Below are 48,864 nucleotides of genomic sequence, written 5' to 3'. Positions count from 1 at the left end.
AGTAGGTCTTAGTGATCCGGTGGTTCTGTATGGAAGGGCCATCGCTCAACGGATAAAAGGTACTCCGGGGATAACAGGCTGATACCGCCCAAGAGTTCATATCGACGGCGGTGTTTGGCACCTCGATGTCGGCTCATCACATCCTGGGGCTGAAGCCGGTCCCAAGGGTATGGCTGTTCGCCATTTAAAGTGGTACGCGAGCTGGGTTTAGAACGTCGTGAGACAGTTCGGTCCCTATCTGCCGTGGACGTTTGAGATTTGAGAGGGGCTGCTCCTAGTACGAGAGGACCGGAGTGGACGAACCTCTGGTGTTCCGGTTGTCACGCCAGTGGCATTGCCGGGTAGCTATGTTCGGAATAGATAACCGCTGAAAGCATCTAAGCGGGAAACTAGCCTCAAGATGAGATCTCACTGGGACCTTGAGTCCCCTGAAGGGCCGTCGAAGACTACGACGTTGATAGGTTGGGTGTGTAAGCGCTGTGAGGCGTTGAGCTAACCAATACTAATTGCCCGTGAGGCTTGACCATATAACACCCAAGCAATTTGCTTGTCCGAAAGGGCACCAGATTGCGGTGTGTGAAGACGCAACAGTCGAAAGTTCGCAACACACAAATCTATTACATACCCATTCGCTGGAGCGTGATCTCGCAAGAGAAAACGACCTGGCTACCGAATTTCTTGACGACCATAGAGCATTGGAACCACCTGATCCCATCCCGAACTCAGCAGTGAAACGATGCATCGCCGATGGTAGTGTGGGGTTTCCCCATGTGAGAGTAGGTCATCGTCAAGATTAAATTCCGAAACCCCTATCTGCGTATGCAGGTAGGGGTTTTGTTTTTGCGCGAAATTTACAGGATCGGCTGGCTCCTCCACAGCTTGTAGCTTGTAGCTCAAGCCATAGCTATCATGCGTTCCTCATTGTGAGGCGGGATGCGCATGCTGACGTTGTTAGAGCTTCTGAAGGATGGTCGATTTCACTCGGGCGAGGCGCTTGGTGGTGCCTTGGGCATCAGTCGCAGTGCTGTGTGGAAGCAGCTCCAGCATTTGGAAGCGGACCTGGGTTTATCCATTCACAAAGTGCGTGGTCGTGGCTATCAATTAGCTGCACCGCTGGCGCTTCTAAGTCCTGCCGAGATCGCCCGGCACGCGCCTGGTTGTATGTGGCCGGTGATGATTTTCGACTCTCTCGACTCCACTAACGCGCAAGCCCTGCGTTCCATTGAGAGCGGGTTGGCTGCACCGTTTGTTGTGCTTGCGGAGCGGCAGACTGCCGGCCGGGGTCGGCGGGGTCGAAAGTGGGCCAGCCCATTCGCAGAAAACATCTATTACAGCCTGGTGCTGCGAATAGAGGGTGGTATGCGACAGCTTGAAGGCCTCAGTCTCGTCGTCGGTTTGGCCGTAATGCAGACCCTGCGTGAGCTGGGAGTGCGGGATGCGGGCTTGAAGTGGCCGAATGATGTCCTGGTCGGTCAGAAAAAGATTGCCGGGATATTATTGGAGTTGGTCGGAGATCCTGCTGATGTGTGTCACGTCGTCCTGGGGGTTGGGGTTAACGTGAACATGCAGATGACCGAAGAGGTCGATCAGCAATGGACCTCGATGCGCCTCGAGACAGGCAAGGCCTTCGATCGCAATCATCTGGTGGCTAATCTGGGGTTGATGCTTCAGAGGTATTTGAGTCGCCATCAGGAGTCAGGTTTTGCCGCTATCCAGGCGGAATGGGAGCAGAACCATCTTTGGCAAGGGCGCGCGGTTTCGTTGATCGCCGGAGTTAACCAGATTGATGGCATTGTGATGGGCATCGATCAGCAGGGCGGATTGCGTTTGAAGGTAGGTGGCGTGGAAAAAGTCTTTAGTGGTGGTGAGCTCAGCTTGAGGTTGCGCAATGATTCTTGAGCTCGACTGCGGTAATAGCTTCATCAAGTGGCGTGTTCTGCTTGCCGACACGACTCGTGTATTTGCCGAGGGTGTGGTCGATTCGGATCTCGCTTTGCTGGAAAGCTTGCGCAAGTGTGACGGATTGGTCCTGACGCGCTGTCGGTTAGTCAGTGTTCGGACCAATGAAGAGACCCGTGCGCTTATTTCGTTATTGGTTGATGCATTCGGCGTATCTGTCGTCTGTGCGGCGCCGGCTCGTGAGATGTCGGGAGTTCGCAACGGCTATGCAGAATACGAGAGGTTAGGTCTCGATCGATGGCTGGCGATGCTCGGTGGGTTTCATCTCGCCTCTGGCGCTTGCCTGGTGCTCGATTTTGGCACCGCGGTGACCGCTGACTTCATTGCTGCGGATGGCGAGCACCTGGGCGGCTTCATCTGTCCGGGAATGCCGCTGATGCGTAACCAGTTGCGTACCCATACACGGCGAATCCGCTATGACGACCTTGCAGCCGAGCGGGCACTGGAAAAGCTGGTGCCGGGCATTACAACCGTCGAAGCGGTCGAGCGCGGTTGCTTATTGATGCTGAGGGGCTTTGTCCTGACTCAGCTGGAATTGGCGCGCAACTATTGGGGGCAGGATTTCACGGTGTTTCTCACCGGGGGTGATGCGGGGCTGGTTTCAGAGATTGTGCCTGGGGCCAGGGTTGTCCCGGATCTTGTGTTTGTAGGCTTGGCTATGGCGTGTCCCCTGTCCTGAGGTTTCTATGCGTTGGTTGTTTCTGCTGTTGCTGGTTCTCAATGGCTTCTATTATGTCTGGCATCAGCAGGAGGCGCCTTTGCGGGCAAAAGAGGTGATGCCGCTTACCTTGTATCGTGGTTCGCAGCAGGATATCCGCTTGCTGAGCGAGTCGGACGATGCTCTGGCAAAGCTTAACAAGGCCAAGGCGACCGGGGCGGACAGCAATTGTCTCTATGTCGGAGGTTTTGCTCGCCAGGAAACTGCCCGGACGCTCGAGCAGCGGTTGAGCGGTCTGGATATCAAGGCTCGGCTGCAGTCGGTTGGCCTCGCTGATTCCGGCGGTTATTGGCTGCGCGTGGCGCCGGAGAGCCGGCATCTCGCAGATGATTCGCTTCTGCAAAACCTTGCCAAAGAATTCAATGAGTTAAAACATAAAATAATGCCGTGCGAAGGCATTGCAACTGTCGAATAGTTTGCATAGAATGGCGCCCGCTTCGCAGTGAAGACCTTTAACGGTCAGCGGTGTGAAGCGAGGTCAACGCAGCTAACCTCAGGTTTTTAATGAGAAAATGCTTGACAGAAGGCTGGCATGATATAGAATGCCGGCTCGCTTAGGAGGGGTTCCCGAGCGGCCAAAGGGATCAGACTGTAAATCTGACGTCTACGACTTCGAAGGTTCGAATCCTTCCCCCTCCACCATTTTTAGCGTGAGCTGCAAGCTTACGCGGGTATAGTTTAGTGGTAGAACCTCAGCCTTCCAAGCTGATGATGCGGGTTCGATTCCCGCTACCCGCTCCAGGTTTGCAGGTTGTGCAAAGTGTTTTGCTCTTGTAGCTCAGTTGGTAGAGCACACCCTTGGTAAGGGTGAGGTCAGCGGTTCGAATCCGCTCAAGAGCTCCATATAACAAGGCAGATATGAGAATATCTGCCTTTGTTTTAATGGCTGGTTTGACTTGCTTAATTCTTCTCCTAGGGGTGATTTCGATGGCTAAGGAAAAGTTCGAACGTAATAAGCCGCACGTCAACGTTGGTACCATTGGTCACGTCGACCACGGTAAAACCACTCTGACGGCTGCCCTGACTCGCGTTTGCTCCGAAGTTTTCGGTAGCGCGAAGGTCGACTTCGACAAGATCGATAGTGCCCCGGAAGAAAAAGCTCGTGGTATCACCATTAATACCGCTCACGTTGAATACGATTCGGCCGTGCGTCACTACGCACACGTTGACTGCCCTGGTCACGCCGACTACGTAAAAAACATGATTACCGGTGCTGCTCAGATGGATGGCGCGATTCTGGTTTGCTCGGCCGCTGATGGTCCGATGCCGCAAACTCGTGAGCACATCCTGTTGTCCCGTCAGGTTGGCGTTCCGTACATCGTTGTCTTCCTGAACAAGGCTGACATGGTTGACGACGCTGAGCTGCTGGAACTGGTTGAGATGGAAGTGCGCGATCTGCTGAGCACTTACGATTTCCCGGGTGACGACACTCCGATCATCATTGGCTCCGCTCTGATGGCTTTGAACGGCCAGGACGACAACGAAATGGGCACCACTGCCGTTCGTAAGCTCGTTGAGACTCTGGATAGCTACATTCCAGAGCCGGTTCGTGCAATCGACAAGCCGTTCCTGATGCCGATCGAAGACGTGTTCTCCATTTCCGGTCGCGGTACTGTTGTGACTGGTCGTATCGAGCGCGGAATCGTCAAGATTCAGGAAGAAATCGAAATTGTTGGTTTGCGTGACACCATCAAAACTACCTGTACTGGTGTTGAGATGTTCCGCAAACTGCTCGACGAAGGTCGTGCTGGCGAGAACTGCGGTGTGTTGCTGCGCGGCACCAAGCGTGATGATGTTGAGCGTGGCCAGGTTCTGGTCAAGCCAGGCAGCGTCAAGCCTCACACCAAGTTCGTTGCTGAAGTTTACGTTCTGAGCAAGGAAGAAGGCGGTCGTCATACTCCGTTCTTCAAAGGCTACCGTCCACAGTTCTACTTCCGTACGACTGACGTGACTGGTAACTGCGAGCTGCCAGAAGGCGTTGAAATGGTAATGCCAGGTGATAACGTTCAGATGACCGTTACCCTGATCAAGACCATCGCAATGGAAGATGGCCTGCGTTTCGCCATTCGTGAAGGCGGTCGTACCGTCGGCGCTGGTGTCGTGGCAAAAGTCATCGAGTAAGTTGTTGAAGTATCTTTGTCGGGCCGACATAATGGTCGGCCTGATTTTGTTTTTAGGTCAGTAGCTCAATTGGCAGAGCGACGGTCTCCAAAACCGTAGGTTGGGGGTTCGATTCCCTCCTGACCTGCCAGATTCACTCGGTGTGTCTGGCTTTCTTTTCACAGGATTTTCTTAGATGACTCCCAAGGCTGAAGCTCAAGGTTCTCGCTTCGATCTGCTCAAGTGGCTTGCAGTAGTCGCTTTGGTGGTTGTTGGTGTTGTGGGTAATCATTATTACTCCGCTTCGCCAATCCTGTACCGCGTACTCGCTTTGCTTGTCATTGCTGCTGTAGCTGCTTTTGTAGGCCTGCAGACTGTCAAGGGCAAGTCTTTCTTTGTACTCGCTAAGGAAGCTCGCACCGAGATCCGTAAAGTCGTGTGGCCAACTCGCCAAGAAACCACGCAGACCACGTTGATTGTCGTGGCTGTTGTTCTGGTTATGGCGTTGCTGTTGTGGGGGCTTGATTCCCTGCTCGGCTGGCTTGTTTCCTTGATTGTTGGCTAAGGGTGTCCCGTGGCTAAGCGTTGGTACGTTGTGCATGCTTACTCGGGTTACGAGAAGCATGTTATGCGCTCGTTGGTCGAGCGTGTAAAGCTGGCTGGCATGGAAGAAGGCTTTGGCGAAATTCTGGTTCCCACTGAAGAAGTGGTTGAAATGCGTAATGGCCAGAAACGCAAAAGCGAACGTAAGTTCTTCCCAGGTTACGTGCTGGTACAGATGGATATGAATGAGGGTACTTGGCACTTGGTCAAGGACACTCCTCGCGTGATGGGTTTCATCGGCGGAACCGCCGACAAGCCTGCGCCAATCACCGACAAAGAGGCGGAAGCAATTCTGCGTCGTGTTGCTGATGGTAGCGACAAGCCGAAGCCGAAGACTCTCTTCGAGCCAGGTGAAGTGGTACGCGTGACTGATGGTCCGTTCGCAGATTTCAACGGTACTGTCGAAGAAGTTAACTACGAAAAGAGCCGGATCCAAGTGGCAGTGCTCATTTTCGGTCGCTCTACTCCGGTAGAGTTAGAGTTCAGTCAGGTCGAAAAGGTCTAGCTGAGCAAGCATCCCATACCCCGCAGCCCCAGGCTGTGGGGTTTTGTCGTCACTGGGATAAACGCGCAAGTAACCGGGGAGCCTTTCGAGGCGTTTGAACCCGTAATTGGAGTGCCTCATGGCCAAGAAGATTACCGCTTACATCAAGCTGCAAGTGAAGGCCGCTCAGGCTAACCCAAGCCCACCTGTTGGTCCTGCTCTGGGTCAGCACGGCGTGAACATCATGGAATTCTGCAAGGCTTTCAACGCCCGTACTCAGGGTCTTGAGCCAGGTCTGCCGACTCCAGTGATCATCACTGTCTACAGCGACCGTAGCTTCACTTTCGAAACCAAATCCACCCCTGCTTCGGTTCTGCTGAAGAAGGCTGCTGGTTTGACTAGCGGTTCCGCTCGTCCGAACACCGTTAAGGTTGGCACCGTTACCCGTGCTCAGCTGGAAGAAATCGCGAAAACCAAAAACGCGGATCTGACTGCAGCTGATATGGATGCAGCCGTGCGTACTATCGCCGGTTCTGCTCGTAGCATGGGCCTTAACGTGGAGGGTGTGTAATGGCTAAGCTGACCAAGCGCCAAAAGGCTATCGCCGGCAAAATCGAAGCAGGCAAGGCCTACAACTTTGTAGATGCCGCTGCTCTGCTGACCGAGCTGTCGACTGTCAAGTTCAGCGAGTCGGTTGACGTCGCTGTAAACCTGGGTGTTGACCCGCGTAAATCCGACCAGGTCGTTCGTAGCGCTACTGTGCTGCCGCACGGCACTGGCAAGACTGTTCGCGTTGCTGTGTTCACCCAGGGTCCAGCTGCTGAGGCCGCTCTGGCTGCCGGCGCTGACCGTGTAGGTATGGACGACCTGGCTGCCGAAATGAAAGGCGGCGACCTGAACTATGACGTCGTTATCGCATCCCCGGATGCCATGCGCGTTGTAGGTCAGTTGGGTCAGATCCTCGGTCCACGTGGTCTGATGCCTAACCCGAAAGTCGGCACCGTTACCCCGGACGTCGCTACCGCGGTTAAAAATGCCAAGGCTGGTCAGGTTCGTTATCGCACCGACAAAAACGGCATCATCCACACTTCCGTTGGCAAGGTCGGTTTCGACGCCGTCAAGCTGAAGGAAAACGTTGAAGCCCTGATCGCTGATCTGAAGCGTATCAAGCCAGCTTCCTCGAAAGGCATCTACGTCAAGCGCGTTACCCTGAGCACCACTATGGGCCCAGGTCTGGTCATCGACCAAGGCTCGCTGGACGTATAAGACACAGATTGGCGCAAGCGATTGCGTCAATCGAAAAAATTGGGGTCCCTGCCTGGCGGGGGCTATCCAAGACCGTAGGCGACGCAAGTCTTAAACCTCAAGCCTACGCAGATGGTGCTCCCGGTTCCTTACCGAATCAGACACCAAAACGACATCCGGCCTCGGTTGGATGAAACGGTAACAAGCAGGAGTTAAACCCGTGGCAATTAAACTTGAAGACAAGAAGGCCATCGTCGCTGAAGTCAACAAGGCTGCCCAAGTTGCTCTGTCCGCTGTCGTGGCTGATGCCCGTGGCGTAACAGTAGGCGCTATGACCGGACTCCGTAAAGAGGCTCGTGAAGCTGGCGTTTACGTACGTGTTGTACGTAACACCCTGCTCAAGCGCGCCGTTGCTGGCACTCAGTATGACGTGCTCAACGACGTGTTCACCGGCCCGACCCTGGTTGCATTCTCCAATGAACATCCTGGCGCTGCTGCCCGTTTGTTCAAGGAATTCGCCAAAGGTCAGGATAAGTTCGAGATCAAGGCAGCTGCGTTCGAGGGCAAGTTCCTCGCAGCTAACCAGATCGACGTACTGGCAACTCTGCCGACCCGTGACGAAGCAATTTCTCAGCTGATGAGCGTGATTCAAGGCGCAACCAGCAAATTGGCTCGTACTCTGGCGGCTATTCGCGACCAAAAAGAAGCTGCAGCAGCCTAAGGCTCCGCACTTTCTTTCGCGTTTTTTGTTTATTTCGATGGTCGCGTAGGCCGTCCACCCAACACAGGAAATTAGAGTCATGTCTCTGACTAACGAGCAAATCCTTGACGCAATCGGCGCGAAATCCGTTATGGAAATCGTTGAACTGATCAAGGCAATGGAAGAGAAGTTCGGCGTTACCGCTGCTGCTGCTTCCGCTGGTCCAGCTGTAGCTGCCGCCGTTGTTGAAGAACAAACTGAATTCAACGTCAATCTGGTTGAGACTGGCGAGAAGAAAGTTAACGTGATCAAGGCTGTACGTGAGCTGACCGGTCTGGGCTTGAAAGAAGCCAAGGCTGTAGTTGACGGCTGCCCAGGCATGGTTCTGGAGGCTGTTTCTAAAGACGCAGCTGAAAAAGCCAAGGCCGTCTTGGAAGAAGCAGGCGCTAAAGTCGAGCTGAAATAAGCACCGACTTTGCGACTCCAGCCCAAGCGTTAAGCAGAAGGCTGATGGCTGGTGGCTCTTGCCACCGGCCTTTTTCCGTTATTGGCAATCGACTCGGTCGTCGCCACTAACGCGCTGTAACCACCCGATGCGGTGGCGCAAACCATGGGGTTTGCAAGATTTTCTGGCTGCTCCCGTCGGGAGGGGCCAAACAAGCAGGTGACCAAGCTGGGGAACGCTGATGGCTTACTCATATACTGAGAAAAAACGTATCCGCAAGGACTTTAGCAAGTTGCCGGACGTCATGGATGTGCCGTATCTCCTGGCAATCCAGCTGGATTCGTATCGTGAATTCTTGCAGGCGGGAGCGACTAAAGATCAGTTCCGCGACGTGGGCCTGCATGCGGCCTTCAAATCCGTTTTCCCGATCATCAGCTACTCCGGCAATGCTGCGCTGGAGTACGTCGGTTATCGCCTGGGCGAACCGGCATTTGATGTCAAAGAATGCGTGCTGCGCGGTGTCACGTACGCCGTACCTTTGCGGGTAAAAGTCCGTCTGATCATTTTCGACAAAGAATCGTCGAACAAAGCGATCAAGGACATCAAAGAGCAAGAAGTCTACATGGGTGAAATTCCCCTGATGACTGAGAACGGTACCTTCGTAATCAACGGTACCGAGCGCGTAATCGTTTCCCAGTTGCACCGTTCCCCGGGCGTGTTCTTCGACCACGACCGCGGCAAGACGCACAGCTCCGGTAAACTGCTGTACTCGGCGCGTATCATCCCTTACCGCGGTTCGTGGCTGGACTTCGAGTTCGACCCGAAAGACTGCGTGTTCGTGCGTATCGACCGTCGCCGCAAGCTGCCTGCATCGGTACTGCTGCGTGCGCTCGGCTACACCACTGAACAAGTGCTCGACGCGTTCTACACCACCAACGTATTCCATGTGCAGGGCGAAAGCATCAGCCTGGAACTGGTGCCTCAGCGCCTGCGTGGTGAAATCGCTGTCATCGATATCCTCGATGACAAAGGCAAGGTTATTGTCGAGCAGGGTCGTCGTATCACCGCTCGCCACATCAACCAGCTGGAAAAAGCCGGGATCAAAGAGTTGGTTATGCCCCTGGACTACGTCCTGGGTCGCACTACCGCCAAGGTCATCGTGCATCCGGCAACCGGCGAAATCCTGGCTGAGTGCAACACCGAGCTGAACACCGAGATCCTGGCGAAAATCGCCAAGTCTCAGGTTGTTCGCATCGAGACTCTGTACACCAACGATATCGACTGCGGTCCGTTCGTCTCCGACACGCTGAAGATCGACTCCACCAGCAACCAATTGGAAGCGCTGGTCGAGATCTATCGCATGATGCGTCCAGGCGAGCCGCCAACCAAAGACGCTGCCGAGACCCTGTTCAACAACCTGTTCTTCAGCCCTGAGCGCTACGACCTGTCTGCGGTCGGCCGGATGAAGTTCAACCGTCGTATCGGTCGTACCGAGATCGAAGGTTCGGGCGTGTTGTGCAAGGAAGACATCGTCGCGGTGCTGAAGACTCTGGTCGACATCCGTAACGGTAAAGGCATCGTCGATGACATCGACCACCTGGGTAACCGTCGTGTTCGCTGTGTAGGCGAAATGGCTGAAAACCAGTTCCGCGTTGGCCTGGTACGTGTTGAGCGTGCGGTCAAAGAGCGTCTGTCGATGGCTGAAAGCGAAGGCCTGATGCCGCAAGACCTGATCAACGCCAAGCCAGTGGCTGCGGCGGTGAAAGAGTTCTTCGGTTCCAGCCAGCTGTCCCAGTTCATGGACCAGAACAACCCGCTGTCCGAGATCACCCACAAGCGTCGCGTCTCTGCACTCGGCCCTGGCGGTTTGACTCGTGAGCGTGCCGGCTTTGAAGTTCGTGACGTACACCCGACTCACTATGGTCGTGTATGCCCGATTGAAACGCCGGAAGGTCCGAACATCGGTCTGATCAACTCCCTGGCTGCCTATGCGCGCACCAACCAGTACGGCTTCCTCGAGAGCCCGTACCGTGTGGTGAAAGACGCTCTGGTCACCGACGAGATCGTGTTCCTGTCCGCCATCGAAGAAGCTGATCACGTGATCGCTCAGGCTTCGGCCACGATGAACGACAAGAAAGTCCTGATCGACGAGCTGGTAGCTGTTCGTCACTTGAACGAGTTCACCGTCAAGGCGCCGGAAGACGTCACCTTGATGGACGTATCGCCCAAGCAGGTAGTTTCGGTTGCAGCATCGCTGATCCCGTTCCTCGAGCACGATGACGCCAACCGTGCGTTGATGGGTTCGAACATGCAGCGTCAGGCTGTACCGACTTTGCGCGCTGACAAGCCGCTGGTAGGTACCGGCATGGAGCGTAACGTGGCTCGCGACTCCGGCGTTTGCGTCGTGGCTCGTCGTGGCGGCGTGATCGATTCCGTCGATGCCAGCCGTATCGTGGTTCGTGTTGCTGATGACGAAGTTGAAACCGGCGAAGCTGGTGTCGACATCTACAACCTGACCAAGTACACCCGCTCCAACCAGAACACCTGCATCAACCAGCGTCCGCTGGTGCGTAAAGGTGATCGGGTTCAGCGCAGCGACATCATGGCCGACGGTCCGTCCACCGACATGGGTGAGCTGGCTCTGGGTCAGAACATGCGCATCGCGTTCATGGCATGGAACGGCTTCAACTTCGAAGACTCCATCTGCCTGTCCGAGCGTGTGGTTCAGGAAGATCGTTTCACCACGATCCACATTCAGGAACTGACCTGTGTGGCGCGTGACACCAAGCTTGGGCCAGAGGAAATCACTGCAGACATCCCGAACGTGGGTGAAGCTGCACTGAACAAGCTGGACGAAGCCGGTATCGTTTACGTAGGTGCTGAAGTTGGCGCAGGCGACATTCTGGTCGGTAAGGTCACTCCGAAAGGCGAGACCCAACTGACTCCGGAAGAGAAGCTGTTGCGTGCGATCTTCGGTGAAAAAGCCAGCGACGTTAAAGACACCTCCCTGCGTGTGCCTACCGGCACCAAGGGTACCGTCATCGACGTACAGGTCTTCACCCGTGACGGCGTCGAGCGTGATGCTCGTGCTCTGTCCATCGAGAAGACTCAACTCGACGAGATCCGCAAGGATCTGAACGAAGAGTTCCGTATCGTTGAAGGCGCGACTTTCGAACGTCTGCGTTCCGCTCTGGTCGGCCGCAAAGCCGAAGGCGGCGCCGGTCTGAAGAAAGGTCAGGAAATCACCGACGAAGTTCTCGACGGTCTTGAGCACGGCCAGTGGTTCAAACTGCGCATGGCTGAAGATGCTCTGAACGAGCAGCTCGAGAAGGCTCAGGCCTACATCGTTGATCGCCGCCGTCTGCTGGACGACAAGTTCGAAGACAAGAAGCGCAAACTGCAGCAGGGCGATGACCTGGCTCCAGGCGTGCTGAAAATCGTCAAGGTTTACCTGGCAATCCGTCGCCGCATCCAGCCGGGCGACAAGATGGCCGGTCGTCACGGTAACAAAGGTGTGGTCTCCGTGATCATGCCGGTTGAAGACATGCCGCACGATGCCAATGGCACCCCGGTCGACGTCGTCCTCAACCCGTTGGGCGTACCTTCGCGTATGAACGTTGGTCAGATCCTCGAAACCCACCTGGGCCTCGCGGCCAAAGGTCTGGGCGAGAAGATCAACCGTATGATCGAAGAGCAGCGCAAGGTTGCTGACCTGCGCAAGTTCCTGCACGAGATCTACAACGAGATCGGCGGTCGCAACGAAGATCTGGACAGCTTCTCCGACCAGGAAATCCTGGATCTGGCGAAGAACCTGCGTGGCGGTGTTCCAATGGCCACTCCAGTGTTCGACGGTGCCAAGGAAAGCGAAATCAAGGCCATGCTGAAACTGGCAGACCTGCCGGAAAGCGGCCAGATGCAGCTGACCGACGGCCGTACCGGCAACAAGTTCGAGCGCCCGGTTACTGTTGGCTACATGTACATGCTGAAGCTGAACCACTTGGTAGACGACAAGATGCACGCTCGTTCTACCGGTTCGTACAGCCTGGTTACCCAGCAGCCGCTGGGTGGTAAGGCGCAGTTCGGTGGTCAGCGTTTCGGGGAGATGGAGGTCTGGGCACTGGAAGCATACGGTGCTGCATACACTCTGCAAGAAATGCTCACAGTGAAGTCGGACGATGTGAACGGTCGGACCAAGATGTACAAAAACATCGTGGACGGCGATCACCGTATGGAGCCGGGCATGCCCGAGTCTTTCAACGTGTTGATCAAAGAAATTCGTTCCCTCGGCATCGATATCGATCTGGAAACCGAATAACACGTGACGCGAATCGAGAGCGGGGCAGGATTGCCCGCTCTCTGCTCCGCCAGGAGGAAAGGCCTTGAAAGACCTACTGAATTTGCTGAAAAACCAGGGTCAAGTCGAAGAGTTCGACGCCATCCGTATCGGATTGGCATCGCCTGAGATGATCCGTTCGTGGTCGTTCGGTGAAGTTAAAAAGCCGGAAACCATTAACTACCGTACGTTCAAACCCGAGCGTGACGGCCTGTTCTGCGCCAAGATCTTTGGCCCGGTAAAGGATTACGAGTGCCTGTGCGGTAAGTACAAGCGCTTGAAGCACCGTGGTGTGATCTGCGAGAAGTGCGGCGTTGAAGTCGCGCTGGCCAAAGTTCGTCGTGAGCGCATGGCGCACATCGAACTGGCTTCGCCAGTTGCCCACATCTGGTTCCTGAAATCGCTGCCGTCGCGTATCGGCTTGCTGATGGACATGACCCTGCGTGATATCGAACGTGTTCTCTACTTCGAGAGCTATGTCGTTATCGATCCAGGCATGACCACCCTTGAAAAAGGTCAGCTGCTCAACGACGAGCAGTACTTCGAAGCGCTGGAAGAGTTCGGCGACGATTTCGATGCCCGCATGGGTGCCGAAGCTGTTCGTGAGCTGCTGCACGCTATCGACCTGGAACACGAGATTGGCCGTCTGCGCGAAGAAATTCCGCAAACCAACTCCGAAACCAAGATCAAGAAGCTGTCCAAGCGTCTGAAGTTGATGGAAGCCTTCCAGGGTTCCGGCAACCTGCCAGAGTGGATGGTGCTGACCGTTCTGCCGGTTCTGCCGCCAGATCTGCGTCCACTGGTCCCGCTGGATGGTGGTCGTTTCGCGACTTCCGACCTCAACGACCTGTATCGTCGAGTGATCAACCGTAACAACCGCTTGAAGCGTCTGCTCGATCTGTCCGCTCCGGACATCATCGTGCGCAACGAAAAGCGTATGTTGCAGGAAGCTGTCGATGCCTTGCTCGACAACGGTCGTCGTGGCCGCGCTATCACCGGTTCGAACAAGCGTCCTCTGAAATCCCTGGCTGACATGATCAAGGGTAAGCAAGGTCGTTTCCGTCAGAACTTGCTCGGTAAGCGTGTTGACTACTCCGGCCGTTCGGTAATTACCGTAGGTCCGACCCTGCGTCTGCACCAGTGCGGTCTGCCGAAGAAAATGGCTCTCGAGCTGTTCAAGCCGTTCATTTTCGGCAAGCTGGAAATGCGTGGTCTCGCGACCACCATCAAGGCTGCCAAGAAGATGGTCGAGCGCGAGCTGCCGGAAGTTTGGGACGTTCTCGCTGAAGTGATTCGCGAACACCCGGTTCTCCTCAACCGTGCACCGACCCTTCACCGTCTGGGTATCCAGGCGTTTGAACCGGTACTGATCGAAGGTAAGGCTATCCAGCTGCACCCGCTGGTCTGTGCTGCGTACAACGCCGACTTCGACGGCGACCAAATGGCCGTGCACGTACCGCTGACACTGGAAGCCCAGTTGGAAGCGCGTGCGTTGATGATGTCGACCAACAACATTCTGTCGCCAGCCAACGGTGAGCCAATCATCGTTCCGTCGCAGGACGTTGTATTGGGTCTGTACTACATGACTCGTGAAGCGATCAACGCCAAAGGCGAAGGTCGTGTGTTCGCGGATCTGCAGGAAGTTGACCGTGTATTCCGTGCCGGCGAAGCCGCGCTGCATGCCAAAGTCAAAGTGCGGATCAACGAAACCGTCAATGATCGTGATGGCGGCAGCGTCAAGAACACCCGTATCGTCGACACCACTGTCGGCCGTGCGCTGTTGTTCCAGGTCGTTCCACCAGGCCTGTCGTACGACGTGGTCAACCAGCCGATGAAGAAAAAGGCGATCTCCAAGCTGATCAACCAGTGCTACCGCGTGGTTGGTTTGAAAGAGACCGTGATCTTCGCTGACCAGTTGATGTACACCGGTTTTGCCTATTCGACCATTTCCGGCGTTTCCATCGGTGTTAACGACTTCGTTATCCCGGATGAGAAAGCGGCCATCATCGGTGCTGCTACCGACGAAGTGAAAGAGATCGAAAGTCAGTACGCCTCCGGCCTGGTAACCCAGGGCGAGAAGTACAACAAAGTGATCGACCTTTGGTCCAAGGCGAACGACGAAGTTTCCAAGGCGATGATGTCGAACCTCTCGAAAGAGAAGGTCATCGACCGTCACGGCGTCGAAGTCGACCAGGAATCGTTCAACTCGATGTACATGATGGCCGACTCGGGCGCACGGGGTTCTGCTGCGCAGATCCGTCAGCTCGCCGGTATGCGTGGCCTGATGGCCAAGCCGGACGGTTCCATCATCGAAACGCCGATTACTGCGAACTTCCGTGAAGGGTTGAGCGTACTTCAGTACTTCATCTCCACTCACGGTGCTCGTAAAGGTTTGGCGGATACCGCGTTGAAAACGGCGAACTCCGGTTACCTGACTCGTCGTCTGGTAGACGTAGCGCAGGATCTGGTTGTTACCGAGATCGACTGCGGCACCGAACACGGTCTGTTGATGACTCCGCACATCGAAGGCGGCGACGTTGTAGAGCCGCTGGGTGAGCGCGTGTTGGGTCGTGTCATCGCTCGCGACGTATTCAAGCCGGGTACCGAGGACGTTATTGTTCCTGCCGGCACTCTGGTCGACGAGAAGTGGGTCGAATTCATCGAGCTGAACAGCATCGACGAAGTGATCGTGCGTTCGCCGATCAGCTGCGAAACCCGCTACGGCATCTGCGCCAAGTGCTACGGCCGTGATCTGGCTCGTGGTCACCAGGTGAACATCGGTGAAGCTGTCGGCGTTATCGCTGCTCAGTCGATCGGTGAGCCGGGTACCCAGCTGACGATGCGTACGTTCCACATCGGTGGTGCGGCAAGCCGGACCTCCGCTGCTGACAGTGTTCAGGTGAAGAATGGCGGTACCGTCCGTCTGCACAACCTCAAGCACGTTGAGCGAGTGGATGGTCACCTGGTTGCTGTGTCCCGTTCCGGTGAGCTGGCCATCGCTGATGACTACGGTCGTGAGCGCGAGCGTTACAAGCTGCCGTACGGTGCTGTGATTTCGGTGAAAGAAGGTGACAAGGTCGACGCTGGCGCCATCGTGGCCAAGTGGGATCCGCACACTCACCCAATCGTTACCGAAATGAAAGGTACCGTGACCTACGTGGGCATGGAAGAAGGCATCACGATCAAGCGTCAGACTGACGAATTGACCGGTATGACCAACATTGAAGTACTCGACGCCAAAGACCGTCCAGCTGCCGGCAAGGACATCCGTCCAGCTGTGAAGATGGTTGGTGTGGATGGCAAGGATCTGCTGTTGCCAGGTACCGACGTACCGGCTCAGTACTTCCTGCCGGCTAACGCCCTGGTCGGTGTCGCGGATGGTGTGCAGGTTGCGATCGGTGATGTTATCGCCCGTATCCCGCAAGAAACTTCGAAAACCCGTGACATCACCGGTGGTCTGCCGCGTGTTGCCGACTTGTTCGAAGCCCGTCGTCCGAAAGAAGCCTCGATTCTGGCTGAAGTCAGCGGCACCATCGCGTTCGGTAAAGAGACCAAAGGCAAGCGCCGTCTGGTCATTACCCCGAACGACGGTAGTGATCCGTACGAAGAGCTGATTCCGAAGTGGCGCCACCTGAACGTCTTCGAAGGCGAACAGGTTAACCGCGGCGAAGTTATCTCCGACGGTCCTAGCGATCCACACGACATCCTGCGTCTGCTGGGTGTGAGTGCGCTGGCCAAGTACATCGTTAACGAGATCCAGGACGTTTATCGTCTGCAAGGCGTGAAGATCAACGATAAGCACATCGAGACCATCCTGCGTCAGATGCTGCGTAAAGTTGAAATCGCTGAATCCGGCGATTCCACCTTCATCAAGGGCGACCAGATGGAGTTGACTCACGTTCTGGTCGAGAACGAGCGTTTGAGCGCGGACGAGAAATTCGTGTCCAAGTTCACTCGCGTTCTGCTGGGTATCACCAAGGCCTCGTTGTCCACCGAATCGTTCATCTCGGCGGCCTCCTTCCAGGAGACCACTCGCGTACTGACCGAAGCGGCGGTAACCGGCAAGCGCGATTACCTGCGCGGCCTGAAAGAAAACGTAGTCGTGGGTCGTTTGATCCCGGCCGGTACCGGTCTGGCTTATCACAGCGAGCGCAAGCGTCGTCGTGAAGCTGACAAGCCGTTGCGCGTGAGCGCCAGTGAAGTGGAAGCTGCACTGACCGAAGCGCTGAACTCGAGCGGTAACTGAGTTCTGCGGTAAATAAGCGCCAGGCCCTGGCCGCCGCGTTCAGCGAATCGAGACATTTTGTCGAGGTTCGTTGAGCGGGGAGGTCGGGGCCTTGCCTTGACTGGGGGCAAGATCCTCTTTAGACTCTTGTACCCCTAAATTTGGCGGGAATTCGTTCCTGCCATTTTGCTTTTCTTGCAAGACAATAGCGTCGCAAGACAACAGTGGAGCTAGTAGATGGCAACTATCAACCAGCTGGTACGTCAGCCGCGTAAGCGTATCGTCGAGAAATCCGACGTGCCTGCGCTGCAGAACTGCCCGCAACGTCGTGGCGTATGCACCCGTGTGTATACCACCACGCCGAAAAAACCTAACTCGGCACTGCGTAAAGTATGCCGTGTGCGTCTGACCAACGGTTTCGAGGTTTCCTCGTACATCGGCGGTGAAGGCCACAACCTGCAAGAGCACAGCGTGGTACTGATCCGCGGCGGTCGTGTAAAAGACTTGCCAGGTGTTCGTTACCACACCGTTCGCGGTTCTTTGGATACTTCCGGCGTTAAAGGTCGTAACCAGGGTCGTTCGAAGTACGGTACCAAGAAGCCTAAGTAGTAGTGGCTTTTTGTAAAAAACTGAATTCTATTTTTCTGAGTCGATAAGAGTAAGGTCGGAGGCGTCCCGAAAGGGCACCGATTCCGAGCGAACCTGAAGACCGTTTGAGGGCTTATCCATGCCAAGAAGACGCGTAGCAGCCAAGCGCGAAGTGCTTGACGATCCAAAATACGGAAGCCAAATCCTGGCCAAGTTCATGAACCACGTGATGGAAAGCGGCAAGAAAGCCGTTGCCGAGCGTATCGTTTATGGCGCGCTGGACAAGGTTAAAGAACGCAAGAACAGCGACCCCCTGGAAATCTTCGAGAAAGCTCTCGACGCCATCGCTCCGCTGGTCGAAGTGAAGTCGCGCCGTGTAGGCGGTGCTACTTACCAGGTTCCGGTCGAAGTTCGTCCGTCCCGTCGTAACGCCCTGGCAATGCGCTGGTTGGTAGACTTCGCCCGTAAGCGCGGCGAGAAGTCTATGGCCCTGCGTTTGGCTGGCGAACTGTTGGACGCTGCTGAAGGTAAAGGTGCTGCAGTTAAGAAGCGTGAAGACGTGCACCGTATGGCTGAAGCCAACAAGGCTTTCTCGCACTACCGCTTCTAATTTTAGCGTCACTAATTTTGCGAGGGCTTTATGGCTCGTACTACTCCGATTAACCGCTACCGTAACATTGGTATCGTTGCCCACGTGGATGCTGGTAAAACCACCACCACCGAGCGCGTCCTTTTTTACACTGGCGTAAACCACAAAATGGGCGAGGTGCATGATGGCGCCGCGACCATGGACTGGATGGTGCAGGAGCAGGAGCGTGGTATCACTATCACCTCCGCTGCAACCACGGCCTTCTGGTCGGGTTCTGCGAAGCAGTTCGACAAGTATCGCTTCAACATCATCGATACCCCGGGCCACGTTGACTTCACCATTGAAGTAGAGCGCTCGTTGCGCGTACTCGACGGCGCGGTCGTTGTGTTCTGTGGTACTTCGGGTGTTGAGCCGCAGTCGGAAACCGTATGGCGTCAAGCCAACAAATACGGCGTTCCACGTCTTGTTTACGTAAACAAGATGGACCGTGCCGGTGCGAACTTCCTGCGCGTGATCGGTCAGATCAAGCAGCGTCTGGGTCACACTCCGGTGCCGATCCAGTTGGCTATCGGTTCGGAAGACAACTTCCAGGGTCAGATCGATCTGATCAACATGGAAGCGGTCTACTGGGATGACGCTGACAAGGGCATGGCTCCTCGTCGCGAAGCAATTCCGGCGGACATGCTCGAGCTGGCTGAAGAATGGCGCGGCAACATGGTAGAGGCTGCGGCCGAAGCCAACGAAGAGCTGATGAACAAGTACCTCGAAGGTGAAGAACTCACCATCGACGAAATCAAGTCTGCTCTGCGTCAGCGCACCATTGCTGGTGAGATCGTTCTGGCTGTTTGCGGTTCGTCGTTCAAGAACAAGGGTGTTCCCCTGGTTCTCGACGCCGTTATCGACTACCTGCCGGCGCCGGTCGACATTCCTGCCATCAAGGGTACCGACCCGGATGACGAGACTGTTGAAATGGAGCGTCATGCAGATGACAGCGAACCGTTCTCCGCTCTGGCATTCAAGATCGCTACTGACCCATTCGTGGGTACCTTGACCTTTGCTCGTGTTTACTCGGGCGTGTTGAGCTCCGGCGACGGCGTGATCAACTCGGTTAAAGGCAAGAAAGAGCGCGTGGGTCGTATGGTGCAAATGCACGCAAACACCCGCGAAGAGATCAAGGAAGTACGCGCTGGCGACATCGCGGCCCTGATCGGCATGAAGGACGTCACCACTGGTGACACCCTGTGCTCCGCTGACAAGCCAATCATCCTGGTTCGTATGGACTTCCCGGAGCCGGTTATTTCGGTTGCCGTAGAGCCTAAGACCAAGGATGACCAGGAAAAAATGGGTATCGCTCTGGGCAAACTTGCTCAGGAAGATCCATCTTTCCGCGTTAAAACTGATGAAGAGACTGGTCAGACGATCATCTCCGGCATGGGCGAGTTGCACCTGGACATCCTGGTAGACCGGATGCGCCGTGAGTTCAACGTCGAAGCCAACATCGGTAAGCCTCAGGTTTCCTATCGTGAGCGCATCACGAAGAGCTGTGAGATCGAAGGCAAGTTCGTTCGCCAGTCCGGCGGTCGTGGTCAGTTCGGCCATTGCTGGATCCGTTTTGCTCCTGCTGACGAAGGTCAGGAAGGTCTGCAATTCGTGAACGAAGTAGTGGGTGGTGTGGTTCCTAAGGAATACATCCCGGCTATCCAGAAGGGTATCGAAGAGCAGATGAAGAACGGCGTAGTTGCCGGCTATCCGCTGATCGGCCTGAAGGCTACCGTGTTCGATGGTTCTTACCACGACGTCGACTCCAACGAGATGGCGTTTAAAGTGGCTGCATCCATGGCAACCAAGCAATTGGCTACCAAGGGTGGTGGTGAGCTGCTTGAGCCGATCATGGCTGTAGAGGTTGTTACACCTGAGGACTATATGGGTGACGTGATGGGTGACCTGAACCGTCGTCGCGGCATGATCTTGGGTATGGAAGACACGGTTTCCGGCAAAGTGATTCGTGCCGAGGTTCCGCTGGGTGAGATGTTCGGTTATGCGACCGACGTCCGTTCCATGTCTCAGGGTCGCGCAAGCTACTCTATGGAATTCAAAAAATACGATACGGCTCCTGCGCATGTCGCCGAAGCTGTTACTAAAAAACAAGGCTGATTCAGCCCTTTAGGCAAGGAGTTAATTGTCGTGGCTAAAGAAAAATTTGTACGTGACCTCCCGCACGTCAACGTTGGCACCATCGGTCACGTTGACCATGGTAAAACCACTCTGACTGCTGCTCTGACTCGCGTCTGCTCCGAAGTTTTCGGTTCGGCCGCTGTTGCTTTCGACAAGATCGACAGCGCACCGGAAGAAAAGGCTCGTGGTATCACCATCAACACCGCGCACGTTGAATACAACTCGCACATTCGTCACTACGCTCACGTTGACTGCCCAGGTCACGCTGACTATGTGAAGAACATGATCACCGGTGCTGCACAGATGGACGGCGCTATCCTGGTTTGCTCGGCCGCTGATGGTCCGATGCCACAAACCCGTGAGCACATCCTGCTGTCCCGTCAGGTAGGCGTTCCGTACATCGTTGTCTTCCTGAACAAGGCTGACATGGTTGACGACGCTGAGCTGCTGGAACTGGTTGAGATGGAAGTGCGCGATCTGCTGAGCACTTACGACTTCCCGGGCGACGACACTCCGATCATCATCGGTTCCGCTCTGATGGCTCTGAACGGCCAAGACGACAACGAAATGGGCACCACTGCCGTTCGTAAACTGGTTGAGACTCTGGACAGCTACATTCCAGATCCAGTACGTGCTATCGACAAGCCGTTCCTGATGCCAATCGAAGACGTATTCTCGATCTCCGGTCGTGGCACCGTGGTAACTGGCCGTATCGAGCGTGGCATCATCAAGATCCAGGAAGAACTGGAAATCGTTGGTCTGCGTGATACCGTCAAGACTACCTGCACCGGTGTTGAGATGTTCCGTAAGCTGCTCGACGAAGGTCGTGCTGGCGAGAACTGCGGCGTGCTGCTGCGCGGCACCAAGCGTGACGACGTTGAGCGTGGCCAGGTTCTGGTCAAGCCAGGTTCGGTCAAGCCGCACACCACGTTCACTGCAGAAGTTTACGTTCTGAGCAAAGAAGAAGGCGGCCGTCATACTCCGTTCTTCAAAGGCTACCGTCCACAGTTCTACTTCCGTACAACTGACGTGACTGGTAACTGCGAGCTGCCAGAAGGCGTTGAGATGGTAATGCCGGGTGATAACATTCAAATGACTGTTACCCTGATCAAAACCATCGCAATGGAAGATGGTCTGCGTTTCGCTATTCGTGAAGGCGGTCGTACCGTCGGCGCTGGCGTCGTAGCCAAAATCATTGCGTAAGCATTGATTGATGAAAAAGCCCCCGCTTGCGGGGGCTTTTTTATTGGGTTGACACTATGTTGGCCCCTCTATAGAATTGCGCCTCCTTTTAACGGGCGTATTGCGCTCGGTGGGAATAGCAGCCTGGAGTCTGAAATCCAATGCAAAATCAGCAAATCCGTATCAGGTTGAAGGCTTTTGACCATCGCCTGATCGACCAATCCACCCAGGAAATCGTGGAAACCGCGAAACGTACTGGTGCTCAAGTGCGTGGTCCAATTCCACTGCCTACCCGTAAAGAGCGGTTCACCGTTCTGGTCTCCCCGCACGTCAACAAAGACGCGCGTGACCAGTACGAGATCCGTACTCATAAGCGCGTACTGGACATCGTCCAGCCAACGGATAAAACCGTTGATGCTCTTATGAAGCTTGATCTGGCGGCCGGTGTGGAAGTACAGATCAGCCTCGGCTAAGACTCGGTCTTAGTCGTGTAACGCTCTGAAATGGGCGGCCATAGCGGGTGAAAGCCCCGTACACTCATGAGGTTTACAACATGACTATTGGTGTAGTCGGTCGTAAATGCGGTATGACCCGTATTTTCACCGAAGAAGGTGTCTCCATTCCGGTTACGGTCATTGAGATCGAACCGAATCGCGTCACCCAGTTCAAAACTGAAGAAACCGATGGCTATCGTGCAGTGCAAGTCACTGTCGGCGTGCGTCGTGCTTCGCGTGTGACTGCTGCTCAAGCAGGTCACTTCGCTAAAGCAAACGTTGCAGCTGGTCGTACCGTAATGGAATTCCGCCTTGAAGAAGGCGAGTACCAGGCAGGCGATCTGATCAACGCTGAAATCTTCGCCGCTGGTCAACTGGTTGATGTAACCGGTCAGTCCAAAGGTAAAGGCTTCCAGGGTACGATCAAGCGTTGGAATTTCCGTGGCCAAGACAACACTCACGGTAACTCCGTTTCCCACCGCGTCCCGGGCTCTATTGGCCAGTGCCAGACTCCTGGTCGTGTATTCAAGGGCAAAAAAATGTCCGGTCATATGGGCGCTGAGCGCGTGACCGTGCAGTCCCTCGAAGTAGTGCGCGTCGACGCTGAACGCAATCTGTTGTTGGTCAAGGGTGCTGTTCCTGGCGCTACTGGCGGCAACCTGGTTGTACGTCCGGCGGCCAAGGCTCGCGGTTAAGGGGAAGCTGACATGCAATTAAATGTAAATGACGCTCAAGCGATCGAAGTTTCCGAACTGACATTTGGCGGCGAATTCAACGAGACGCTGGTTCACCAAGCAGTCGTGGCCTACATGGCCGGCGGCCGTCAAGGTAGCAAAGCGCAAAAGACCCGTTCCGACGTTCGTGGTGGCGGTAAGCGCCCATGGCGTCAGAAAGGTACTGGCCGTGCTCGTGCCGGTACTATCCGTAGCCCAATCTGGCGTGGCGGCGGTACCACTTTCGCAGCTCGTCCACAGGATCACTCCCAGAAGCTGAACAAGAAGATGTATCGCGCAGCAATGCGTTCCATCCTTGCTGAGCTGGTGCGTACTGATCGTCTGGTTGTGGTTCAGGACTTCGCTGTTGATGCACCGAAGACCAAAGATCTGCTGAACAAACTGACCGGCATGGGCCTGACTGACGTCTTGATCGTGTCTGAAGTAGTTGATCAGAACCTGTACCTGGCTGCTCGTAACCTGCCACACGTTGATGTACGTGACGTGCAAGGTTCCGATCCAGTTAGTCTGATCGCATACGACAAGGTGTTGATCACCGTGTCGGCCGTGAAGAAATTCGAGGAGCTGCTGGGATGAACCAGGAACGCGTATTTAAAGTTCTGCTTGGCCCGCACGTTTCCGAGAAGGCTACGGTTCTGGCTGACAAGAAAGGCCAGTTCGTTTTCAAGGTTGCAACTGACGCAACCAAGCTGGAAATCAAGAAGGCCGTCGAAAGCCTGTTCAGCGTGAAAGTAGAGCGTGTTACTACCCTGAATGTTCTGGGTAAGAGCAAGCGCACTGCTCGCGGTCTGGGCAAGCGTAATGACTGGAAGAAGGCAGTTATCTCCCTTCAACCAGGCCAAGATCTCGATTTCAGCAGCAGTGCTGAGTAAGGAAGGGGTGCATCATGGCAATCGTTAAATGCAAACCGACTTCCCCTGGCCGCCGTTTTGTGGTCAAGGTGGTCAACCAGGAGCTGCATAAAGGCGCTCCTCACGCACCGCTGCTCGAGAAGAAATCGAAGACTGGTGGTCGTAACAACAATGGTCGTATTACCACTCGTCACATCGGTGGTGGCCATAAGCAGCATTATCGTCTGGTCGACTTCCGTCGCAACGACAAAGATGGCATCGCTGCCACTGTCGAGCGTATCGAATACGATCCAAACCGTACTGCGCACATTGCTCTGCTGCTGTACGCAGATGGCGAGCGCCGCTACATCATCGCCCCTAAAGGCGTGAGTGCTGGCGACCAGCTGATCGCAGGTGCTCTGGCACCGATCAAGCCGGGCAACGCTCTGCAACTGCGTAACATTCCAGTTGGTAGCACCGTACACGGCATCGAATTGAAGCCGGGTAAAGGCGCGCAAATCGCTCGTTCCGCTGGTGCTTCGGCTCAGCTGATCGCTCGTGAAGGTGTCTACGTGACCCTGCGTCTGCGCTCTGGTGAAATGCGTAAAGTATTGGCTGAATGCCGTGCAACGCTTGGCGAAGTCTCGAACTCCGAGCACAGCCTGCGTTCGCTGGGTAAAGCTGGTGCCAAACGCTGGCGTGGCGTTCGCCCAACCGTTCGTGGTGTTGCCATGAACCCGGTTGACCACCCACATGGTGGTGGTGAAGGTCGTACCTCTGGTGGTCGTCATCCGGTATCGCCATGGGGCTTCCCGACTAAGGGCGCGAAGACTCGTGGTAATAAGCGTACCGACAAAATGATCGTCCGTCGTCGCAAGTAAATAGAGGGATACGACAGTGCCACGTTCTCTGAAAAAAGGTCCTTTTATTGATCTTCACCTACTGAAGAAGATCGAAGTGGCGGCGGAAAAGAACGATCGCAAACCAGTTAAAACCTGGTCGCGCCGTTCGATGATCCTGCCACAAATGGTCGGTTTGACCATTGCTGTGCATAACGGTCGTCAACATGTTCCAGTTCTCGTGAACGAAGACATGGTCGGCCACAAACTAGGCGAGTTTGCCGGTACCCGCACATATCGTGGGCACGTGGCAGACAAGAAAGCCAAGCGTTAAGGGGTAAGGAACGATGGAAGTAGCCGCTAAGTTGTCGGGCGCTCGAATCTCCGCCCAGAAAGCCCGCTTGGTCGCCGACCAGATCCGCGGGAAGAAGGTGGGCGAAGCGCTCAACCTGTTGGCTTTCAGCAGTAAGAAAGCCGCCGAGATCATCAAGAAAGTGCTGGAGTCGGCCGTAGCCAACGCCGAGCATAACGAAGGCGCAGACGTTGACGACCTTAAAGTCGCCACCGTTTTCGTCAACGAAGGGCGTTCGCTGAAGCGCATCATGCCGCGTGCCAAAGGCCGTGCTGATCGCATCGTCAAGCGGTCTTGCCATATCACTGTCAAGGTTGCTGACAAGTAACGGAGTCGAAGAGATGGGTCAGAAAGTACATCCCATTGGCATTCGCCTGGGAATCGTCAAGGAGCACACCTCCGTCTGGTACGCAGACGGTCGGACTTATGCGGACTATTTGTTCGCTGATCTGAAGGTGCGTGAGTATCTCCAAGACAAACTAAAAAGCGCGTCCGTAAGCCGTATCGATATCCATCGTCCGGCTCAGACTGCACGTATCACCATCCACACCGCTCGTCCAGGTATCGTTATCGGGAAGAAAGGTGAAGATGTTGAGAAACTGCGTCAGGACCTGACCAAGCAAATGGGTGTGCCTGTGCACATCAATATCGAAGAGATCCGCAAGCCGGAACTCGACGGTATGCTGGTTGCGCAGAGCGTAGCTCAGCAGCTGGAGCGTCGCGTAATGTTCCGTCGCGCTATGAAGCGCGCTGTACAAAACGCCATGCGCATTGGTGCCAAAGGCATCAAAATCCAAGTGAGCGGTCGTCTCGGCGGTGCTGAAATCGCACGTACTGAATGGTATCGCGAAGGTCGTGTGCCACTGCACACCCTGCGTGCCGACATCGACTATGCCAACTACGAAGCTCACACCACTTATGGTGTGATCGGTGTAAAGGTTTGGATCTTCAAAGGCGAAGTAATTGGTGGTCGCCAAGAAGAGCTGAAACCGCAAGCACCAGCGCCTCGTAAAAAAGCTGCTAAGTAAGGGGTACGCCAAATGTTGCAACCAAAGCGTACGAAGTTCCGCAAGCAGATGACAGGCCACAACCGTGGTCTGGCTCAGCGCGGTAGCAAAGTCAGCTTCGGCGAATATGCGCTGAAGTCTGTTGCTCGTGGTCGTCTCACCGCTCGTCAGATCGAGTCAGCGCGTCGTGCTCTGACCCGTCACGTAAAACGTGGCGGCAAGATCTGGATCCGTGTATTCCCGGACAAGCCTATTTCCAAAAAGCCACTCGAAGTTCGGATGGGTAAAGGTAAGGGTAACGTGGAATATTGGGTTGCCCAGATTCAGCCAGGCAAAGTCCTGTATGAAATCGAGGGTGTTACTGAAGAGCTGGCGCGTGAGGCTTTCGCCCTGGCTGCTGCAAAGCTGCCACTCGCCACCTCCTTTGTTAAACGGACGGTGATGTGATGAAAGCGAATGAACTTCGTGAAAAATCAGCACAGCAGCTGAACGAGCAACTGCTCGGCCTGCTGCGCGACCAGTTCAATCTGCGTATGCAGAAAGCAACTGGCCAGTTGGGGCAGTCTCACCTGCTCTCGCAAGTTAAACGTGACATCGCTCGCGTGAAGACTGTGCTTAACCAGCAGGCAGGTAAGTAATCATGGCTGAAGCCGAAAAAACCGTCCGTACGCTGACTGGCCGTGTTGTCAGCGACAAGATGGACAAGACCATCACCGTTCTGATCGAGCGCCGCGTTAAGCACCCGATCTACGGTAAATACGTTAAGCGTTCGACTAAGCTGCACGCGCACGACGAAACCAATCAGTGCCACATCGGCGACAAAGTCACTATTCGTGAAACTCGTCCGCTGGCCAAGACCAAGTCTTGGGCATTGGTTGATGTTCTCGAACGCGCTGTGGAAGTCTAAGGACTAGGGGTCGGAGAAATTATATGATTCAGACTCAATCCATGCTCGATGTGGCCGATAACAGCGGCGCTCGCCGCGTTATGTGCATCAAGGTGCTGGGTGGCTCCCATCGTCGTTACGCTGGTATCGGTGACATCATCAAAGTTACCGTCAAGGAAGCAATTCCTCGCGGTAAAGTGAAAAAAGGCCAAGTGATGACTGCTGTTGTAGTCCGCACTCGTCACGGCGTACGTCGTGCTGATGGCTCCATTATCCGCTTTGATGGCAACGCTGCTGTTCTGTTGAACAACAAGCAAGAGCCGATCGGCACCCGTATCTTTGGGCCAGTGACCCGTGAACTTCGTACTGAGAAGTTCATGAAGATCGTCTCGCTCGCCCCAGAAGTGCTGTAAGGAGATCCGACATGCAAAAGATTCGTCGTGACGACGAGATCATCGTGATCGCCGGCAAAGACAAAGGTAAGCGCGGTAAGGTGCTTAAGGTTCTCGCTGACGACCGTCTGGTCATTGGTGGTCTGAACCTGGTCAAGCGTCATACCAAGCCTAACCCGGCGTCGGGCGTACAAGGCGGTATCGTCGAGAAAGAAGCGCCACTGCACGCTTCTAACGTCGCCATTTTCAACGGCGAAACCAACAAGGCTGACCGCGTTGGTTTCAAAGTAGAAGACGGCAAGAAAATTCGTGTCTTCAAGTCGACCCAAAAAGCGGTTGATGCTTGAACACTGCTAGGTAGAAGACCATGGCACGACTAAAAGAGATTTACCGGAAGGAAATCGCACCGAAACTTAAGGAAGAACTTAAGCTTTCGAACGTGATGGAAGTTCCGCGCGTTACCAAAATCACCCTGAACATGGGTCTGGGCGAAGCGATCGGCGACAAAAAAGTCATCGAGCACGCTGTTGCTGACCTGGAAAAGATCACCGGTCAAAAAGTCGTTGTGACTTACGCTCGGAAATCCATCGCTGGCTTTAAAGTCCGTGAAGGTTGGCCGATCGGCGTCAAAGTGACTCTGCGCCGTGAGCGTATGTACGAATTCCTGGATCGTCTGCTGTCGATCTCCCTGCCTCGGGTTCGCGACTTCCGCGGCCTGAATGCCAAGTCCTTCGATGGTCGTGGTAACTACAGCATGGGCGTTAAAGAGCAGATCATCTTCCCGGAAATCGACTACGACAAGATCGATGCTCTCCGCGGTCTGGACATTACCCTGACCACCACTGCCAAGAACGATGATGAAGGTCGCGCATTGCTGCGTGCTTTCAAATTCCCGTTCCGCAACTGATTGGAGTAGGACCATGGCCAAGATGAGCATGAAAAACCGCGAGCTGAAGCGTCAGCTCACGGTTGCCAAGTACGCCAAGAAGCGTGCAGCACTGAAAGCAATCATCGTTGATCTGAACGCAAGTCCAGAAGCGCGTTGGGAAGCTACAGTAGCTCTGCAGAAGCAGCCACGTGACGCAAGCGCCTCGCGCATGCGTAACCGCTGCCGCCTGACTGGTCGTCCGCACGGCGTTTACCGCAAGTTCGGCCTTGGCCGTAACAAACTGCGTGAAGCGGCAATGCGTGGTGACGTACCAGGTCTGGTTAAAGCCAGCTGGTAAGTACTGTCAAAGTCTCGGTGGCCAGGATCGCAAGATACTGACCATCGGTGGCCTTGAATCTGGAACAAGCCCCTTTTGGGGCTTGTTTCATTTCCGGAGTGTGTCTAGAATACCCGGCTCGCCTGAGCCCGTGTTTTCTATGCTCGGAGATTCTCGGCGACACGTAATAGCCGCAAGGCTAATTTTTTTGTATTAGGAGCGTCTAGCCCATGAGTATGCAGGACCCGTTAGCGGACATGCTAACTCGTATCCGTAATGCCCAGATGGCTGAAAAGTCCGTCGTAAGCATGCCATCTTCCACGTTGAAGGTAGCTGTTGCCAAAGTCCTGAAAGACGAAGGCTACATTGCGGGTTATCAGATCAGCAGCGAAATCAAACCTCTGCTGTCCATCGAGCTGAAGTACTTCGAAGGCCGTCCGGTCATCGAGGAAGTGAAGCGCGTTAGCCGTCCAGGCCTGCGTCAGTACAAGTCCGTCGAAGATCTGCCGAAAGTTCGTGGCGGTCTCGGTGTGTCTATCGTCTCCACCAACAAAGGTGTGATGACGGATCGTGCTGCGCGCGCTGCCGGTGTCGGCGGCGAAGTTCTTTGCACAGTGTTCTAAGGGGGGATAAGCATGTCACGCGTCGCTAAGAACCCCGTTAAGCTGCCAGCCGGTGTCGAAGTCAAATTCGCAGGCCAACAGCTTTCGGTGAAGGGTGCCAAGGGTACTCTCGAACTGAACATCCATTCGTCCGTTGAGATTGTTGAAGAAGCTGGTGAGCTGCGTTTCGCTGCTCGCAATGGCGATCAACAAACTCGCGCAATGGCTGGTACCACTCGTGCGTTGGTTAACAACATGGTCCAAGGCGTAAGCCAAGGCTTCGAGCGCAAGCTCCAGCTGGTCGGTGTTGGTTACAAAGCGCAAGCAAAAGGCACAGTGCTGAACCTGGCTCTTGGCTTCTCGCACCCAGTGGATTATGAACTGCCGGAAGGCATCACCGCTGAGACTCCTAGCCAGACCGATATCCTGATCAAGGGCATCGATAAGCAGCTGGTAGGTCAAGTGGCCGCCGAGATCCGCGACTTCCGTCCACCAGAGCCGTACAAAGGCAAAGGTGTGCGCTACGCGGACGAAGTCGTCCGTCGTAAAGAAGCCAAGAAGAAGTAGGGCATAGCAAATGACCGACAAAAAAGTTACTCGACTGCGTCGCGCTCGCAAAGCACGCCTGAAAATGCACGAACTCGAAGTCGTGCGTCTCTGCGTGTTCCGCTCGTCGCAGCACATCTACGCCCAGGTCATTTCGGCCGACGGCAACAAAGTCCTGGCAAGTGCCTCGACTTTGGATAAAGAACTGCGTGATGGCGCCACTGGCAACATCGACGCGGCCACTAAGGTTGGCCAGCTGGTCGCTACGCGTGCTAAAGCCGCTGGCGTCTCGCAGGTGGCTTTCGACCGCTCTGGCTTCAAGTATCACGGTCGCGTCAAGGCGCTGGCTGATGCTGCTCGTGAAGCTGGGCTGGAGTTCTAAGTTATGTCAAATAACGACCAAAAGCGCGACGAAGGCTACATCGAGAAGCTGGTTCAAGTTAACCGCGTAGCCAAAACCGTTAAAGGCGGCCGTATCTTCACTTTCACCGCGTTGACCGTGGTGGGTGATGGTAAAGGGCGCGTTGGCTTCGGCCGTGGCAAGTCACGTGAAGTGCCTGCTGCGATCCAGAAGGCAATGGAAGCTGCTCGCCGCAACATGATCCAGGTTGATCTGAACGGCACCACTCTGCAGTACGCAATGAAGTCCGCTCACGGCGCTTCGAAGGTGTACATGCAGCCTGCTTCTGAAGGTACCGGTATCATCGCTGGCGGCGCTATGCGTGCTGTCCTCGAAGTTGCTGGCGTTCAGAACGTTCTGGCCAAGTGCTACGGCTCGACTAACCCGGTAAACGTGGTTCACGCCACTTTCAAGGGTTTGAAAGCAATGCAGTCTCCTGAGTCCATTGCCGCCAAGCGTGGCAAAAGCGTCAAGGAGATCTTCTGATCATGGCTACCGTTAAAGTAACGCTGATCAAAAGCATGACCGGCCGTATCCCTAATCACAAATTGTGCATCAAGGGTCTGGGTCTGCGTCGCATCGGTCACACTGTAGAAGTACTTGATACTCCCGAGAATCGCGGGATGATCAACAAGGCTTACTACATGCTGCGTGTCGAGGGTTAATCGATGAAACTCAATGATCTGAGTCCTGCGCCGGGTTCCCGTCGCGAGAAGCATCGTCCGGGCCGTGGTATCGGTAGTGGTTTGGGTAAGACTGGTGGCCGTGGTCACAAAGGTCAGTCCTCCCGCTCCGGTGGCACCATTGCTCCAGGCTTTGAAGGCGGTCAACAGCCGCTGCATCGTCGTCTGCCGAAATTCGGTTTCGTTTCCCTGAAAGCCATGGACCGCGCAGAAGTGCGTCTGTCCGAGCTGGCCAAAGTGGAAGGCGACATCGTCACCGTGCAGTCCCTGAAAGATGCCAACGTGATTAACCAAAACGTACAGCGTGTGAAAATCATGCTGTCCGGCGAAGTTACTCGCGCGGTCACTATCAAGGGCATCGCAGCCACCAAAGGTGCGCGTGCGGCTATCGAAGCAGCTGGCGGCAAGTTCGAGGAATAAATGGCTAAGCAAGGTGCTCTCTCTGCGCTCGGCAAAGGCGGTATGTCTGAACTCTGGGCTCGTCTGCGTTTTCTGTTCCTGGCGATTATCGTCTACCGAATAGGCGCACACATCCCGGTTCCAGGTATCAACCCGGACCGACTCGCAGACCTGTTTCGACAGAATGAGGGGACCATTCTTAGCTTGTTCAACATGTTTTCCGGCGGCGCGCTGGAGCGGATGAGCATCTTTGCACTGGGGATCATGCCGTACATTTCGGCATCGATCATCATGCAGCTGATGACCGCCGTCAGCCCGCAGCTGGAGCAGTTGAAGAAGGAAGGTGAAGCTGGCCGTCGCAAGATCAGCCAGTACACCCGCTACGGCACCGTCATCCTTGCTCTTGTTCAGGCTATCGGCATGTCCGTTGGTCTGGCGGGGCAGGGCGTTGCGTTCACTGGTGACTTTGGCTTCCATTTCGTCGCGGTAACCACTTTTGTGGCTGGTGCGATGTTCATGATGTGGCTGGGTGAGCAGATTACTGAGCGTGGTGTTGGTAACGGTATCTCGATGTTGATTTTCGCAGGTATCGTCGCCGGTCTTCCGAGTGCAGTCGGGCAGTCTTTCGAGTCTGCACGTCAGGGTGATATCAATATCTTCGCCCTGGTTGCCATCGGTTTGCTGGCAGTAGCGATTATCGGTTTCGTGGTGTTCATTGAGCGTGGTCAGCGGCGTATCGCCGTTCATTACGCCAAGCGTCAGCAGGGCCGCAAGGTGTTTGCTGCGCAGACTAGCCACTTGCCGCTGAAAGTGAATATGGCCGGTGTTATTCCTGCTATCTTCGCGAGCAGCATTTTGCTGTTCCCGGCTTCGTTGGGTGCCTGGTTCGGTCAGTCTGAAGGTATGGGCTGGTTGCAGGACATCTCGCAGTCGATCGCTCCTGGTCAGCCGTTGAATATTCTGCTGTTTAGTGCAGGGATTATTTTCTTCTGCTTCTTCTATACGGCGTTGATGTTCAATCCGAAAGACGTAGCGGAAAACCTGAAGAAGTCCGGTGCCTTTATTCCGGGTATCCGTCCAGGTGAGCAGTCTGCGCGCTACATTGATGGCGTTTTGACTCGCTTGACCATGTTCGGTGCTCTATATATGACGGCCGTGTGCTTGCTGCCCCAGTTCCTGGTGGTTGCAGCAAACGTTCCGTTCTACCTTGGCGGGACCTCGTTGCTGATCGTCGTCGTGGTTGTGATGGACTTCATGTCCCAAGTACAATCGCACCTCGTTTCGCACCAGTACGAATCCCTGATGAAGAAAGCCAACCTGAAGGGCTACGGCAGCGGCATGCTGCGCTGAAGCACCCATAAGGTTCGAGGAGTTGGTGATGAAAGTTCGTGCATCGGTGAAAAAGCTGTGCCGTAACTGCAAAATTATTCGCCGCGAAGGTGTTGTTCGAGTAATTTGCAGCGCGGAACCGCGTCACAAACAGCGCCAAGGCTGAGTGTGATCCGCTTGAAGCCCGGCAGCTAGTGCGCTGCCGGGTTGATTATTTGTTATTACAGCGATATTATCTCGCGCCCTATTTCTTGGCTTCCGGGGCGTAGGTAGCTGTCAATTGGAGTCCCACTGAATGGCCCGTATTGCAGGCGTTAACATTCCAGATAACAAGCACACTGTTATCTCGCTGACCTACATCTATGGTGTTGGTCGCACTACTGCACAGAAAATTTGTGCAGTGACTGGGGTAAACCCAGCCGCAAAGATCAAGGATCTGAGCGACGAGCAGATTGAACAGCTGCGTGGCGAAGTGGCGAAGTTCACCACTGAAGGTGACCTGCGTCGCGAAATCAACATGAAAATCAAGCGTTTGATGGACCTCGGTTGCTATCGCGGTCTGCGTCATCGTCGTGGTCTTCCAGTACGCGGTCAGCGTACCAAGACTAACGCGCGTACCCGTAAAGGTCCGCGTAAGCCGATCCGCAAGTAATCGCCCCAGCGAATCGACAGGAAATTAATCATGGCAAAACCTGCTGCTCGTCCTCGTAAAAAAGTCAAAAAGACAGTGGTTGATGGCATCGCCCACATCCACGCGTCTTTTAACAACACCATCGTGACCATCACCGACCGTCAGGGTAATGCGCTTTCTTGGGCTACCTCCGGTGGTTCGGGTTTCCGCGGTTCTCGCAAGTCCACCCCGTTTGCTGCTCAAGTAGCTGCTGAACGTGCTGGTCAAGCTGCGCTGGAATATGGCCTGAAAAACCTCGACGTCAACGTCAAAGGTCCAGGTCCAGGTCGTGAGTCTGCTGTCCGTGCATTGAACGGCTGTGGCTATAAGATCGCCAGCATCACCGACGTGACGCCAATCCCGCACAACGGGTGCCGTCCGCCGAAGAAGCGCCGCGTGTAATCCAGGAGATTGTAAAGAATGGCTCGTTACATTGGTCCAAAATGCAAACTCGCTCGTCGCGAAGGCACCGATCTCTTCCTGAAGAGCGGCGTGCGCGCGATCGAATCGAAGTGCAACATTGAAGCAGCACCTGGTATCCACGGCCAACGCCGCGGTCGCCAGTCCGATTACGGCACCCAACTGCGTGAAAAGCAGAAGGTCCGTCGTATCTACGGCGTTCTCGAGCGTCAATTCAGCGGCTACTACAAAGAAGCTGCTGGCAAGAAAGGTGCAACCGGTGAAAACCTGCTGCAACTGCTCGAATGCCGTCTGGACAACGTTGTATACCGTATGGGCTTTGGTTCGACTCGTGCCGAATCCCGTCAGCTGGTATCGCACAAATCCGTCAGCGTAAACGGCCAAACCGTTAACGTCCCGTCTTACCAGGTTCGTGCTGGTGACGTGGTCGCGATTCGCGAGAAAGCAAAGAACCAACTTCGCATTGTCCAAGCTCTCGATCTGTGTGCCCAACGTGGCCGCGTAGAATGGGTAGAAGTAGACACTGAGAAGAAGTCGGGCGTTTTCAAGAACGTTCCTGCTCGCAGTGATCTGTCCGCCGACATCAACGAAAGCCTGATTGTCGAGCTCTACTCCAAGTAAGGGCTAGAAAATAGGTGCATCCATGCAGATTTCGGTAAATGAGTTCCTGACACCCCGCCACATTGATGTGCAGGTTGTCAGTCCAACCCGCGCCAAGATCACTCTCGAGCCTCTCGAGCGTGGTTTCGGCCACACCCTGGGCAACGCGCTGCGCCGCATCCTGTTGTCCTCAATGCCCGGCTGTGCAGTAGTCGAGGCCGAGATTGACGGTGTGCTCCACGAGTACAGCGCCATCGAAGGTGTACAGGAAGACGTAATTGAAATCCTGTTGAACCTTAAAGGTCTGGCTATCAAGCTGCACGGTCGTGACGAAGTTACGCTGACCTTGTCGAAGAAGGGTTCGGGGGTGGTTACCGCTGCCGATATTCAGCTGGATCATGATGTCGAGATCGTTAATCCCGATCACGTAATCGCTAACCTGGCGTCTAACGGCGCCCTGAACATGAAGCTCACTGTAGCTCGTGGTCGTGGTTATGAACCGGCCGACTCGCGTCAGAGCGATGAAGACGAAAGCCGCAGCATCGGTCGCTTGCAGCTTGACTCTTCGTTCAGCCCGGTTCGCCGTATCGCATACGTGGTGGAAAACGCCCGTGTCGAGCAGCGTACTAACCTGGACAAGCTGGTTATTGATCTGGAAACCAACGGTACCCTGGATCCTGAAGAGGCTATCCGTCGTGCTGCAACCATCCTGCAACAGCAGTTGGCTGCGTTCGTCGACCTCAAAGGTGACAGTGAGCCAGTGGTAATCGAGCAAGAAGACGAGATCGATCCGATCCTGCTTCGCCCGGTTGACGATCTGGAACTGACTGTACGTTCGGCTAACTGCCTTAAGGCGGAAAACATTTACTACATCGGCGACCTGATTCAGCGCACCGAAGTAGAACTGTTGAAGACTCCGAACCTGGGCAAGAAATCCTTGACTGAAATCAAGGACGTTCTGGCCTCCCGCGGTCTGTCCCTCGGCATGCGCCTCGACAACTGGCCGCCTGCAAGTCTTAAGAAGGACGACAAGGCGACTGCCTGATCGTCGTAATCACCGAACGTGAGTTTGGTAAGGAATGAACCATGCGTCATCGTAAAAGTGGTCGTCACCTGAGCCGTACCAGCTCGCACCGCAAGGCCATGTTTCAAAACATGGCGGTGTCGCTGTTCGAGCACGAGCTGATCAAAACTACACTGCCGAAAGCCAAAGAACTGCGTCGCGTTGCTGAGCCGCTGATCACTTTGGCCAAGACAGACAGCCTGGCTAACCGCCGTCTGGCCTTCGACCGTACTCGTTCGAAAGCCATCGTTGGTAAGCTCTTCAACGACCTGGGCAAGCGTTACGCTACCCGTGAGGGTGGCTACCTGCGCATCCTCAAGTGCGGTTTCCGCGCTGGTGACAACGCGCCTATGGCGTACGTTGAGCTGATCGATCGTCCAGTTGGCGGTGAAGCTGTATCCGCTGAGTAAGACGTCAGTCTGTAACGAAGAACCGGGCCTAGTGCCCGGTTTTTTGTGGCCGTCATATTAGATAATTTCTATCGATAGACATTATTTAATGAATTTGATGGTGTCATGTCGATGGCCAATACTCCCTCTCAGCCGATTAGCCGGCAGTTCAAAGACTGACAGAGGGAAGATTGAGCATGAGCCAGAATAAAACGCTTACTACAGCCAGTGGCGCTCCTGTCGCCGATAACCAGAATTCCCGTTCCGCCGGCCCACGAGGCCCGCTGCTGCTCGACGATTTTCACCTGATCGAGAAGCTTGCCCACTTCAATCGCGAAAACATCCCCGAACGCCGTGTCCACGCCAAAGGTTCGGGTGCTTACGGTACATTCACTGTGACCCGCGATATCACTCAATACACCAGCGCCAAGCTGTTCGAATCTGTCGGCAAGCAAACCCCGACCTTCCTGCGCTTCTCTACCGTAGGCGGTGAGCGCGGTTCGGCTGACACCGAGCGTGATCCGCGTGGTTTTGCCTTGAAGTTCTATACCGAAGAAGGCAATTGGGACATTGTTGGCAACAACACTCCAGTGTTCTTCATCCGTGACCCGCTGAAATTCCCTGATTTTATCCACACCCAAAAACGTCTGCCGCAAAGCAATCTGAAAAGCGCGCAGATGATGTGGGATTTCTGGTCGCATTCGCCTGAGGCGCTGCACCAGGTCACCATCCTGTTCTCGGATCGCGGGATCCCGGACGGCTACCGTCATATGCACGGATTTGGCAGTCACACCTACAGCCTGATCAGCGCCAGGGGCGAGCGGCATTGGGTCAAGTGGCACTACAAAACCAGGCAGGGCATCAAGAACCTGGCGCCGGCAGAAGCCGCACGTCTGGCCGGTACCGATCCGGACTACGCCCAGCGCGACCTGTTCGGCGCAATCGAGCGCGGTGACTTCCCGAAATGGCGCGTGTGTATCCAGATCATGACCGAGGCCCAAGCCGCGGCGCACTACGAGAACCCGTTTGACGTGACCAAGACCTGGTCGCAGAAAGAGTTTCCGCTGATCGAAGTGGGCGAGCTGGAACTGAACCGCAACCCGCAGAACTACTTCGCTGAAGTCGAGCAGGCGGCCTTTGGTCCTGGCAATATGGTGCCGGGTGTTGGTCTGTCACCGGACCGCATGCTGCAAGGTCGCGTGTTTGCCTACGCTGATGCCCACCGCTACCGTGTCGGCACCAATCACCAGCAATTGCCGGTGAATGCCCCGCGCAGTCAGGTCAACAGCTACCAGCGCGATGGTTCCATGGCGTTTGGCAGCAATGGCGGTGCAGCGCCGAACTACGAGCCGAACAGCTACGCGCAATCACCGAAACAGGCACCGCGCTACGCGGAACCTGCTTTGGCCTTGAGCGGTGCTGCTGATCGTTACGATCATCGCGAAGATACTGACTACTACAGCCACGCAGGTGCACTGTTCCGGCTGATGAGTGATGAGCAGAAAACCCTGCTCGTCAACAACATCGCTGGCGCGATGGCCGGGGTTTCCGGCGACGTCGTTGACCGTCAGTTGCAGCATTTCTTCAAGGCCGATCCGGCGTATGGAGAAGCAATCGCAAAGGTGTTGGGCGTACAGCTTAACTAAGTCTAAACAAGAAGCAGAACCGCCCTCATTTGGGCGGTTTTAGCGTTATTTAAACTGATTTTCTCAGAATATCTTCGCTTTTATCGCGTCGGGCGAGTGACCTTCCGGTCAGCTTGGTTCAAACTACAGACTTTCAAGCAGGGAGATGTAGGGCGATGCAAGGCCACCCAGACGTAATCGATTACCTCAACACGTTGCTGACCGGCGAATTGGCGGCGCGTGATCAATATTTCATCCATTCGCGGATGTATGAGGACTGGGGCTTCACCGAGCTCTACGAGCGCATCAATCACGAGATGGAAGAAGAGACCCAGCACGCTGATGCCTTGATGCGTCGGATCCTGATGCTCGAAGGCACGCCGCGCATGCGTGCGGATGATCTGGACGTCGGCACCACGGTGCCTGACATGCTAGCCGCCGACCTGCGTCTGGAATACAAGGTACGTGCTGCGCTGTGCAAGGGCATCGAGCTCTGCGAACTGCACAAGGACTACGTCACTCGCGAGATTTTGCGCATTCAGTTGGCCGACACCGAAGAAGATCACACCTACTGGCTTGAGAAACAGTTGGGCCTGATCAAACTGGTGGGTCTGGAGAATTACCTGCAATCGCAGTTCTGAATCTGGCCGGTGCTTCGCAACGGATCGCGAGCAATCGAGCGTCGACCGACTGCTCCTACAAGAGCGAGCTTGCTCGCGATAGCGGCCTGACAGATACAAAAAAGCCCCTGTCACCGATCAAGTGACAGGGGCTTTTTCATTGGGCTCAGGCTCTGTCGCGTTCCAGCAGCGGCTTCAGGTAGTAGCCGGTGTAGGACTGTTCCATCTGCGCCACTTCCTCGGGGGTGCCGACAGCAATGATCTGTCCACCTTTGGAGCCACCTTCAGGCCCCAGGTCCACCAGCCAGTCGGCAGTCTTGATCACGTCCAGGTTGTGTTCGATCACCACCACGGTGTTGCCGTGGTCGCGCAGACGATGCAGTACATCGAGTAGTTGCTGGATATCGGCGAAGTGCAGACCGGTGGTCGGCTCGTCGAGGATATACAGGGTTTTGCCGGTATCGCGCTTGGACAATTCGCGGGACAGCTTGACCCGCTGCGCCTCGCCACCGGACAGGGTGGTTGCCGATTGCCCCAGCTTGATATACGAAAGACCCACGTCCATCAGCGTTTGCAGCTTGCGCGCCAGCGCCGGAACCGCATCGAAGAACACGCGTGCTTCTTCGATGGTCATTTCCAGCGTTTCGTGGATGCTCTTGCCCTTGTACTTGATCTCAAGGGTTTCGCGGTTGTAACGCTTGCTCTTGCAGACGTCACACGGCACGTAGATGTCCGGCAGAAAGTGCATCTCCACCTTGATCAGACCATCGCCCTGACAGGCCTCGCAACGCCCGCCCTTCACGTTGAAGGAGAAGCGCCCGGGACCGTAGCCACGTGAGCGCGATTCCGGTACGCCAGCAAACAACTCACGAATCGGCGTGAACAACCCGGTATAGGTCGCCGGGTTCGAGCGCGGCGTTCGGCCGATCGGGCTTTGGTCGATATCCACCACTTTGTCCAGATGCTGCAGGCCGTCGATGCTGTCGTGAGCCGACGCCTCAAGGGTAGTTGCACCATTGAGTGCCGTGGCGCTGAGCGGAAACAGCGTATTGTTGATCAGCGTCGATTTTCCCGAGCCGGATACGCCGGTGACACAGGTCAGCAGGCCGATCGGGATATCCAGATCAACATCGCGCAGGTTGTTGCCACGAGCGCCCTTGAGCGACAGCGAGAGCTTCTTGTTGCGCGGGGTACGGTTGGCTGGAACTTTGATCTTCACTCGGCCGGACAGGTACTTGCCGGTCAGCGAGTCAGGGTGGGCCATGACTTCGGCCGGTGTACCTTCGGCGACGATATGCCCGCCATGCACGCCAGCGCCGGGGCCGATGTCCACGACGTAGTCGGCCAGGCGAATCGCGTCTTCGTCGTGCTCGACCACGATCACCGTGTTGCCGATATCCCGCAGATGTTTCAGGGTGCCGAGCAGTCGATCGTTATCGCGCTGATGCAAACCAATCGACGGTTCATCGAGAATGTACAGCACCCCGACCAGGCCGGCACCGATCTGGCTGGCCAGGCGAATACGCTGGGCCTCACCGCCGGACAAGGTGTCGGCACTGCGATCGAGGGACAGATAGTCGAGACCGACGTTGACCAGGAACTGCAAGCGCTCGCGGATTTCCTTGAGAATCTTGTCGGCAATTTCGCCACGTCGCCCGGTCAGTTTCAGTACACCAAAATATTCGCACGCATCGCCAATCGGCAGATTGGTCACTGCCGGCAGGGTCTTCTCGCCAACCCACACATGACGCGCCTCGCGACGCAGTCGGGTGCCGCGGCAGTCCGGGCACGGTTGGGTGCTGAGGAACCTGGCCAGCTCTTCTCGCACGGAGGCCGACTCGGTTTCACGGTAGCGACGATCCAGGTTCGGCACGATGCCTTCGAACGGGTGCGAGCGTTTGACGATATCGCCACGGTCATTCAGGTACTTGAAATCGACGTTCTGTGAACCGCTGCCATGCAGGATGACTTTCTGCTGATCCGCCGGTAGTTCATTGAACGGCACTTCCAGGCTGAACTTGTAGTGCGAGGCCAGGGAACCGAGCATCTGGAAGTAATAAACGTTACGCCGGTCCCAGCCGCGAATCGCGCCCTCGGCCAGCGTCAACTCGCCATTGACCAGTCGCTTGATATCGAAGAACTGCTTCACCCCCAAACCATCACAGGTCGGGCAGGCGCCTGCTGGATTGTTGAAGGAGAACAGCTTGGGTTCGAGTTCGCTGATGGCGTGGCCGCAGATCGGGCAGGCGAAGCGCGCGGAGAAGATGATTTCTTCGCCCGGCTCATCGTCCATGGGTGCGACCAGGGCAATACCGTCGGCGAGTTTCAGGGCGGTTTCGAACGATTCAGCCAGACGCTGCTGCAGATCGGGGCGAACCTTGAAGCGGTCGACCACCACGTCGATCGAATGCTTCTTCTGTTTATCGAGTTTGGGCAGTTCATCCAGCTCGCAGAGCCTGCCGTTGACCCGGGCGCGCACGAAGCCTTGGGCCCGCAGCTCTTCGAACACCGACAGATGCTCGCCTTTGCGCTCGCGAATCACTGGCGCCAGCAACATCAATTTGCTGCCTTCGGGCTGTGCCAGGACCAGGTCGACCATCTGGCTGACGGTCTGCGCCTCCAGCGGGATGTCGTGGTCCGGGCAGCGTGGAATACCGACGCGGGCGTAAAGCAGGCGCAGGTAGTCGTAGATTTCGGTGATGGTGCCGACGGTCGAGCGCGGGTTGTGCGAGGTCGACTTTTGTTCGATGGAGATCGCCGGTGACAGACCTTCAATGGTGTCGACGTCGGGCTTTTCCATCATCGACAGAAACTGCCGGGCGTAGGCCGACAGCGACTCGACATAGCGGCGTTGTCCCTCGGCATACAGCGTGTCGAAAGCCAGGGACGATTTGCCGGATCCGGACAGGCCGGTGATGACGATCAGTTTGTCCCGTGGCAGGGTCAGGTCGATATTCTTCAGGTTGTGGGTTCGGGCCCCACGTATCAGGATCTTGTCCAAAAGTGGCCTCGCTCGGCGGGCGTCGAAAACGTAGCAGTATACGGCCAAATACTGGATGGATGCACACTATCAAATGAGGGCATCGCAGCTTCCTATGATAGCGGCGCGGAGCAAGCTCGCGACAAAGCGTCGCCATGTACCCTCTCAATCGATGGGACTGGTAGAATCGCCGCCGGTTCACATGAGGTTTATCCATGCACGATCCCCACAGCGAACGCATGAGTGGCAGCGAGACCCGCGCAGCAAGCGGTCTGGCCCTGGTGTTCGCCTTCCGTATGCTTGGCATGTTCATGGTGTTGCCGGTACTGGCGACCTATGGAATGGATCTGGCAGGAGCGACCCCGGCCCTCATCGGGCTGGCGATAGGCGCTTACGGCTTGACCCAGGCACTCTTTCAGATTCCGTTCGGATTCATTTCCGACCGCATTGGTCGGCGCCCGGTGATTTATCTCGGGCTGATCGTCTTTGCTCTCGGCAGTATGCTGGCGGCCAATGCCGATTCGATCTGGGGCGTGATCGCCGGACGAATCCTGCAAGGCGCCGGGGCGATTTCCGCGGCGGTCATGGCTTTGTTGTCAGACCTGACCCGCGAACAGCACCGCACCAAAGCCATGGCCATGATCGGCATGACGATTGGCCTGTCGTTCGCGGTCGCCATGGTGGTCGGACCGTTGCTGACCCGCGCATTCGGTTTGTCGGGGCTGTTTCTGGCCACCGGCGCGATGGCGCTGATAGGCATTGCGATCGTCATGTTCATGGTGCCGCGCGCAACCGGGCCGTTGCAGCACCGCGAATCGGGTGTGGCCCGTCAGGCCTTGGGGCCGACCTTGCGCCATCCCGACCTGCTGCGCCTGGATCTGGGGATTTTTGTGTTGCACGCGATGTTGATGTCCAGCTTCGTCGCCTTGCCGCTGGCCCTGGTGGAAAAGGCCGGGTTGCCTAAAGAAGAGCATTGGTGGGTCTACCTGACGGCGTTGTTGATTTCCTTCTTCGCGATGATCCCGTTCATCATCTATGGCGAGAAGAAACGCAAAATGAAACGAGTTTTACTCGGTGCCGTCGGTACGCTGATGCTCACTGAGCTATTCTTCTGGCAGTTCGGCGACAGCTTGCGGGCTCTGGTGATGGGGACGGTGGTGTTTTTCACCGCGTTCAATCTGCTGGAAGCCTCCTTGCCATCGCTGATCAGCAAGGTTTCACCGGCGGGTGGCAAGGGCACGGCCATGGGGGTTTATTCCACCAGCCAGTTTCTCGGGTCGGCGGCGGGCGGGATTCTCGGCGGCTGGTTGTTCCAGCACGGCGGTCTGTCGGTTGTGTTCCTGGGATGTGCCGGGCTGGCTGCACTTTGGTTGGTCTTTGCTGTTACCATGCGCGAACCACCTTACGTTACGAGTCTGCGCTTGCCGTTATCCCCTGAAGCCATCCGCGAATCAGGTTTGACCGAGCGTTTAAAGGCCGTTGTTGGGGTAACAGATGCAGTGGTGGTGGCCGAAGAGGCCGCCATTTATATCAAATTGGACACCGAACTATTGGATCGTACGACCCTCGAGCGCCTGGTCAACAACCCGGCGCCGGCAACGTGCGAAGCCTAGGAGAACGTTATGGCCCGTGGGGTTAACAAAGTCATATTGGTCGGCACTTGCGGCCAGGATCCCGAAGTTCGCTACTTGCCTAACGGTAACGCCGTGACCAACCTGAGTCTGGCGACCAGCGAACAGTGGACCGACAAGCAAACCGGTCAGAAGGTCGAGAAGACCGAATGGCACCGTGTGTCGATGTTCGGCAAAGTGGCCGAAATTGCCGGCGAATACCTGCGTAAAGGTTCGCAGGTCTACATTGAAGGCAAACTGCAGACCCGCGAGTGGGAAAAAGACGGTATCAAGCGTTACACCACTGAAATCGTGGTCGACATGCAAGGCACCATGCAACTGCTGGGCGGCCGTCCGCAACAGGGTGACCAACAAGGCGGGGGCAATAACTACCAGCAGTCCGCCCCGGCTCCACGCCAACAAGCTCCGCGTCCACAGCAGTCGGCACCGCAACAGTCGCGCCCGGCCCCACAGCAGGCAGCTGCGCAGCCAGCTCCGGATTTCGATAGCTTTGATGACGATATCCCGTTCTAGGGAGTCGTAGAGACTTTTCAAAATCGTAAACATTAGAAGCGAAGCCATTGATCTGGCTTCGCTTTTTTGTTGGCGCTGTTAACTGGATAAAGTGGTCACATTGGCCCGCACCGAGTGCAGTTTCTTGTAGCTATCGATCAACCGCAGGTGCCTGTCGAGCCCCTCCAGTTTCATGCTGGTTGGTGTCAAGCCATGGAAGCGCACGCCGCCGTCCACGGACCCGATCGCTGCGTCCATCCGCTCGTTGCCAAACATCCGGCGGAAGTTGGCCTCGTAGTCTTCCAGTTCCAGATCCTCGTCCAGCTTCATCTCCAGCACCACATTCACGGCCTGGTAAAACAAACCGCGCTCGACCGTGTTGTCGTTGTACTGCAGGAAGGTTTCCACCGCTTCTTTAGCCTCGTCATATTGCTGCAGGGCGAGATAAATCAGCAGCTTCAACTCCAGGATCGTCAGCTGACCCCAAGCGGTATTGTCGTCAAATTCGATGCCGATCAAGGTGGTGATATCGGTGTAATCGTCCAGCTCACTTTCTACCAGACGCTCAACCAGCGCTTGCAGGTCGGTATCGTCCAATCGATGCAAGTTCAGGATATCGGTACGGAAGAAAAGCGCTTTGTTGGTGTTATCCCAGATCAGATCGTCTACCGGATAAATTTCCGAATAGTCCGGCACCAGAATGCGGCAGGCCTTTGCGCCGATATGCTCATACACCGCCATGTACACTTCTTTGCCCATGTCTTCGAGAATGCCGAACAACGTTGCGGCTTCCTCGGTATTCGAGTTTTCACCCTGGCCAGAGAAGTCCCACTCAACGAATTCGTAATCCGACCTGGCACTGAAGAAGCGCCACGACACCACGCCGCTGGAATCGATGAAGTGCTCGACGAAGTTATTCGGCTCCGTTACTGCGTGACCTTCAAAAGTCGGCTGTGGCAGATCGTTGAGGCCTTCGAAACTGCGGCCCTGCAGCAATTCCGTCAAGCTGCGTTCCAGCGCTACTTCCAGGCTAGGGTGCGCACCGAACGAGGCAAACACACCGCCGGTACGCGGGTTCATCAGGGTGACGCACATCACCGGGAATTCGCCGCCCAGGGACGCATCTTTAACCAGTACGGGGAAGCCCTGCTCTTCCAGCGCCTGGATACCGGCCTGAATCCCGGGGTATTTCGCCAGCACTTCGGCCGGCACATCCGGCAGTGCAAATTCACCTTCGATGATTTCGCGTTTTACCGCGCGTTCGAAGATCTCCGACAGGCACTGCACCTGGGCTTCGGCCAGCGTGTTACCGGCACTCATGCCGTTGCTGAGGAACAGGTTTTCGATCAGGTTGGACGGGAAATACACCACCTCACCGTCCGACTGGCGCACGTACGGCAGCGAGCAGATTCCGCGCTCTTCATTGCCGGAGTTGGTATCGATCAGATGGGAGCCACGCAGCTCGCCGTCACGGTTGTAAATCTTCAGGCAGTATTCGTCGAGAATTTCAGTCGGCAGCGCATCCTTGCGGCCAGGCTTGAACCAGCGTTCATCCGGATAATGCACAAACGGCGCGTTGGCGATGCCTTCGCCCCAGAACTGGTCGTTGTAGAAAAAATTACAGTTCAGACGCTCGATAAACTCGCCCAGCGCCGACGCCAACGCGCCTTCTTTGGTCGCGCCCTTGCCATTGGTGAAACACATCGGCGAGTGCGCATCGCGGATGTGCAGTGACCACACATTGGGAACAATATTGCGCCACGAAGCGATTTCAATCTTCATGCCCAGGTCCGCCAGAATGGCTGACATATTGGCGATGGTCTGCTCCAACGGCAGGTCCTTGCCCGCGATATAGGTGCCGGCCTCTGACGTCGCCTCTGAATTAGAAGCAGGCATCAGCAACGCCTGGGCATCGGCGTCAAGGTTTTCCACCTCTTCGATCACAAACTCAGGCCCGGCTTGCACCACTTTTTTCACGGTGCAACGGTCGATGGAGCGCAGAATGCCCTGGCGGTCCTTGTCGCAGATATCCGCTGGCAACTCGACCTGAATCTTGAAAATCTGGTTGTAGCGGTTTTCCGGATCAACAATGTTGTTCTGCGACAGGCGGATGTTATCGGTGGGAATACTGCGAGTGTCGCAGTACAACTTCACGAAATAAGCCGCACACAAAGCCGATGAGGCCAGAAAGTAATCGAACGGACCAGGTGCCGAGCCATCGCCCTTATAGCGGATAGGTTGATCGGCCACCACCGTGAAGTCATCGAACTTTGCTTCAAGCCGAAGGTTGTCGAGAAAGTTGACCTTGATTTCCATGGGGGATTACCAGAATAACGGGCTAGACGAATTGGCCGCCATTATCCGGCTTTTCAGTCGTAAGTCTTGTGGTTGTCTAGTCCTGAACCTGGTTTACAGCTGTTTCCAGCCTGACGCCCGATGTACGGCACCGGGCCTTTTTTATGAGCGATGAATGGCTCAGTCGAGTATCAGATGCGGCAAAAACCGGCTCGAATCCTTGGTGATCAAGCTGTTGTCTTCACGCACACCGATTCCAGCCGCCTGATCGCCGATCACCCAGGACCCGACCAGCGTGTAGCTATCGCCGAACTGCGGCAACGGCGCGAATTCTTGAAGGATATAAGGCGCGTCCGTGTAGGGCCCGTCTTCTTTTACGATCAGACCGTCGGCGGTTTGCAGCTCGATGTTGGCGCCTTCTCGGGAAAAGAACGGCTTGCGCACCCAACCCTTGGGTACCGCTTTGCCCGGGTCGGCATCCAGGTGCGCCGCAAGCAGGTTCGGGTGACCTTTGTTGAACTCCCAAAGCAGCGGCAGGATGCCCTTGTTGGAAATGATCGACTTCCAGGCCGGTTCGAAAAACTGTGTGTCGCTCTGGGCAATCGCCACGCCGAAGGGTTCGTGGAACATGAATTCCCAGGCGTGTAGCTTGAACAGGTGAGGAATCCAGCGTTCCTCGAGATCGACGAAACGTCCCTCGCTGTTGAGGCCGATGTCCTCGATATCGATGTGCCGTGATTCGATGCCGACCTTTTCCGCGATCAGGCGCAAGTAGTCGGTCGTGCCCTTGTCTTCGACCGAGTCTTTCATCGAGGCGAAATAAAAGGGCTGTTTGAGCTGTAGCTGAGCAAAAGCCTGATGCAGCCTGGTGTCGATGCTGTTGAACTGGTCGGCATGCCCGGGCAGCATGCCGCGCTCAATGCATTGCTCCAGCCAGCCCCACTGAAACGCCGCGGCCTCATACAGGCTGGTGGGCGTGTCGTAGTTGAGTTCCAGCAACTTGGCGGGTTCGCTGCCGTTGTAGGAAAAGTCCATGCGTCCGTAAAGGTGCGGATGGCCTTCGAGCCATGAAGTGCGAATCATGTCGAAGAACGGCGCGGGAATGCTCAAGCGCTGCAGCAGTTCTTCGCTCTGAACCACCCGGGCCACCAGGTCCATGCACATCTCATGAATTTCGGTGGTCGGATCTTCGAGATCGTTCTCGATCTGCTTGAGCGTGAACTGGTAATACGCGCTCTCGTCCCAATAGGGTTCGTCGTCGATGGTATGGAACAGAAAGCCAAGACTTTCGGCCGTCTGTTTCCAGTCATGACGCTCTGCGCAGAGGATCTTCTTCATGGCGCTCGTTCCTTAACTGCTCGATCGGCCAGAGCTGCTCGAACCGCCCCAGCCGCTGCGTGCGCTGGCCTGACTGCCGAAACCGCCACGGGAGGTGGACGATGTAACCTTGCTGCTCGGCTTGGTGGTTGAGGTGCTGTAGCCCGTGCCGTACTTCGCCTGATTGGACTTGGTAAAGGTCGAGCCCGAGGCAATTCGTTGATTGAGCGTTGAGGATGAGAAGCCACCGCGCGAATCACGATGGCGATAGACCGGCTCGGAGAAGTAGCTCGAGCGGTTACTGCTCAGCATGTTGCCGATCAGCAGCCCTGTCAGCAGGCTGCTGCCGGAGAACCCCGAGCCTCCAGCGTTTGCTTCCGAGGCCGGCAATTGCGCCTTGGCAGCGTCCACCTGGGATTGCGTGACCTGGCCATCGGCGGTCAGTTCGAACCCGCCAAGCTTGGGAATGAACTTGCCGGCGGAATCCTGCTGGCACCAGTCGGCGACAAAGTCGGCGTCGCAATCGGCCTGGCTGTCGTATACCGGCGCGATGCGTCGGTGCTCAGCCATGGCCGTCATGTAGGCGTCAGAGCAGACGTCCACCGGGAGCTTCTCATCGGCGCACTGCTGTACGGACTGGAAGTTGTACTTTTTCTGCAACGGGTAGGTTTTTTCCGCCGGTTCACAGCCTGATATCGCCATGGCGACTGACGCCGCCAGAGAGAGCTGAACGTACTTGCTTCGTTTCATCGAGGGCTCCGTAGCGCGATCAGTTCGGGGATGGGGTCATGCACGCGGCGTTCAACATGCCGACGCTGATGGCCACCGCGGCCACGTAGATGCCTGCAGCAATTTCACCTTTGCGGATGCGTTCGGGGGCGCCTTTGAGCACCAGGCTGGTCAGCAGGAATGCCAACAGTTGAACAACCGCTGCAATCAACGCCCAGACCACGAAGTCCAGAATGCTGACCGAATAGGCAATCACGTTACTGGCCGGAATGGCGAAACCGATGATGGCGCCCGCCAGGGCAATCGCTGCCGCGACGTTGCCGGAGCGGATCAGCTCGAACTCTTTGTGCGGAGTGATTCGGGTGTAGACGAACTGGAACAAGGCGAACAGCAGGGCGGCACCGAGGAGGTACGAAACAAACCCAAGCACGGCGGCTTTGTTCAGCGAAGTGGAGAGCGCTTCAAGCATGGACGTTTTCCTTTTTAAAGAGTGTTCAGGTCGGTTGTGTACAGCGAAATACCCAGCGAAGTGCTCAAACTGATGCTGCCATCAGCGTCTTCTTCGACGGAAAACAGCAGGAATTCCCGCCGGTCGGTCAGGCCGGTTTCGCGGGCGTACAGCATCGAGCGGTGCTCAATGGTGTAGGACTCATCCGGATTGCTGACGCGTTCGCTGAGGGATACCAACTCCGTTTGTCCTTCCTCGGTGCCCCACTCGCGGGTGTATTCGACACCTTCGTGGTTGTAGGTCGGTAGCCCGATCAGGCTGTTCGGACCCGCCAGCCGACGAAGCTCGGCTTCACTGTTGATGGTCACGTAGCTGAGGTAATTGAACAGAATCACCGACTCGACCTGGCCGGCGATGTCGCCGGTGGTATGCACTTGCAGCCAGTAGTCTTCGTCGTTCATGTAATAGCGTGACAACCAGTTCGACTGCCCGAGATCGACGTTACCAACGCTCCAGATCTGCTGGGAGCCAGGAATGCTCACGGCGGTTTTTTCGTCGAGCAGCAGCTTCAGGGTGGCGTCGAACATCACGGCCTTGCCCTGCGCCAGGCCGAGCGGACCGGTGAGCGGCACACTGGCGTTGGCTTTCGGGGCCTCAAGCCCCATCAGCTGTTTAAACCATCCCATTGGTGATTTCCTTGAGGCGGGTGGACGCGATGTAGAAGAGTTCGCCGCCCTGAATGCGAGTGGCGCCGGGCGGATTGATCGAAGGTTGTCGGGCGCCCTTGGCGCGATAGCCGATGAGGGTGGCGTTGTGGCGTTCTTTCATCTGCGCGTACAGATCGCCGAACGTTGCCTCGTAGGTCTCGGGCAGCTTCATCAGGTATTGGGTTGCGCCTTGGCCCACGCACAGCAATTCGTTGATGACCACTGACGAGCCGGGATCCTGAGAGGCGCGCACCAGCATCTCGATGGCCATGCTCGAGGTGCATTCCAGGTTGGGGGCGTAGGAGCTGGCGAGGGCGGCGATTTCGCTTTCATTGAAGTGGGCGACCACATGCCCGGCAGGGTTCAGTTGATTGACCGCCAGCACGGTGGCCAGGGTCAGATCGTCCGAATGGGTTCGCACCAGGACGCGCTCGGCGCCAGGCACGCCGGCGCGCAGTAAAAGCGCGGCGGCGGACAGGCTTTCGCCTTTGATAAATGCCGCTTTGCCCGGCATGGGGTTTTCTTCAAGGTCGCAATCGCAAATGACGATCAGGTTGTCGCTGGAGGTTTCGTCCTGAAGCAATAATTCAATGACCCGCTCGCTGGACGAGCCTTCCCAGCCGATTAGAACCGTATGGCCGACCTTGCCGGTGAAATCGCCTTTGCCCTTCATGCCTTTTCTCCATACATCGATGACGCTGCTGGTGGTTTTGCCGATGACTGCCGTCAGCAGCGCAATGCCCCCGAGCATGACCCAGGTAGCCACGAAAATTCGTCCCGCCGATGTCTGTGGCGCGAGATCGCCATAGCCGACGGTCAGCGTGGTGGTGAGGT

Annotated in this window: 55 protein-coding genes, 4 tRNA genes and 2 rRNA genes (2 of these 61 only partly in view); 54 read left to right on the top strand and 7 right to left on the bottom strand. The window is 55.8% G+C overall.

Annotated elements, in window-relative coordinates; translation table 11 throughout:
• From AC3I0A_RS24460 to bfr, 52 genes are all read left to right on the top strand, one after another.
• Nucleotides 1-527, top strand: a 23S ribosomal RNA gene (locus AC3I0A_RS24460) (it extends 2,365 nt beyond the left edge of the window).
• A gap of 150 nt (nt 528-677) precedes the next feature.
• Nucleotides 678-793 (top strand): 5S ribosomal RNA (rrf, locus tag AC3I0A_RS24455).
• A 146-nt stretch (nt 794-939) separates the two neighbouring features.
• Complete coding sequence (birA, locus tag AC3I0A_RS24450; protein ID WP_489375095.1) at nt 940-1,899, top strand: bifunctional biotin--[acetyl-CoA-carboxylase] ligase/biotin operon repressor BirA; 960 nt, start codon at nt 940-942, stop codon at nt 1,897-1,899.
• Nucleotides 1,889-2,638: a pantothenate kinase gene (locus AC3I0A_RS24445; RefSeq protein ID WP_489375094.1), complete on the top strand. Its 750-nt coding sequence runs from the start codon at nt 1,889-1,891 to the stop codon at nt 2,636-2,638. Before birA ends, AC3I0A_RS24445 begins: the two co-directional genes overlap by 11 nt.
• A gap of 7 nt (nt 2,639-2,645) precedes the next feature.
• On the top strand, nt 2,646-3,092 hold the full coding sequence (locus AC3I0A_RS24440) for a hypothetical protein (protein ID WP_489375093.1): 447 nt from the start codon (nt 2,646-2,648) through the stop codon (nt 3,090-3,092).
• 142 nt (nt 3,093-3,234) lie between these two features.
• Nucleotides 3,235-3,319, top strand: a tRNA-Tyr gene (locus AC3I0A_RS24435).
• Between the two features lie 25 nt (nt 3,320-3,344).
• Nucleotides 3,345-3,418, top strand: a tRNA-Gly gene (locus AC3I0A_RS24430).
• 26 nt (nt 3,419-3,444) lie between these two features.
• Nucleotides 3,445-3,520, top strand: a tRNA-Thr gene (locus tag AC3I0A_RS24425).
• Between the two features lie 84 nt (nt 3,521-3,604).
• Nucleotides 3,605-4,798 (top strand): elongation factor Tu, encoded by a 1,194-nt coding sequence (tuf, locus tag AC3I0A_RS24420; RefSeq protein WP_150804250.1) that lies wholly within the window; start codon nt 3,605-3,607, stop codon nt 4,796-4,798.
• 54 nt (nt 4,799-4,852) lie between these two features.
• Nucleotides 4,853-4,928: transfer RNA gene (locus AC3I0A_RS24415), tRNA-Trp, on the top strand.
• Between the two features lie 45 nt (nt 4,929-4,973).
• Nucleotides 4,974-5,342 (top strand): preprotein translocase subunit SecE, encoded by a 369-nt coding sequence (gene secE / locus AC3I0A_RS24410; protein WP_489375092.1) that lies wholly within the window; start codon nt 4,974-4,976, stop codon nt 5,340-5,342.
• A 9-nt stretch (nt 5,343-5,351) separates the two neighbouring features.
• Complete coding sequence (gene nusG, locus AC3I0A_RS24405; RefSeq protein ID WP_489375091.1) at nt 5,352-5,885, top strand: transcription termination/antitermination protein NusG; 534 nt, start codon at nt 5,352-5,354, stop codon at nt 5,883-5,885.
• A 118-nt stretch (nt 5,886-6,003) separates the two neighbouring features.
• Nucleotides 6,004-6,435, top strand: a complete 432-nt coding sequence (gene rplK, locus AC3I0A_RS24400) for a 50S ribosomal protein L11 (RefSeq protein WP_003176435.1) — start codon at nt 6,004-6,006, stop codon at nt 6,433-6,435.
• On the top strand, nt 6,435-7,130 hold the full coding sequence (gene rplA, locus AC3I0A_RS24395; RefSeq protein WP_003232403.1) for a 50S ribosomal protein L1: 696 nt from the start codon (nt 6,435-6,437) through the stop codon (nt 7,128-7,130). The genes rplK and rplA overlap by 1 nt, the downstream gene beginning before the upstream one ends.
• A 199-nt stretch (nt 7,131-7,329) precedes the next feature.
• Entirely contained in the window at nt 7,330-7,830 is a 501-nt protein-coding gene (gene rplJ / locus AC3I0A_RS24390; RefSeq protein WP_419116565.1) for a 50S ribosomal protein L10, read from the top strand.
• 79 nt (nt 7,831-7,909) lie between these two features.
• Nucleotides 7,910-8,275 carry a 50S ribosomal protein L7/L12 gene (rplL, locus tag AC3I0A_RS24385; protein ID WP_489073678.1) on the top strand — a complete coding sequence of 122 codons (366 nt, stop codon included), beginning with the start codon at nt 7,910-7,912 and terminating at the stop codon, nt 8,273-8,275.
• Between the two features lie 220 nt (nt 8,276-8,495).
• Nucleotides 8,496-12,569 carry a DNA-directed RNA polymerase subunit beta gene (gene rpoB, locus AC3I0A_RS24380; RefSeq protein ID WP_489375090.1) on the top strand — a complete coding sequence of 1,358 codons (4,074 nt, stop codon included), beginning with the start codon at nt 8,496-8,498 and terminating at the stop codon, nt 12,567-12,569.
• 64 nt (nt 12,570-12,633) lie between these two features.
• On the top strand, nt 12,634-16,833 hold the full coding sequence (rpoC, locus tag AC3I0A_RS24375) for a DNA-directed RNA polymerase subunit beta' (protein WP_419116568.1): 4,200 nt from the start codon (nt 12,634-12,636) through the stop codon (nt 16,831-16,833).
• 216 nt (nt 16,834-17,049) lie between these two features.
• Nucleotides 17,050-17,421 (top strand): 30S ribosomal protein S12, encoded by a 372-nt coding sequence (gene rpsL, locus AC3I0A_RS24370; RefSeq protein ID WP_002555494.1) that lies wholly within the window; start codon nt 17,050-17,052, stop codon nt 17,419-17,421.
• A gap of 118 nt (nt 17,422-17,539) precedes the next feature.
• Nucleotides 17,540-18,010 (top strand): 30S ribosomal protein S7, encoded by a 471-nt coding sequence (rpsG, locus tag AC3I0A_RS24365; RefSeq protein WP_010490886.1) that lies wholly within the window; start codon nt 17,540-17,542, stop codon nt 18,008-18,010.
• A gap of 30 nt (nt 18,011-18,040) precedes the next feature.
• Complete coding sequence (gene fusA / locus AC3I0A_RS24360) at nt 18,041-20,143, top strand: elongation factor G (RefSeq protein WP_489375089.1); 2,103 nt, start codon at nt 18,041-18,043, stop codon at nt 20,141-20,143.
• Between the two features lie 30 nt (nt 20,144-20,173).
• Nucleotides 20,174-21,367: an elongation factor Tu gene (tuf, locus tag AC3I0A_RS24355; RefSeq protein ID WP_489375088.1), complete on the top strand. Its 1,194-nt coding sequence runs from the start codon at nt 20,174-20,176 to the stop codon at nt 21,365-21,367.
• A 140-nt stretch (nt 21,368-21,507) separates the two neighbouring features.
• Nucleotides 21,508-21,819, top strand: coding sequence for a 30S ribosomal protein S10 (gene rpsJ / locus AC3I0A_RS24350; protein ID WP_003186070.1), 312 nt, complete (start codon nt 21,508-21,510; stop codon nt 21,817-21,819).
• Between the two features lie 80 nt (nt 21,820-21,899).
• Entirely contained in the window at nt 21,900-22,535 is a 636-nt protein-coding gene (rplC, locus tag AC3I0A_RS24345; protein ID WP_489375087.1) for a 50S ribosomal protein L3, read from the top strand.
• Between the two features lie 12 nt (nt 22,536-22,547).
• Nucleotides 22,548-23,150: a 50S ribosomal protein L4 gene (rplD, locus tag AC3I0A_RS24340; RefSeq protein ID WP_489375086.1), complete on the top strand. Its 603-nt coding sequence runs from the start codon at nt 22,548-22,550 to the stop codon at nt 23,148-23,150.
• Nucleotides 23,147-23,446: a 50S ribosomal protein L23 gene (gene rplW, locus AC3I0A_RS24335; protein WP_002555488.1), complete on the top strand. Its 300-nt coding sequence runs from the start codon at nt 23,147-23,149 to the stop codon at nt 23,444-23,446. Before rplD ends, rplW begins: the two co-directional genes overlap by 4 nt.
• A 14-nt stretch (nt 23,447-23,460) precedes the next feature.
• On the top strand, nt 23,461-24,285 hold the full coding sequence (rplB, locus tag AC3I0A_RS24330; protein ID WP_003210080.1) for a 50S ribosomal protein L2: 825 nt from the start codon (nt 23,461-23,463) through the stop codon (nt 24,283-24,285).
• Nucleotides 24,286-24,301: 16 nt separating this feature from the next.
• Nucleotides 24,302-24,577, top strand: a complete 276-nt coding sequence (gene rpsS / locus AC3I0A_RS24325) for a 30S ribosomal protein S19 (protein ID WP_002555486.1) — start codon at nt 24,302-24,304, stop codon at nt 24,575-24,577.
• A 13-nt stretch (nt 24,578-24,590) separates the two neighbouring features.
• On the top strand, nt 24,591-24,923 hold the full coding sequence (gene rplV / locus AC3I0A_RS24320) for a 50S ribosomal protein L22 (protein WP_419116571.1): 333 nt from the start codon (nt 24,591-24,593) through the stop codon (nt 24,921-24,923).
• Nucleotides 24,924-24,936: 13 nt separating this feature from the next.
• Entirely contained in the window at nt 24,937-25,623 is a 687-nt protein-coding gene (gene rpsC / locus AC3I0A_RS24315) for a 30S ribosomal protein S3 (RefSeq protein WP_003176422.1), read from the top strand.
• A 12-nt stretch (nt 25,624-25,635) separates the two neighbouring features.
• The gene (rplP, locus tag AC3I0A_RS24310; RefSeq protein ID WP_003210075.1) at nt 25,636-26,049 is read left to right on the top strand and encodes a 50S ribosomal protein L16; all 414 of its coding nucleotides are present in this window, start codon (nt 25,636-25,638) and stop codon (nt 26,047-26,049) included.
• Entirely contained in the window at nt 26,049-26,240 is a 192-nt protein-coding gene (gene rpmC / locus AC3I0A_RS24305; protein ID WP_002555481.1) for a 50S ribosomal protein L29, read from the top strand. The genes rplP and rpmC overlap by 1 nt, the downstream gene beginning before the upstream one ends.
• Nucleotides 26,241-26,242: 2 nt before the next feature.
• Nucleotides 26,243-26,509: a 30S ribosomal protein S17 gene (gene rpsQ, locus AC3I0A_RS24300; protein ID WP_003176419.1), complete on the top strand. Its 267-nt coding sequence runs from the start codon at nt 26,243-26,245 to the stop codon at nt 26,507-26,509.
• Nucleotides 26,510-26,532: 23 nt separating this feature from the next.
• Complete coding sequence (gene rplN / locus AC3I0A_RS24295) at nt 26,533-26,901, top strand: 50S ribosomal protein L14 (RefSeq protein WP_002555479.1); 369 nt, start codon at nt 26,533-26,535, stop codon at nt 26,899-26,901.
• A gap of 11 nt (nt 26,902-26,912) precedes the next feature.
• Entirely contained in the window at nt 26,913-27,227 is a 315-nt protein-coding gene (rplX, locus tag AC3I0A_RS24290) for a 50S ribosomal protein L24 (RefSeq protein ID WP_029299388.1), read from the top strand.
• A gap of 20 nt (nt 27,228-27,247) precedes the next feature.
• Entirely contained in the window at nt 27,248-27,787 is a 540-nt protein-coding gene (gene rplE / locus AC3I0A_RS24285) for a 50S ribosomal protein L5 (protein WP_003210069.1), read from the top strand.
• Nucleotides 27,788-27,800: 13 nt separating this feature from the next.
• On the top strand, nt 27,801-28,106 hold the full coding sequence (gene rpsN, locus AC3I0A_RS24280; RefSeq protein ID WP_003176414.1) for a 30S ribosomal protein S14: 306 nt from the start codon (nt 27,801-27,803) through the stop codon (nt 28,104-28,106).
• A 209-nt stretch (nt 28,107-28,315) separates the two neighbouring features.
• Complete coding sequence (rpsH, locus tag AC3I0A_RS24275) at nt 28,316-28,708, top strand: 30S ribosomal protein S8 (RefSeq protein WP_017848802.1); 393 nt, start codon at nt 28,316-28,318, stop codon at nt 28,706-28,708.
• A 12-nt stretch (nt 28,709-28,720) separates the two neighbouring features.
• Nucleotides 28,721-29,254: a 50S ribosomal protein L6 gene (rplF, locus tag AC3I0A_RS24270; protein WP_003176412.1), complete on the top strand. Its 534-nt coding sequence runs from the start codon at nt 28,721-28,723 to the stop codon at nt 29,252-29,254.
• Between the two features lie 10 nt (nt 29,255-29,264).
• Nucleotides 29,265-29,615 carry a 50S ribosomal protein L18 gene (gene rplR / locus AC3I0A_RS24265; protein ID WP_003186037.1) on the top strand — a complete coding sequence of 117 codons (351 nt, stop codon included), beginning with the start codon at nt 29,265-29,267 and terminating at the stop codon, nt 29,613-29,615.
• Nucleotides 29,616-29,618: 3 nt separating this feature from the next.
• Complete coding sequence (gene rpsE / locus AC3I0A_RS24260) at nt 29,619-30,119, top strand: 30S ribosomal protein S5 (RefSeq protein WP_003186035.1); 501 nt, start codon at nt 29,619-29,621, stop codon at nt 30,117-30,119.
• A gap of 2 nt (nt 30,120-30,121) precedes the next feature.
• Nucleotides 30,122-30,298 (top strand): 50S ribosomal protein L30, encoded by a 177-nt coding sequence (gene rpmD / locus AC3I0A_RS24255; protein ID WP_003444363.1) that lies wholly within the window; start codon nt 30,122-30,124, stop codon nt 30,296-30,298.
• A 3-nt stretch (nt 30,299-30,301) separates the two neighbouring features.
• Nucleotides 30,302-30,736 (top strand): 50S ribosomal protein L15, encoded by a 435-nt coding sequence (gene rplO, locus AC3I0A_RS24250; RefSeq protein ID WP_002555470.1) that lies wholly within the window; start codon nt 30,302-30,304, stop codon nt 30,734-30,736.
• Nucleotides 30,737-32,065 (top strand): preprotein translocase subunit SecY, encoded by a 1,329-nt coding sequence (gene secY / locus AC3I0A_RS24245; RefSeq protein WP_489375085.1) that lies wholly within the window; start codon nt 30,737-30,739, stop codon nt 32,063-32,065.
• 28 nt (nt 32,066-32,093) lie between these two features.
• Nucleotides 32,094-32,210 (top strand): 50S ribosomal protein L36, encoded by a 117-nt coding sequence (gene rpmJ, locus AC3I0A_RS24240; RefSeq protein ID WP_002555468.1) that lies wholly within the window; start codon nt 32,094-32,096, stop codon nt 32,208-32,210.
• A 129-nt stretch (nt 32,211-32,339) separates the two neighbouring features.
• Nucleotides 32,340-32,696 carry a 30S ribosomal protein S13 gene (rpsM, locus tag AC3I0A_RS24235; protein ID WP_003186020.1) on the top strand — a complete coding sequence of 119 codons (357 nt, stop codon included), beginning with the start codon at nt 32,340-32,342 and terminating at the stop codon, nt 32,694-32,696.
• A 30-nt stretch (nt 32,697-32,726) separates the two neighbouring features.
• Nucleotides 32,727-33,116: a 30S ribosomal protein S11 gene (rpsK, locus tag AC3I0A_RS24230; protein WP_002555466.1), complete on the top strand. Its 390-nt coding sequence runs from the start codon at nt 32,727-32,729 to the stop codon at nt 33,114-33,116.
• An 18-nt stretch (nt 33,117-33,134) separates the two neighbouring features.
• Entirely contained in the window at nt 33,135-33,755 is a 621-nt protein-coding gene (gene rpsD / locus AC3I0A_RS24225; RefSeq protein WP_003210056.1) for a 30S ribosomal protein S4, read from the top strand.
• 22 nt (nt 33,756-33,777) lie between these two features.
• Nucleotides 33,778-34,779, top strand: coding sequence for a DNA-directed RNA polymerase subunit alpha (locus tag AC3I0A_RS24220; RefSeq protein ID WP_003176403.1), 1,002 nt, complete (start codon nt 33,778-33,780; stop codon nt 34,777-34,779).
• 41 nt (nt 34,780-34,820) lie between these two features.
• Complete coding sequence (gene rplQ, locus AC3I0A_RS24215) at nt 34,821-35,207, top strand: 50S ribosomal protein L17 (protein ID WP_003210053.1); 387 nt, start codon at nt 34,821-34,823, stop codon at nt 35,205-35,207.
• A 176-nt stretch (nt 35,208-35,383) separates the two neighbouring features.
• The gene (locus AC3I0A_RS24210; RefSeq protein ID WP_489375084.1) at nt 35,384-36,832 is read left to right on the top strand and encodes a catalase; all 1,449 of its coding nucleotides are present in this window, start codon (nt 35,384-35,386) and stop codon (nt 36,830-36,832) included.
• A gap of 155 nt (nt 36,833-36,987) precedes the next feature.
• A complete protein-coding gene (gene bfr / locus AC3I0A_RS24205; RefSeq protein ID WP_489375083.1) occupies nt 36,988-37,452 on the top strand; it encodes a bacterioferritin in 465 nt (154 codons plus the stop codon).
• A gap of 145 nt (nt 37,453-37,597) precedes the next feature.
• Here the strand turns inward: bfr and uvrA are convergent, their stop codons facing one another.
• Nucleotides 37,598-40,432: an excinuclease ABC subunit UvrA gene (uvrA, locus tag AC3I0A_RS24200; protein ID WP_489375082.1), complete on the bottom strand. Its 2,835-nt coding sequence runs from the start codon at nt 40,430-40,432 to the stop codon at nt 37,598-37,600.
• 194 nt (nt 40,433-40,626) lie between these two features.
• Between uvrA and AC3I0A_RS24195 the strand changes: the two genes are divergently transcribed.
• Together AC3I0A_RS24195 and AC3I0A_RS24190 are read left to right on the top strand one after the other, a co-directional pair.
• Nucleotides 40,627-42,024, top strand: a complete 1,398-nt coding sequence (locus AC3I0A_RS24195; RefSeq protein WP_489375081.1) for an MFS transporter — start codon at nt 40,627-40,629, stop codon at nt 42,022-42,024.
• Nucleotides 42,025-42,033: 9 nt separating this feature from the next.
• Nucleotides 42,034-42,555 carry a single-stranded DNA-binding protein gene (locus AC3I0A_RS24190; RefSeq protein ID WP_489375080.1) on the top strand — a complete coding sequence of 174 codons (522 nt, stop codon included), beginning with the start codon at nt 42,034-42,036 and terminating at the stop codon, nt 42,553-42,555.
• Nucleotides 42,556-42,633: 78 nt separating this feature from the next.
• Here AC3I0A_RS24190 and AC3I0A_RS24185 read toward each other — a convergent pair whose 3' ends face one another.
• From AC3I0A_RS24185 to AC3I0A_RS24160, 6 genes are all read right to left on the bottom strand, one after another.
• The gene (locus tag AC3I0A_RS24185; protein ID WP_489375079.1) at nt 42,634-44,850 is read right to left on the bottom strand and encodes an OsmC domain/YcaO domain-containing protein; all 2,217 of its coding nucleotides are present in this window, start codon (nt 44,848-44,850) and stop codon (nt 42,634-42,636) included.
• Between the two features lie 159 nt (nt 44,851-45,009).
• On the bottom strand, nt 45,010-46,167 hold the full coding sequence (locus AC3I0A_RS24180; protein ID WP_489375078.1) for a glutathionylspermidine synthase family protein: 1,158 nt from the start codon (nt 46,165-46,167) through the stop codon (nt 45,010-45,012).
• Between the two features lie 12 nt (nt 46,168-46,179).
• Nucleotides 46,180-46,896, bottom strand: a complete 717-nt coding sequence (locus AC3I0A_RS24175; protein WP_489375077.1) for a DUF1190 domain-containing protein — start codon at nt 46,894-46,896, stop codon at nt 46,180-46,182.
• 19 nt (nt 46,897-46,915) lie between these two features.
• Nucleotides 46,916-47,344 carry a DUF350 domain-containing protein gene (locus tag AC3I0A_RS24170; RefSeq protein ID WP_489375076.1) on the bottom strand — a complete coding sequence of 143 codons (429 nt, stop codon included), beginning with the start codon at nt 47,342-47,344 and terminating at the stop codon, nt 46,916-46,918.
• 14 nt (nt 47,345-47,358) lie between these two features.
• A complete protein-coding gene (locus AC3I0A_RS24165) occupies nt 47,359-48,009 on the bottom strand; it encodes a DUF2491 family protein (protein WP_489375075.1) in 651 nt (216 codons plus the stop codon).
• A protein-coding gene (locus AC3I0A_RS24160) for a potassium channel family protein (protein WP_489375074.1) crosses the window boundary here: on the bottom strand, nt 47,996-48,864 show its 3' portion. It continues 166 nt past the right edge of the window; the window shows 869 of its 1,035 coding nt (coding positions 167-1,035); its start codon lies off the right edge, out of view; its stop codon occupies nt 47,996-47,998. Before AC3I0A_RS24160 ends, AC3I0A_RS24165 begins: the two co-directional genes overlap by 14 nt.

The organism is Pseudomonas sp. KH_024_B2, from assembly GCF_057839965.1.
The sequence above is the reverse complement of the archived record's forward strand: the minus strand, read 5'-3'. Positions and strand labels throughout refer to the sequence as shown.

What these genes read in the sequence shown, in the direction of transcription:
- rplV (WP_419116571.1), top strand. Translation starts at nt 24,591, where the DNA reads ATGGAAGTAGCCGCTAAGTTGTCGGGCGCTCGAATCTCCGCCCAGAAA.
- rpsG (WP_010490886.1), top strand. Translation starts at nt 17,540, where the DNA reads ATGCCAAGAAGACGCGTAGCAGCCAAGCGCGAAGTGCTTGACGATCCA.
- rplK (WP_003176435.1), top strand. Translation starts at nt 6,004, where the DNA reads ATGGCCAAGAAGATTACCGCTTACATCAAGCTGCAAGTGAAGGCCGCT.
- AC3I0A_RS24180 (WP_489375078.1), bottom strand. Translation starts at nt 46,167, where the DNA reads ATGAAGAAGATCCTCTGCGCAGAGCGTCATGACTGGAAACAGACGGCC.
- rpoB (WP_489375090.1), top strand. Translation starts at nt 8,496, where the DNA reads ATGGCTTACTCATATACTGAGAAAAAACGTATCCGCAAGGACTTTAGC.
- rpsC (WP_003176422.1), top strand. Translation starts at nt 24,937, where the DNA reads ATGGGTCAGAAAGTACATCCCATTGGCATTCGCCTGGGAATCGTCAAG.
- AC3I0A_RS24190 (WP_489375080.1), top strand. Translation starts at nt 42,034, where the DNA reads ATGGCCCGTGGGGTTAACAAAGTCATATTGGTCGGCACTTGCGGCCAG.
- fusA (WP_489375089.1), top strand. Translation starts at nt 18,041, where the DNA reads ATGGCTCGTACTACTCCGATTAACCGCTACCGTAACATTGGTATCGTT.
- rplO (WP_002555470.1), top strand. Translation starts at nt 30,302, where the DNA reads ATGAAACTCAATGATCTGAGTCCTGCGCCGGGTTCCCGTCGCGAGAAG.
- AC3I0A_RS24185 (WP_489375079.1), bottom strand. Translation starts at nt 44,850, where the DNA reads ATGGAAATCAAGGTCAACTTTCTCGACAACCTTCGGCTTGAAGCAAAG.
- rpsQ (WP_003176419.1), top strand. Translation starts at nt 26,243, where the DNA reads ATGGCTGAAGCCGAAAAAACCGTCCGTACGCTGACTGGCCGTGTTGTC.
- AC3I0A_RS24210 (WP_489375084.1), top strand. Translation starts at nt 35,384, where the DNA reads ATGAGCCAGAATAAAACGCTTACTACAGCCAGTGGCGCTCCTGTCGCC.
- rplF (WP_003176412.1), top strand. Translation starts at nt 28,721, where the DNA reads ATGTCACGCGTCGCTAAGAACCCCGTTAAGCTGCCAGCCGGTGTCGAA.
- bfr (WP_489375083.1), top strand. Translation starts at nt 36,988, where the DNA reads ATGCAAGGCCACCCAGACGTAATCGATTACCTCAACACGTTGCTGACC.
- rplD (WP_489375086.1), top strand. Translation starts at nt 22,548, where the DNA reads ATGCAATTAAATGTAAATGACGCTCAAGCGATCGAAGTTTCCGAACTG.
- rplE (WP_003210069.1), top strand. Translation starts at nt 27,248, where the DNA reads ATGGCACGACTAAAAGAGATTTACCGGAAGGAAATCGCACCGAAACTT.
- rpsJ (WP_003186070.1), top strand. Translation starts at nt 21,508, where the DNA reads ATGCAAAATCAGCAAATCCGTATCAGGTTGAAGGCTTTTGACCATCGC.
- AC3I0A_RS24175 (WP_489375077.1), bottom strand. Translation starts at nt 46,896, where the DNA reads ATGAAACGAAGCAAGTACGTTCAGCTCTCTCTGGCGGCGTCAGTCGCC.
- rplR (WP_003186037.1), top strand. Translation starts at nt 29,265, where the DNA reads ATGACCGACAAAAAAGTTACTCGACTGCGTCGCGCTCGCAAAGCACGC.
- rpsN (WP_003176414.1), top strand. Translation starts at nt 27,801, where the DNA reads ATGGCCAAGATGAGCATGAAAAACCGCGAGCTGAAGCGTCAGCTCACG.
- rplP (WP_003210075.1), top strand. Translation starts at nt 25,636, where the DNA reads ATGTTGCAACCAAAGCGTACGAAGTTCCGCAAGCAGATGACAGGCCAC.
- AC3I0A_RS24445 (WP_489375094.1), top strand. Translation starts at nt 1,889, where the DNA reads ATGATTCTTGAGCTCGACTGCGGTAATAGCTTCATCAAGTGGCGTGTT.
- AC3I0A_RS24195 (WP_489375081.1), top strand. Translation starts at nt 40,627, where the DNA reads ATGCACGATCCCCACAGCGAACGCATGAGTGGCAGCGAGACCCGCGCA.
- rpsH (WP_017848802.1), top strand. Translation starts at nt 28,316, where the DNA reads ATGAGTATGCAGGACCCGTTAGCGGACATGCTAACTCGTATCCGTAAT.
- rpsE (WP_003186035.1), top strand. Translation starts at nt 29,619, where the DNA reads ATGTCAAATAACGACCAAAAGCGCGACGAAGGCTACATCGAGAAGCTG.
- AC3I0A_RS24165 (WP_489375075.1), bottom strand. Translation starts at nt 48,009, where the DNA reads ATGGGATGGTTTAAACAGCTGATGGGGCTTGAGGCCCCGAAAGCCAAC.
- tuf (WP_150804250.1), top strand. Translation starts at nt 3,605, where the DNA reads ATGGCTAAGGAAAAGTTCGAACGTAATAAGCCGCACGTCAACGTTGGT.
- secE (WP_489375092.1), top strand. Translation starts at nt 4,974, where the DNA reads ATGACTCCCAAGGCTGAAGCTCAAGGTTCTCGCTTCGATCTGCTCAAG.
- AC3I0A_RS24220 (WP_003176403.1), top strand. Translation starts at nt 33,778, where the DNA reads ATGCAGATTTCGGTAAATGAGTTCCTGACACCCCGCCACATTGATGTG.
- rpsK (WP_002555466.1), top strand. Translation starts at nt 32,727, where the DNA reads ATGGCAAAACCTGCTGCTCGTCCTCGTAAAAAAGTCAAAAAGACAGTG.
- rplA (WP_003232403.1), top strand. Translation starts at nt 6,435, where the DNA reads ATGGCTAAGCTGACCAAGCGCCAAAAGGCTATCGCCGGCAAAATCGAA.
- rplB (WP_003210080.1), top strand. Translation starts at nt 23,461, where the DNA reads ATGGCAATCGTTAAATGCAAACCGACTTCCCCTGGCCGCCGTTTTGTG.
- AC3I0A_RS24440 (WP_489375093.1), top strand. Translation starts at nt 2,646, where the DNA reads ATGCGTTGGTTGTTTCTGCTGTTGCTGGTTCTCAATGGCTTCTATTAT.
- rpmD (WP_003444363.1), top strand. Translation starts at nt 30,122, where the DNA reads ATGGCTACCGTTAAAGTAACGCTGATCAAAAGCATGACCGGCCGTATC.
- rplL (WP_489073678.1), top strand. Translation starts at nt 7,910, where the DNA reads ATGTCTCTGACTAACGAGCAAATCCTTGACGCAATCGGCGCGAAATCC.
- rplQ (WP_003210053.1), top strand. Translation starts at nt 34,821, where the DNA reads ATGCGTCATCGTAAAAGTGGTCGTCACCTGAGCCGTACCAGCTCGCAC.
- secY (WP_489375085.1), top strand. Translation starts at nt 30,737, where the DNA reads ATGGCTAAGCAAGGTGCTCTCTCTGCGCTCGGCAAAGGCGGTATGTCT.
- birA (WP_489375095.1), top strand. Translation starts at nt 940, where the DNA reads ATGCTGACGTTGTTAGAGCTTCTGAAGGATGGTCGATTTCACTCGGGC.
- rplW (WP_002555488.1), top strand. Translation starts at nt 23,147, where the DNA reads ATGAACCAGGAACGCGTATTTAAAGTTCTGCTTGGCCCGCACGTTTCC.
- rplX (WP_029299388.1), top strand. Translation starts at nt 26,913, where the DNA reads ATGCAAAAGATTCGTCGTGACGACGAGATCATCGTGATCGCCGGCAAA.
- rpsM (WP_003186020.1), top strand. Translation starts at nt 32,340, where the DNA reads ATGGCCCGTATTGCAGGCGTTAACATTCCAGATAACAAGCACACTGTT.
- rplC (WP_489375087.1), top strand. Translation starts at nt 21,900, where the DNA reads ATGACTATTGGTGTAGTCGGTCGTAAATGCGGTATGACCCGTATTTTC.
- rplN (WP_002555479.1), top strand. Translation starts at nt 26,533, where the DNA reads ATGATTCAGACTCAATCCATGCTCGATGTGGCCGATAACAGCGGCGCT.
- rpsD (WP_003210056.1), top strand. Translation starts at nt 33,135, where the DNA reads ATGGCTCGTTACATTGGTCCAAAATGCAAACTCGCTCGTCGCGAAGGC.
- rpmC (WP_002555481.1), top strand. Translation starts at nt 26,049, where the DNA reads ATGAAAGCGAATGAACTTCGTGAAAAATCAGCACAGCAGCTGAACGAG.
- AC3I0A_RS24170 (WP_489375076.1), bottom strand. Translation starts at nt 47,344, where the DNA reads ATGCTTGAAGCGCTCTCCACTTCGCTGAACAAAGCCGCCGTGCTTGGG.
- rpmJ (WP_002555468.1), top strand. Translation starts at nt 32,094, where the DNA reads ATGAAAGTTCGTGCATCGGTGAAAAAGCTGTGCCGTAACTGCAAAATT.
- rpsL (WP_002555494.1), top strand. Translation starts at nt 17,050, where the DNA reads ATGGCAACTATCAACCAGCTGGTACGTCAGCCGCGTAAGCGTATCGTC.